The 57,671-nt window shown below is 40.4% G+C and carries 48 protein-coding genes (2 of these 48 only partly in view); 8 read left to right on the top strand and 40 right to left on the bottom strand.

Going from position 1 to position 57,671, the window contains the following annotated elements; translation table 11 throughout:
• The 5 genes from AC2CZC_RS15870 to AC2CZC_RS15850 all read right to left on the bottom strand — a co-directional run.
• Positions 1-71: the start of a hypothetical protein gene (locus AC2CZC_RS15870; RefSeq protein ID WP_063363960.1), read on the bottom strand. Its footprint begins 175 nt before the window's first position; 71 of the gene's 246 nt are visible here — the first part of the coding sequence; it begins with the start codon at positions 69-71; its stop codon lies off the left edge, out of view.
• A gap of 12 nt (positions 72-83) precedes the next feature.
• Complete coding sequence (locus tag AC2CZC_RS15865) at positions 84-545, bottom strand: phage tail protein (RefSeq protein ID WP_039609826.1); 462 nt, start codon at positions 543-545, stop codon at positions 84-86.
• Between the two features lie 48 nt (positions 546-593).
• Entirely contained in the window at positions 594-1,040 is a 447-nt protein-coding gene (locus AC2CZC_RS15860; RefSeq protein WP_039609825.1) for a phage tail protein, read from the bottom strand.
• Between the two features lie 124 nt (positions 1,041-1,164).
• Positions 1,165-2,910 (bottom strand): phage tail sheath family protein, encoded by a 1,746-nt coding sequence (locus AC2CZC_RS15855; RefSeq protein WP_484582539.1) that lies wholly within the window; start codon positions 2,908-2,910, stop codon positions 1,165-1,167.
• Between the two features lie 591 nt (positions 2,911-3,501).
• On the bottom strand, positions 3,502-3,912 hold the full coding sequence (locus AC2CZC_RS15850; RefSeq protein ID WP_063363962.1) for a hypothetical protein: 411 nt from the start codon (positions 3,910-3,912) through the stop codon (positions 3,502-3,504).
• A 259-nt stretch (positions 3,913-4,171) separates the two neighbouring features.
• On the opposite strand from AC2CZC_RS15850, the gene AC2CZC_RS15845 reads away from it, so the two are divergent.
• Positions 4,172-5,005 (top strand): SGNH/GDSL hydrolase family protein, encoded by an 834-nt coding sequence (locus tag AC2CZC_RS15845; RefSeq protein ID WP_484582538.1) that lies wholly within the window; start codon positions 4,172-4,174, stop codon positions 5,003-5,005.
• Between the two features lie 80 nt (positions 5,006-5,085).
• Here the strand turns inward: AC2CZC_RS15845 and AC2CZC_RS15840 are convergent, their stop codons facing one another.
• Entirely contained in the window at positions 5,086-5,814 is a 729-nt protein-coding gene (locus AC2CZC_RS15840) for an enoyl-CoA hydratase-related protein (protein ID WP_484582537.1), read from the bottom strand.
• 224 nt (positions 5,815-6,038) lie between these two features.
• Between AC2CZC_RS15840 and AC2CZC_RS15835 the strand changes: the two genes are divergently transcribed.
• Positions 6,039-6,641 (top strand): FecR family protein, encoded by a 603-nt coding sequence (locus tag AC2CZC_RS15835; RefSeq protein ID WP_484582536.1) that lies wholly within the window; start codon positions 6,039-6,041, stop codon positions 6,639-6,641.
• A 390-nt stretch (positions 6,642-7,031) separates the two neighbouring features.
• On the top strand, positions 7,032-7,820 hold the full coding sequence (locus tag AC2CZC_RS15830; protein ID WP_484582535.1) for a hypothetical protein: 789 nt from the start codon (positions 7,032-7,034) through the stop codon (positions 7,818-7,820).
• Positions 7,821-8,235: 415 nt separating this feature from the next.
• On the opposite strand, the gene AC2CZC_RS15825 is transcribed toward AC2CZC_RS15830, so the two are convergent.
• From AC2CZC_RS15825 to AC2CZC_RS15730, 20 genes are all read right to left on the bottom strand, one after another.
• Positions 8,236-8,760: a hypothetical protein gene (locus AC2CZC_RS15825; protein WP_484582534.1), complete on the bottom strand. Its 525-nt coding sequence runs from the start codon at positions 8,758-8,760 to the stop codon at positions 8,236-8,238.
• Between the two features lie 722 nt (positions 8,761-9,482).
• A complete protein-coding gene (locus tag AC2CZC_RS15820; RefSeq protein WP_484582533.1) occupies positions 9,483-9,680 on the bottom strand; it encodes a hypothetical protein in 198 nt (65 codons plus the stop codon).
• 277 nt (positions 9,681-9,957) lie between these two features.
• Positions 9,958-10,194: a hypothetical protein gene (locus AC2CZC_RS15815; protein ID WP_484582532.1), complete on the bottom strand. Its 237-nt coding sequence runs from the start codon at positions 10,192-10,194 to the stop codon at positions 9,958-9,960.
• A 108-nt stretch (positions 10,195-10,302) separates the two neighbouring features.
• Complete coding sequence (locus AC2CZC_RS15810; protein ID WP_484582531.1) at positions 10,303-12,285, bottom strand: hypothetical protein; 1,983 nt, start codon at positions 12,283-12,285, stop codon at positions 10,303-10,305.
• Between the two features lie 515 nt (positions 12,286-12,800).
• A complete protein-coding gene (locus AC2CZC_RS15805) occupies positions 12,801-15,635 on the bottom strand; it encodes a hypothetical protein (RefSeq protein ID WP_484582530.1) in 2,835 nt (944 codons plus the stop codon).
• A 112-nt stretch (positions 15,636-15,747) separates the two neighbouring features.
• A complete protein-coding gene (locus tag AC2CZC_RS15800; protein WP_484582529.1) occupies positions 15,748-17,241 on the bottom strand; it encodes a hypothetical protein in 1,494 nt (497 codons plus the stop codon).
• Positions 17,242-17,468: 227 nt separating this feature from the next.
• The gene (locus AC2CZC_RS15795; protein ID WP_484582528.1) at positions 17,469-17,852 is read right to left on the bottom strand and encodes a hypothetical protein; all 384 of its coding nucleotides are present in this window, start codon (positions 17,850-17,852) and stop codon (positions 17,469-17,471) included.
• A gap of 210 nt (positions 17,853-18,062) precedes the next feature.
• Positions 18,063-18,764: a hypothetical protein gene (locus AC2CZC_RS15790; RefSeq protein WP_484582527.1), complete on the bottom strand. Its 702-nt coding sequence runs from the start codon at positions 18,762-18,764 to the stop codon at positions 18,063-18,065.
• Positions 18,765-18,906: 142 nt separating this feature from the next.
• Positions 18,907-19,203 carry a hypothetical protein gene (locus tag AC2CZC_RS15785; protein WP_484582526.1) on the bottom strand — a complete coding sequence of 99 codons (297 nt, stop codon included), beginning with the start codon at positions 19,201-19,203 and terminating at the stop codon, positions 18,907-18,909.
• Between the two features lie 128 nt (positions 19,204-19,331).
• Positions 19,332-21,611, bottom strand: a complete 2,280-nt coding sequence (locus AC2CZC_RS15780) for a GNAT family N-acetyltransferase (RefSeq protein ID WP_484582525.1) — start codon at positions 21,609-21,611, stop codon at positions 19,332-19,334.
• 11 nt (positions 21,612-21,622) lie between these two features.
• The gene (locus tag AC2CZC_RS15775; RefSeq protein ID WP_484582524.1) at positions 21,623-22,024 is read right to left on the bottom strand and encodes a hypothetical protein; all 402 of its coding nucleotides are present in this window, start codon (positions 22,022-22,024) and stop codon (positions 21,623-21,625) included.
• Between the two features lie 19 nt (positions 22,025-22,043).
• On the bottom strand, positions 22,044-22,439 hold the full coding sequence (locus AC2CZC_RS15770; RefSeq protein WP_484582523.1) for a hypothetical protein: 396 nt from the start codon (positions 22,437-22,439) through the stop codon (positions 22,044-22,046).
• 70 nt (positions 22,440-22,509) lie between these two features.
• Positions 22,510-22,935, bottom strand: coding sequence for a hypothetical protein (locus tag AC2CZC_RS15765; protein ID WP_484582522.1), 426 nt, complete (start codon positions 22,933-22,935; stop codon positions 22,510-22,512).
• 118 nt (positions 22,936-23,053) lie between these two features.
• The gene (locus AC2CZC_RS15760) at positions 23,054-25,102 is read right to left on the bottom strand and encodes an Ig-like domain-containing protein (RefSeq protein WP_484582521.1); all 2,049 of its coding nucleotides are present in this window, start codon (positions 25,100-25,102) and stop codon (positions 23,054-23,056) included.
• A gap of 15 nt (positions 25,103-25,117) precedes the next feature.
• Positions 25,118-27,178 carry a tail fiber domain-containing protein gene (locus AC2CZC_RS15755; protein WP_484582520.1) on the bottom strand — a complete coding sequence of 687 codons (2,061 nt, stop codon included), beginning with the start codon at positions 27,176-27,178 and terminating at the stop codon, positions 25,118-25,120.
• Between the two features lie 96 nt (positions 27,179-27,274).
• Complete coding sequence (locus tag AC2CZC_RS15750; protein WP_484582519.1) at positions 27,275-27,910, bottom strand: Pvc16 family protein; 636 nt, start codon at positions 27,908-27,910, stop codon at positions 27,275-27,277.
• Between the two features lies 1 nt (position 27,911).
• A complete protein-coding gene (locus AC2CZC_RS15745) occupies positions 27,912-29,852 on the bottom strand; it encodes an ATP-binding protein (RefSeq protein ID WP_484582518.1) in 1,941 nt (646 codons plus the stop codon).
• Positions 29,853-30,093: 241 nt separating this feature from the next.
• Positions 30,094-30,609, bottom strand: coding sequence for a UpxY family transcription antiterminator (locus AC2CZC_RS15740; RefSeq protein ID WP_484582517.1), 516 nt, complete (start codon positions 30,607-30,609; stop codon positions 30,094-30,096).
• 343 nt (positions 30,610-30,952) lie between these two features.
• Positions 30,953-31,534, bottom strand: coding sequence for an RNA polymerase sigma factor (locus AC2CZC_RS15735; protein ID WP_484582516.1), 582 nt, complete (start codon positions 31,532-31,534; stop codon positions 30,953-30,955).
• Positions 31,535-31,808: 274 nt separating this feature from the next.
• The gene (locus AC2CZC_RS15730) at positions 31,809-33,050 is read right to left on the bottom strand and encodes a hypothetical protein (RefSeq protein WP_484582515.1); all 1,242 of its coding nucleotides are present in this window, start codon (positions 33,048-33,050) and stop codon (positions 31,809-31,811) included.
• 217 nt (positions 33,051-33,267) lie between these two features.
• On the opposite strand from AC2CZC_RS15730, the gene AC2CZC_RS15725 reads away from it, so the two are divergent.
• Positions 33,268-34,338, top strand: a complete 1,071-nt coding sequence (locus AC2CZC_RS15725) for a DUF3083 family protein (protein WP_484582514.1) — start codon at positions 33,268-33,270, stop codon at positions 34,336-34,338.
• A gap of 21 nt (positions 34,339-34,359) precedes the next feature.
• On the opposite strand, the gene AC2CZC_RS15720 is transcribed toward AC2CZC_RS15725, so the two are convergent.
• From AC2CZC_RS15720 to sdhC, 11 genes are all read right to left on the bottom strand, one after another.
• Positions 34,360-36,153 carry a tetratricopeptide repeat-containing diguanylate cyclase gene (locus AC2CZC_RS15720; protein ID WP_484582513.1) on the bottom strand — a complete coding sequence of 598 codons (1,794 nt, stop codon included), beginning with the start codon at positions 36,151-36,153 and terminating at the stop codon, positions 34,360-34,362.
• Between the two features lie 108 nt (positions 36,154-36,261).
• Positions 36,262-37,296: a hypothetical protein gene (locus tag AC2CZC_RS15715; protein ID WP_484582512.1), complete on the bottom strand. Its 1,035-nt coding sequence runs from the start codon at positions 37,294-37,296 to the stop codon at positions 36,262-36,264.
• A gap of 187 nt (positions 37,297-37,483) precedes the next feature.
• On the bottom strand, positions 37,484-39,448 hold the full coding sequence (locus AC2CZC_RS15710; RefSeq protein WP_484582511.1) for a hypothetical protein: 1,965 nt from the start codon (positions 39,446-39,448) through the stop codon (positions 37,484-37,486).
• Between the two features lie 620 nt (positions 39,449-40,068).
• Positions 40,069-40,941 carry a succinate--CoA ligase subunit alpha gene (gene sucD / locus AC2CZC_RS15705; RefSeq protein WP_063363991.1) on the bottom strand — a complete coding sequence of 291 codons (873 nt, stop codon included), beginning with the start codon at positions 40,939-40,941 and terminating at the stop codon, positions 40,069-40,071.
• Positions 40,941-42,107: an ADP-forming succinate--CoA ligase subunit beta gene (gene sucC / locus AC2CZC_RS15700; RefSeq protein ID WP_023399327.1), complete on the bottom strand. Its 1,167-nt coding sequence runs from the start codon at positions 42,105-42,107 to the stop codon at positions 40,941-40,943. Before sucC ends, sucD begins: the two co-directional genes overlap by 1 nt.
• 185 nt (positions 42,108-42,292) lie before the next feature.
• Positions 42,293-43,798: a 2-oxoglutarate dehydrogenase complex dihydrolipoyllysine-residue succinyltransferase gene (gene odhB, locus AC2CZC_RS15695; protein WP_484582510.1), complete on the bottom strand. Its 1,506-nt coding sequence runs from the start codon at positions 43,796-43,798 to the stop codon at positions 42,293-42,295.
• 10 nt (positions 43,799-43,808) lie between these two features.
• A complete protein-coding gene (sucA, locus tag AC2CZC_RS15690; protein ID WP_484582509.1) occupies positions 43,809-46,622 on the bottom strand; it encodes a 2-oxoglutarate dehydrogenase E1 component in 2,814 nt (937 codons plus the stop codon).
• Between the two features lie 90 nt (positions 46,623-46,712).
• Positions 46,713-47,438 (bottom strand): succinate dehydrogenase iron-sulfur subunit, encoded by a 726-nt coding sequence (locus tag AC2CZC_RS15685; protein WP_039609797.1) that lies wholly within the window; start codon positions 47,436-47,438, stop codon positions 46,713-46,715.
• A gap of 10 nt (positions 47,439-47,448) precedes the next feature.
• A complete protein-coding gene (gene sdhA, locus AC2CZC_RS15680; protein ID WP_484582508.1) occupies positions 47,449-49,221 on the bottom strand; it encodes a succinate dehydrogenase flavoprotein subunit in 1,773 nt (590 codons plus the stop codon).
• Positions 49,222-49,569, bottom strand: coding sequence for a succinate dehydrogenase, hydrophobic membrane anchor protein (sdhD, locus tag AC2CZC_RS15675; RefSeq protein ID WP_063363994.1), 348 nt, complete (start codon positions 49,567-49,569; stop codon positions 49,222-49,224).
• The gene (gene sdhC / locus AC2CZC_RS15670) at positions 49,560-49,937 is read right to left on the bottom strand and encodes a succinate dehydrogenase, cytochrome b556 subunit (protein ID WP_145925080.1); all 378 of its coding nucleotides are present in this window, start codon (positions 49,935-49,937) and stop codon (positions 49,560-49,562) included. Before sdhC ends, sdhD begins: the two co-directional genes overlap by 10 nt.
• 415 nt (positions 49,938-50,352) lie before the next feature.
• Here sdhC and AC2CZC_RS15665 point away from each other — a divergent pair, with 415 nt between their 5' ends.
• Positions 50,353-51,639 (top strand): citrate synthase, encoded by a 1,287-nt coding sequence (locus AC2CZC_RS15665; RefSeq protein ID WP_063363995.1) that lies wholly within the window; start codon positions 50,353-50,355, stop codon positions 51,637-51,639.
• A gap of 141 nt (positions 51,640-51,780) precedes the next feature.
• Here AC2CZC_RS15665 and yccX read toward each other — a convergent pair whose 3' ends face one another.
• The 3 genes from yccX to AC2CZC_RS15650 all read right to left on the bottom strand — a co-directional run bounded on the left by yccX (position 51,781) and on the right by AC2CZC_RS15650 (position 55,506).
• Positions 51,781-52,047, bottom strand: a complete 267-nt coding sequence (yccX, locus tag AC2CZC_RS15660) for an acylphosphatase (RefSeq protein ID WP_484582507.1) — start codon at positions 52,045-52,047, stop codon at positions 51,781-51,783.
• Positions 52,048-52,179: 132 nt separating this feature from the next.
• Positions 52,180-54,846, bottom strand: coding sequence for a TonB-dependent receptor plug domain-containing protein (locus tag AC2CZC_RS15655; protein ID WP_484582506.1), 2,667 nt, complete (start codon positions 54,844-54,846; stop codon positions 52,180-52,182).
• 216 nt (positions 54,847-55,062) lie between these two features.
• Positions 55,063-55,506, bottom strand: a complete 444-nt coding sequence (locus AC2CZC_RS15650; RefSeq protein WP_484582505.1) for an exonuclease III — start codon at positions 55,504-55,506, stop codon at positions 55,063-55,065.
• A gap of 238 nt (positions 55,507-55,744) precedes the next feature.
• Between AC2CZC_RS15650 and xthA the strand changes: the two genes are divergently transcribed.
• The 3 genes in view from xthA to rlmA are tightly spaced (at most 41 nt apart) and all read left to right on the top strand, a layout consistent with a single transcriptional unit that may run on beyond the window.
• A complete protein-coding gene (gene xthA / locus AC2CZC_RS15645) occupies positions 55,745-56,554 on the top strand; it encodes an exodeoxyribonuclease III (RefSeq protein ID WP_484582504.1) in 810 nt (269 codons plus the stop codon).
• 41 nt (positions 56,555-56,595) lie between these two features.
• Positions 56,596-57,219 (top strand): hypothetical protein, encoded by a 624-nt coding sequence (locus AC2CZC_RS15640; RefSeq protein ID WP_484582503.1) that lies wholly within the window; start codon positions 56,596-56,598, stop codon positions 57,217-57,219.
• Positions 57,216-57,671 carry the 5' portion of a 23S rRNA (guanine(745)-N(1))-methyltransferase gene (rlmA, locus tag AC2CZC_RS15635; RefSeq protein ID WP_063364001.1) on the top strand. The gene runs 354 nt beyond the window's last position, so 456 of the gene's 810 nt are visible here — the first part of the coding sequence; the start codon lies at positions 57,216-57,218; its stop codon lies beyond the right edge, outside the window. Before AC2CZC_RS15640 ends, rlmA begins: the two co-directional genes overlap by 4 nt.

The raw sequence follows: 57,671 nt of genomic DNA, 5'->3' as shown, positions 1-57,671 counted from the left end.
GCTGAAGTCTTGGAGGGTTGCTCAGCACTGATCCGCGCTTTAACGCGCACATTGTTACACTTAACTTCCATCTATCTAGCTCCTTACACTGGCACACCAGGAATAGGCACTGCCACCAAATCGCGATAACTAAAGCTAAGAGACTCAATAAGTACATCATTTCTGCTCGCATCAATCCCCTCCCACTCCCAGCTTTCTAAAAATGCATCTTGAACAAGCCAAGCTTGCGATGGTAAATAGTTATCATCTAAGGTGGTGATCAAAATTTGATTTTTAACCAAGTAGGTATTCCAAGCATCGCCAAATACGAGATTTTGCAACATCAAAGGGCTACCACCTTGAAAGACGCCACGTTTTAAAGTGAGTGTTTTCGCTTGTTTTTGGTTAGCGATACTGACACGGTTATTGGTATAGTCGATACTGCGGTTCATTTTCAGGCCGCTGACTTCTTTGAACAAAATATCAATGGGATTCGGAATACCTGCGGCCACAATACCAACTAAAAATCGATACCCGACCATCGGGGTTCTAGGGTCTTGAAACATATTAGCCACCTAAGCGGGCACTTGCGTGCCCTAAAAGAGATTTAAAAATTAATGGAACTCAATCTTAATGTCGTCTGCCATCATCTCTAATGATTCAACACTGGCTTCGTTAGAGCCACCGTTGATGCTAGGTGCTGTAAGCTTCTTAGGAAATGCATTGATCACTTTCCACGTCACAAGTGGCTGAGATCTGTCTTCATTCGTCAATGAAATCGTGATGTCTTTTTTATCAACTAAGTTCAAGCTGATAGACGAGATCCAATCGTAGAATTGACTCTTCTGTTTAACCAGACCACGCTTCAATGTAATGTTGACGTCTGTTGGTTGCCCAGGCATGTGTTTTTTGCCATAACCATCTTTATAAGTAATTGTTTCAACGCCGATGTCTAGACCAGATACTTCTGAAAATGGAATGCTCTCTTCGCCGAAGCTGACAACAAATCGATAGACGGGAATTGGATATTCTGCTGCGATATCTGCTTTAGTAGTAGCCATGTAATAACTCCAAAAATTCGGTATTTACAGTCATGCTGTAAGTAATAATTAATATCTATTTGACGCCAAGGCTCAGCGCCAAATAGCAATGTTTGATTAGCTAATTGCCATTTAGGCTTACTAATTAGCCTTCTAGGCTCTTATGAGAGAATGTTAGAACGATGAATTCGGCTGGACGTACTGCCGCTAGGCCAATTTCAATGTTCATTAAGCCATTGTTGATGTCATCTTCAGTCATTGTTTGACCAAGGCCAACGTTGACGAAAAATGCTTGCTCTGGTGTTTCACCAAAGAAAGCACCTGAGCGCCAAAGCCCTTCTAGATAACTTTCAATCATGGTTTTAAGTTTTAGCCACGTGAATGGTGTATTTGGCTCAAATACTGCGAAGTGCGTTGCTTTTTGTACTGACTCTTCAACCATGTTGAATAGACGACGTACAGACACATAGCGCCACTCGTTATCGTTACCTGCAAGCGTACGTGCACCCCAAACAAGCGTCCCTTTACCTACGAATGTACGGATAGCATTGATAGACTTACCTGAAGTTGCATCAACGTTGAGGTTTTCTTGATCTGCATTATCAATTGCCAGTTTAGGCATTAATACTTGTGCAAGTGCAGCATTCGCTGGCGCTTTCCAAACACCACGGTCTTTATCTGTTTTAGCCATCACACCCGCGATTGCTGGTGAAGGTGGTAAATCAAGGTAGTTTTTACCAAGTTCTGCTTTTACTTGGTTGTACACATCAGCTGATGAGAATGGGTAAGCAGGGTCACCGATTGCGGCAAGTTGTAGCTTCGGAAGCATGATGTCAGTTAATTTGAAATCATCTGAGATTGTGATTGCAGAGCCGCCTGGTGTCGCTGTGACTTCACCGCCAGCTAGGTCAACTTGCTCACCATCAGTAAGGCGATAATACTTATCACCGTCTGTTGCAAAGACAGTTTCTGGCACTAAGTAACGATTGCCTGATGGGTCATATTCAGCAGCCGTTGGGTCGTTCGCCCCTTCTGGGTTATATAAGTAATCTTGGCCAATTGCAGCCCAATTGCCGTCGTCACCCACACAAACCAGTTCATGTGAAGCCGCTTTTGGCCACCAAGCTTGTGCTGTTAGCGGTGTTTTAACAACCACTTTCTTCGCGTCATATGCACGTGCCATGGTTGTTGTTAAATATGGGTAGTAAGCTGCACCATATTTAAGGCCCAATGTAGCGCCCGCTCTCAGTGCTTTTGAGTCATCAGCAATTGGGTCAATGCTGTCTGCATCTGCTTGCATTTGAACGTCAACAAGTGCAAAGCGATCCATTCTCTTTTCTGCATGAACAAGCGCCTTATTTTGCACTTCGTAATGCTTAACCGTGCTCAGGCCAATGGCTTCAGGACAAGAGATGAGCGTTACTTCATCGACTTTATTGAGTAATGTGATAGCCGCTGTGAACTTTGCTGCTTGTTCAGCTAGTAGGTTTATTTCACCAGTTACTGGATCTGTTGAAAGAAGTCCTGCGTCTGGCGCACCGATACTAACGACATAACACGCACCGCCGCCATTGGCGAAGAAGTGACTCACTGCTTGGTGTAAAAAGAAAAATGCGTCAGCAAGCATTGAACCGTCTGAAGTAACATTGAAGCCACCAGTCGACTTAGGCGCAACTTTAAAGCTTTCTTGGTAGGCACTACCAAATACTGCTTCAAACTCAACCATGCTGGTGATACGTGCTGGTGAATTTAGATAAGCAACATTTCCGTCATCATCTAATTTTGTTGTATAACCGATGAATGCAGGGATAGCAGTAGCCACTTCTGCAACTGACGGAGGCAGAGTTGACTTCTCTTGGACGTAGACGTCTGGGGTTTTATATTGAGGCATAGTTTTTCCTTACGTTGATAATTACATTCTAAAGAGCCGTTTAGGCTAGAATTTGGTGAAAAGAGGCACAAAGCTGCTCGGTCATTGCAGGTCAGGTGGCAAATCAATGGGAACAAACCCACCCTATTCTTTGTGCCTCGAAAATGAAGAGCCTTTGCACGGCTCCGCCACATCAGTCCCAGCTGATGTGTGTTTATTTGTTAATTTGTACTGCTATGACGCCATGGTCTGAAGGGTGTGAAAATTAAAATGAATTTTTTGTAAGTTATTGTTATAAAGCACTTAAACCTAGTGGAAATTAGGGTTTAGTTACATATAAAGTAGTGTTCTCTAAAATAAAGTGCTCGTGCGGCAAGGAAAAGAAAAGAAAAGAAAAGAAAAGAAAAGAAAAGAAAAGAAAAGACAGGAAATCAAATACAACGTAATTAGGTAGGCTTTTGAGATAACCAAAATAGAAAAAACCTCTTTTGGAGAGGAATATTAAAGACCTACTTAAAGTTGCTGGTCGAGCGGCGTATTTAACTTAACAGGATCAGATATACCTGTCATAGATGGCTTTGAACCACAAGATTAAATACGCTTTAATACCTTTTATTTCGAGACAACAATCGGCTGGGTTGGCTCATATTTCACAGTTAGCTCAGTTGGAGGTCCTGGATCTGGCACCCCTTGCGGGTTAAGTGCTGGGATCACGCTTAATGCGCAAACAATGTCCCCTTTAAGTACAATTGGCGCCCCGCCTTTAAATGTGACTTCGGATAACACAATATCGTTGATAGCACTAAAAGTGACTGTCCCACCCGCCGCATATGCTCCATTGATATAAGGCGACATGTTTACTTTTTTAGCCAAAAATTGCTCAATATCATCTTGAACCGCTATCTCTCCTTGGCAAATTAACCCTTTTGAAGCCACTTCCAAAGGCCCGGTTGTTGGCACAACAAGAACACCTTTATCCAGTAACAAATTAAAAACCGTACTATGATTGAGAATTTTGATCATGATATTACTCAGCAATTTATGATGCACTTTGGCGTATCAAATAGCTTAATACGCACCCACGATGACAGCCGTCGTACCGAATACTCAAATTCTGAACATATGGCTGTGGCTAATAAAAAACGTAGGTATGCAAACTATGTGAAATTTAATTACCGTGTATTTATGTCAAACATGACGATAACCGACCAAAGTGCTAATTACTGAATTAGCAACATGCCTTAAGTTTAAAAGTGAACATTTTTCAAACAAAAGGAATAGTATGTTTACTGTAAATACCTTAAAAACCTTGATATGTGGCCTTGGGTTATCACTCTGTGCAAATGCAAGCGCTGCAACAAAATCAGATGAAGCACCGCTGCTTTTAATTGGAGCCTCATTTGCGAATGCAAAAATGCCTTATTTCGATAACCTTGAAGCGCCACTGAACGGCATAGCCATCAATTCAGGGAAATACTTATCACTTGGTAATGCCTTGATCAGAGAACCTCGTTTATCTGGCCACCTCATCAATGAAGGCCAAGCTGGTGCGACAACGTTTGACAGACTGACTTGTTTTCCTGGGCCTGAATGTGTGGGGCCTGGTTGGGAGGGATATGAAAAACTATTTACCAAAGCCCTAAGCAGGGTTACTTCATTTTCTGGTGAAGTATCAGCAGAGTATATCGTTATTATTCGTGGTAACGATTGTAATCACCCTGACGCGTTTGGTATTCCCATGGCAGAAACTTCAGAATGTACCATTGAGCAAATGAACTCGTACATTGATACATTTGTTAGCGTTGCTAATCGTGCATTAGATGCTGGGATCACCCCCATTTTTTCAAAAGCCCCGAACTATGACGCCATAGATTGGGAAACATTACGAAATCGATTCAACTGGCCATGGATAATCAGTAAAGAAAATTACGAAACATTTTCTGATCTCAGGTTAAACCGCCTACGCACTGAAGTGCCCGACGCCATATTTTTAGATATTTGGAAAGGGTTTGAGCCCATGAGTGACGGACTGCATCCCAATAGAAAAACCATGCAACGCGCTGCAAAGCGGATTGCCAAAGCAATTAAAAAGCATCGCAAACAAAGCATGAAGTAACTTGTCACTTTGTTTAAAATAAAGGCCGCTTTATCCCTTCCTTGCGCACAAAGCGGCCCGCTTCGCCATGATTGTTAAATTTAATATTGCATGCGTGCCAATCGCCGTAAGTATTTTTGCTGATTTGCATCCCCTTTAATCGCACGCTTTACCCAGGTATCAGCAACACCATTTAATTGACTGAGTGAATGCATGCTTTTTTGATATCTATACTTTTGTAATTCCGCATGGCCAAGGTCACAAGCTTGTGCACGACTAACTAGGTCTCTCACAGCTTGCTCACCTTCACCGGCGTCAACCAAAACATCCACAAGACCCAAATCGTATAACTCATTGGCACTAAATCGCCGATTTGAATACATCACTTCCATTAATGCACAGCGCGATGACTTATGTTGAAGTTTACGAACCAAAAAGTGCTCTAGACCATGGTTAAATACCGCTGGCGGATACAAAAACACTGACTCTTTTTCGGCTACAACACAATCAGTACATAATGCCAACTCCATACCTATTCCATAAGCTCGGCCTTGTACCAAAGCAATGCTGGTCATGTTATATTTCGCACCACTTAAAATGCGGTGTAATAAAGTCATATAAGTGAAAGCATAATCTTTAAGCCAGATTTCATCTCTTTGGCTTACCACATTCGCTAAGCTGCTTAAGTCTCCACCTAAACTAAATACACCCGCTTTGGCACTACTGATCACTTTTATCGTATTTTTTGGTGTTTGAAATTCAGGTGAAAAAAAATAACTTAGCTGACGCAACAGCGACTTTGTAAAATAAGGGGCCTTATTTAACTGCATAGTAGCCCAGTGCAATGATCCCGTTCGCATGATCGCCAACGGTTCACTGTCATATAAGGAAGTTGCTCTCACTCGCACGAATTTTTGACCTTTTAAAGTTAAATCAACAATCCGACGTTTCTTGATAAATAATGTGAATATTTCTCTACATTTTGTGGTGTTGTTAAACTCGACACTTTACGCTTACCGCTCTATTTTTAAAGAAATAGTCATGGAATAAAATAATGAAATTAGTACTGCTGAGCTTATTAGTTGTTGCCGGGTCGTGTTTTGCAAACACACAGGTTGCCAAAGTCATAATCGCAAAAGAACAAGTTACAGCAACTTCATCTATTAAAGAGCGCCAGTTAAAGCGCAAATCTAAAATTTACAAGGCCGATACGCTAACAACAGGTAAACATGCAAGGGCCCAATTCAGGTTTACTGAGGGAACAATACTTACTCTTGGTGAAAACACGCAGTTTGCCGTCAACCAATTTGAACATCAAAAAACATCTGAAGCGCACTTTGAATTTATTAAAGGAGCATTTCGAGTGGTCACAGGAGAAATCACAAAAGTCACAAACCCAAATTTTAAAATTAAAACACCCATGGGCTCTATTGGGATTAGAGGCACCGACTTTTGGGGGGGCAATTTATATAATGCGCGCACAATCGATGTCATTCTACTGGACAGTGAGCATCCAATCGTAATCGAAAATGAGTTTGGCCGAGTTGTGATCTCAACACCCGGGACAGGCACAACACTTGAAATGGGCAAGCCCCCCTCACAACCTGAAAAATGGTCAGAGAAAAAACTAGCAGACGCAGTAAAAACAATTCAGTAATAAAGAAGTTACCGAATTTACTTTTCTACTTTCATCTAAAATAAGACTTTACCATTCATAAATTGCAATTCAGCACTCATAAATTTACACAAACTTCAAATAATTAATTATTTTTAAACAATGAATAAGTTTTTAATGGTGATTAATGATTATGGATTACATAGAAAAGTACTTCACAACACTCATTGAAAATACAAAAACACACTTAAACAACTGTTTTTTAAGCGCATAAAATTATTCATTTTTCAAACTTCTCTCATAGTACGACTTATTTGCTCGTCCCTATTTTGTTTGCTACTTTTCATCTCGTTAACACTTTGGGCCCAAGTGGTAACTGACTAAAACTAACAAGTGAAAATAACTGAACTAAGAACGACCAAAGGAAAAAAGATGAAAATGTTTAAAGTAGGTACTCTCGCTGCTGCTATGTTAACTGCTGTAAGTGCAGTTGCTGCACCTATCAATGTTGCTGATACAAATGGTTATGACCGTCATACTGTTTACTCATATGGCCCAGTTAGCCGTGTAGTTATTACTAGTGAATTTGCACATAACTTTTCAGCTGATGTTGAACTTCGTGACGGTGCTCGCTGCGATAACGGTAACCTATATTCAAATGTTGATAACAGCCACGTAGTAAACGTTGGTATTCAGGCAGATGCTGCTAACGCGAATGCTGCAACAATTGGTGTGACTAATGCGATTGCAGAAGACAAGCTTACTCACAATAAAACACTTCACTTAAGCTGCTATGATGCAGACAACACATGGTATAACGTTCTTGTAAACGTACCTGGCGCACCAATTGTAGATTGGGACATCACAGTAGAACCAGCAGGTGACTTTGTTAATCAACCATACTCATTTGGGTACCACTCAGCGTTCCGTGTTAAGAGCACGCTAAACGTAAATAACCAAAACAAGAGCCAATCATACTGTTATACAGTCGCTAACCGTGGTCTATCTCTAGGTTTATTCCACGGCAGTGATACATCAAATACATTCCACTCAGATGTATTCACACAAGATAAAGTATATACAAACGATACTGCACAACCGGTTCTTTACCAAATCGTTCAGTGTGAAAACGCGGCTGGTAAAACGATGGCTGTTAAAGTATTCAACTTAACAGATCCAAACGGCATCTATACATACGAAGACCAACTAATCATTAAATAATGAATGATTAAAACGGTCAAAAAATAGCAGCTCACTAGAGCTGCTATTTTATTTATATCAAATCTAATAATCAGTCGTTGTCGATAAATAGATATATACGTTGTGATTGAGTGCTTGTTTATCATGATGCTGATACACATAACGTCGATATTCTGAAAGTTGCGCTGGCGCTCCATCATAGCCAGACAGCTATAAGTTATAATGATGGTTTACTCTCTTCGGGCAAGAAAACCTACTATTAAAGCTAAAATCTCGTGCAACAGTTTGAATATGTGTATCTTTATTCAGGTATTACCTAGATATTTATCTGTAAGTACATAAATTATGATGGTTTAAATACTTACATGCCTGATATACAGTCAGTATTCTCTAAATAAGCACTTTAAAGCTTTAAACCTCATCGATCGGCTAATACTTACCTTATTCGTGGTACTTCTTCAAAACTTTTATCAAACTCAACGTCGCCGTGTAAGTTTTCAACATCTAATGGTTCAAAAGGTCTATTTATCTTTATCACTTTTTCCTCATCGAACATTGTTTTGATAGGTACTTTTAGCTCTTTCTCTTCAAAAAAGCTGTTAAACAAGTAGCGCTGTACTACAAAGTCTCTCTTTACTCTAGACATATTCTTATATCGTAAGTTACTCAGAGCAAATGATAGAGTTTGGTCTTCAACGTCTACTTTAGTTATTTTAGCGATTCGATAGGGGTATAAGACTTGTCTAGGTTCGGCAGTGATCTTGAAGTTATCAATAAATAAAATATCGTTTTTTTGAGGGTGTAAACGAAACTGTTGTTGCACTCTCTCCAAACTTTGACTATAAGCCTGCACCATAAGAAATATAACTACGGCGATTGGTATGCCTATAAATTTATTAAGAACTCTAATCTTACTTACTTTAGGGAAGTACTCCATCGAGTCAGGCTGTGTTTTTATCACTTTCAAACAATTTAAACAGCTATAACAGTGCCAATGACTAATTGGAAAAATAGGCAATATCATAAATGTGATATAATTCACACTAGATGTATAAGTACAATGTGAGCTTTTACAGGCAGGGCACTGTACACTTCCCCCTCTCACCAAGTCCCTTTTATAATAAAATAAAAGCAATTTACAACACTCCTTTATTTTTGATTTACTACAATTAGTAATAACACCTAACACTCGCTCATTTTTTATACCACACAAAATCTGGAATGTTTATTATTCACTTTCATTAAATCGTGACTTTAATACCATATTTCTCTCTTTCGATATTAAGTATATCAGTTGATCCGACGTCTACTTGCAAGCAAGTATACTCACAAAAGTACAATCAACGGTCTTATTACAAGCATCTAGCTTTACTCAGGCTTTTTCTCCTTAATGTCATAAACTTGTTCTTGAGTTAGTTGGTATTTTTTTTTGCATCTGCGCAATGCATGCACGGGTCTTAAAGGTATATGAGGTAGTCCTTTTCAACAGAAACAAAGCTAGACAACAGGACAGGCACATTTTTATTAAATTGATAATAAGTCATCAAAGGCAAATCTATTAAGTATCCATTGCTTTCACCAATCAAATTAAAAATCAGTTAAAGCTGAATAATAAAACAGCAGAACAACTTGATTTAAGCAATAAATTTGCAGCTGCCTTGTCTGTCCAATTATCTTACCGAATTATTGAAATCGATATTTATCTACTATATTTTCAATTTGTAACTTGCCGATTTTTACTGCATTGAAGTCCTGTTCCTTGATTTCCTTAACGGTTACGCCTGATCCATGTGCACCGCTGTCATAATTGACAAAGTACTTGCCTCTTTCTCGGACAAGCATGCAGCAAACTCCTCTTATTTCTTCATAACCTGGTTTCATAACCTAATACTCCAAACAATTACTTAAGTTTGAGCAATCTTAAGGGAACTTGAGTTACATCTGAGATAGTTTATCGTCCCCTCCAGAGATAGCACCTCCAGGAAAAAATAAAAAAAGAAAAACAAAGAGACAGGCACATTTTCAATATCTTTCTTGCTCTACTCATTCCCATTTAACTCAACTTAAAACTGGATATTTAAACATTGAAAAAAATCTCGATTTAAGCAAAAGATTTGTGCCTGTCTCATAAACTCTTAGTTTTGAAAAATATAAAAACCTAATTTGGAAGTACTATCTGCCTACTTTTATATCTACTTGGGCTAAATGAAATAGCTTTCGCGAGCTCTTCCAAGTAGCTCTCGTCATTTTTAATGGAGTTAACTTCTGTTTCAATTAGCTGAAAGCACATTGAAACCTCTGCTCCCGAGTGATGGACCATCACATCCAACGCCCAAGATGAGTCATCCAATTCATATAAAATATAACTCCAATTCTTTTTAGCTAAGACTTTCACATTAGTTCCTAATATTTTAAGCGCTTCTTTTAGGTAGGTTTCTGTGTAACAAAGATTTGTACCTATCCTTTATATATGCCTCTTTATATATCGATATCAATTTTGTCTTTAAAGTACATTCAAAACTATACCTGCACCTAAAAAAGTGTTTGGTTCGGAAATGCAAACAAATTTTGTAGCATCACCAGCCTTTGAAGGTTTGGCTCTGATTGTATCTCCAGAAATCCACGTTCCAGTTTTTGGTGCGGTAGCCCTAGAGTAACCACTTTCAACAACAAGCCCATCTTTGATTTCAAATCTTTCTAGCCACCCTGTTGTTACTTGCAAAAAGCAATTTTCATTTCCGTGCACAGAAACATTAGGACAATCAATTCTGAATTCTCCAGTTACAGTTTTAACGTCAGGCTGATTATTTCTTGTGAAACTATTGCCAGATATTAGACCCTGTCCGCTGCTCGCTGCTAATAATATATTTGGTCGAGTACTACCAGCTGTTACCCTTTGAAATGTAACCCCAGAAACAACAAAGTAATCCCAATCTATAAACTCGATATTTGCAGTACCGGCTATACCATTATCTCTAATATCACCACCTAATATGTGTATTCTGCCACTGCGAAACCTTGCAGCCCTATCTTGGTTACCTTTGGCTATTAGTGACTGAATTATGACTGTCCCAACATCAGTTGCTACATCTATCCCGATGGAAGTATTTGACTCAACAGTCACCTTTCCTATGTGTAAATTATCAGTAGTTGCTCCAATACTAAGCTGAGGTATATAGTTATTATTTGACATGTAGACTTCACCAATAAAGCCATCTTGAGACTGCATAAAAACACCACCTCTGGTCCCTGAGAAAGGAGGCTGGCCTGCGTCACCTAATATTGTTACTTTCCCTACTCTTGGCCTTATTGCGGGAGTTTGCGTAGCATTGTTTGTATTGACGATTACACCGCAGCTATCAGGGTTTTCCACAGTAACATTATCTATTAATGAGTCTGTTCCTCCTTTTGATTGTACACTGAATGGATCTGCTGCATCTTTAATATAAGCGCTATGCAACCTATCTCTATTACAGTCAATCGCTATGTACCCTAAAAAGCCAGTTGAATTGGTTTTTAAATCATAAATATCAATATCATTACATAGATCTAACCTGACCCCATTTCCCCCAATATTCGTCAATACAGGTGAATATATTTCCACATCAGAGCAGCGAGTTAAATCAATAGCATGCTCTGCTATGCTTGGGACTCCGGCATAAACGCCTTTAATTTTGGGATTATGTAATGTTATGTTTTTAGCTCCAATGGCTTGAAATGCTTTATTGCCAGGTGCTGTATTTACCAGGCCTCCTTTCGCAAACCTTATTGTTGTATCGCTAATTAAATTTACTGTTGTTATAGTTATTTCTCGATCAATAACAATATCCTTCCCAAAATTTATAGCGCTTTGTAATGCAAGTGTCGTTGAAGCTAGGTCAGGCAATGTACCATATTGCAAAACTGTCTCATTAATTGTTATGATTTTCTTCAACTTTCTACCGCTTGCCAGTCCGGTTATATAAAACCCTCCAATATCAGTACCATCAACAACCACATATAACGCATAATCAAGATCTGATATTATATATAAAGTACCTATTTGCGCATCGTCATTAATAGCTGTTGATTTTTTAACATTACGCGGCAGAGTTAAATTTAAATCACTAACATTAGAAAGTCCGGTTAAGGCTTCTAATGAGCTGAAGGTAACTTTTTTAAAGTTAGGTGATGAAGGAAGAGTCTCTTTAGGTATAGTGACTGGCAAATCTACTGTATTTGTGTACACCCAGCAATCACCCTTTGAGTCAATACCAATATCATTTGGAAGCTCATAGTTAAACCCAGAAGAAAAATCTCCAACAACCCTAAAACCTCTCGATTTATTTACTTCATCAAGAAGTGAGTTAAACTCACTCTCTAGTCTGCCGGTAAAATATAACCAACTTTCTTTTATACCATCATATCTTGTAGTTACCAATTGGTTTTCATTGACCAGTAACGCTAAATCAGCTATATCTCGTTCTACATTTGAAAAGCTAGACATAAAAACCCTTGTTTATATAAAATAATTTAAATAATATAAAACCTTCGACCTTCATCACTACACATCACCCCGAAAAAAATCAAGAAAAAAAACAATTTATAGTGAAAATAATTTTTAAATAAAAATTTATAAGTATTCAAGAGAAATTGAAAATAGAGTTTAAATTTTTCACTCTTAAAGCGAAGTGGGTTTTTATAACAAAAAAGCAGCCACAGGGCTGCTTTTTATTGAATTGAAGGCCCACAAGCACACATATATATTTTTGCGTTCACTTGCTTAAAGACCTAAGTTGGGGCCATCTCTGACCGAGTGTGTGTGTCGCCAATTAAGCTTTGGCATGAATAAATGTTCCTTTTACATGTTGTATCGATACGAGTAAATCAACGCTGCATCTACTCAAATCTACCTAGCAACATAATGAACTCACTTGCCAATATCTATTACGCCTTATTACATACATTGTTAAAAACTTAACAATCATCAAGGTGGTTACAGATAACAACTCAGTCTGTTTATCACATCAAAATCAGTCTCTCTTTATCAATACTGTCTAAAAACTCTTTTGCTGCCTCTTTGTTATCTTCATTCTTTGAACGATTTTGACGATAATCTGACGCTATTTCTTCCAGTTCGGCCAGTATTACCCTGCGGTCCAAAATAGAATTGGTTTTGTGATACTTATCCAGCTTATCCGCTACTTTGGCTTTACTCTTACTCATTTCAAATATCCAGAAGCTCTTGCGCTGTACCGCTTCACTCCAGACTTTAGAGGTCCAAATATATGTGCCACTGGTAGGCAACTTATCCCGCCCAGCTTTGGTTTCACGATAAATTTTAACGAACTTATTTTGCTGAGAAATTTGTTTGAGTAGATTTTTATAACGATCACTCACATCATCTTTTTGTACCGGACTCAGATGACTATATACCGTTTTACGTGCTACCTCTGGTAACTTTCTTTTCGCTTCATCCTCAGTGTATTCAATGTGGGTGTGGTCTTTTTCCAGCTGATCTACCCATTTATCAACGGTTAAGGTCTCTTTTGTCACTTGTGCTGGTTCTGGCTTACCCTTGGTAAATTCACCTTTAGAGCGCTCAACAATATAGCCTTTGCCGTTTGGATCTTTTTTGATTGTACCGTTTAACGTGTATTCGCCAAGTGTCCAGTCACCGATGGAAACTGACGCGATTTCTTTCTCAAAAGTCAGCACTTTGGCTTTTATCGACGCGCCTACTTCCGCTTCTAACGAGCCTTTGAGGCTAAAATCGCCTTTCATTGGTATATCACTGTCAATGGCAAATTGACCAAAGCTGTCGCCGCCTTTGCCGCGTGTATATTTTAAGCGACCTGTGGTATTGACCTTACCGGCGACACCACCTCGGATCTCACCAAACACGCCCGCTTGCACTTTGGCAAGATACGGCACTCCCACAAAAGCACCAGCTTCAATTCTTGCTTTGGCTTTTGCACTGGCAGAGGCTTCACCTGAGACCGAAAATAACATCTGTGTATCGGTATTATCTTTCTCATCGTTTTTAAGTGTTGCGCCAATACCTGCACCAAAGTCGAAGCCACCGGTAATATCAACACCGACGCCTGCAACCCCTGCGCCCACAGGAAAGTCTAGAGAGAATGCAGGGAAACTAATGCCTTTATGCCACTCACCTGAAATACCCCCTTCTCGTTTTTCTCTATCGTAATAAGCCTCAAGCCCCAAAATGCGTGCTCTAAGTAACTGTAAGCCATTATTTTCATCTTTTTCATAGGTAAATTTACCGCCTGCAAATTTGAGCGAGTTTAAACCTTGGTGAACTTTTAACTGTTTAAGTTCAAACACTTTACTAAAATCAAAGTTACCTGAGAAAAAGTCAGACTCGACAATGGCCGCTTCATTGAGCACTTTCGAATTATCATGCTCTAGATCCATAAAGGCGTTTTCAGCTTCAATAGCATCCTTTGTAAACTTGGCTTTGGTCATCGCAAGGGTCATTGTGGTGTGTTTACTGATGGGGATCTCGACATCAGCTTGCTCTATTTCGCCCCCGAGCTGCTCATCGTGGTACATCACTTTGGCTTGTGTCACGGATGCTTTCACGCCACCGGGTAAACCATAAAGCGACACATCAGTCCCTACTTCAAACTCTGGTGATGCATCTTCTTTTACTTCCACTTCACCACTTGGGTTACTGATTGATAAAAACTTGGGGATCACTTCAAACGTGTCTTTTGAGGAGACCTTAGTCCTTCCTGACTTAAACTTACCAGCAGTATCCATTTTAAGGTCAAACTCACCATCCAGCTTCTTTTTATTCCAAAGAGGCACATGGGCATCGCCGGCAAAATGAACTTCTTTTTGCTGTTTGTTGTAATCCAGCGACATCAAGTCCGAATAAACACGTTTGTTGGCGATATTTAAACCGACAATGCTTGCTTTAAACCGAGCAAGGCCCGCTTCATTTATAACCAACTCATCACCTAATACTTGGTGAGCTTCAATATAACCACTAAAGCCAACACCTTGCTGACTTGCGAAAACCGGCGATACTGCTACTTCCCAGCCGCTTCCAAAAGGAAGCTTAATATCAATATCACCGCCAAATTGCTGGCCAAGTAGGTTGACCTTGGCAACCCCGGTACCATGTAGACCTGCCCTTTTGGGTTTACTTGCACCGTCTTCCCAGTCCATCAGTTCTGGTTGGTTAATCCCTAATGAGATGAATTTGTTATCTACTAGATTAGGTGATGACTCTTGTGCCCCTTGCTGAGCCTGCTGCTGATCACTTTGCTCTTCTTCACTGTTAGACTCAGCCACACCTATTAGGCGTGCAACCCGACTATTCAGTTTGTCCTGAATATACTTAACCCAGTCTTGTAAATTGTCGACTAGCGCCCGCAGTGCGCCATGGGCATCGCTGCCTTTTTTTAGCCATTGATAAATATATGGCTCATCAATGTCTCCCCAAGCCGCAGCTATCCAGCCGCCGTTGTAAAACTTATTTGCGACCCAAAGCCAAATTTTTCCGACCGCCCACAAAACGGCAGAGACCACACCAGGCGGAACTTTTGCCAACAGCAATAGTGCTTGCGCTATGGCAGTGACCCACGGGTTCAAAGACTTTAATGAGGTCACCGCATAATTAAATACACTCGAGATAATCAGCTTAGCTGTCGCATCACCATTAAAGTGGTCCCAAACCACTTGTGAGGCATATCGTTTTGCAACGTCAACGCCTGATGACAACAGATCAACACTCACAGAATCAGACTGCAATGCATTACTCACAGATAAAGCTGTGCGCGTGGGGTAATTTTGGAAGGAAGGAGCGTGCTCCTGTTCTTGTTGTTGCATATCAATAATTTCCTATTGTTGCGTGTGTAAATAATAGAAACTTGAAAGAGGTACTGATTGGAAGCACAAGTGCATGTGTGAAGCAGTTATCTAGAATATAAATGGGGAAGGTTTAGCCTTTTAGCGCAGTTTTAAGTGCATCAATGCGAGTCTGATCCCATGTCCAGAACTTGCTATTTTTTTGTTTGTCAGTCCAATCTTTATAATCTTTATCTCGAATATGCTTATCATCTTTGTGAGATAGGCCCAGCGGTTTGGTCAGCCCTTTTTTACTTGTCCATGGCCGCATATAGGCTTTACTATCAACCGTAGTGTCTTTACTTTTAATGGCTTTATTTGCAAACGCTTTTAAAGTCGACACATCCCCCGATGAAGCATGCTTGGTTTTGTATTCAGACGTAATGGTCACTGAGAATGACCCTTCAGGGTGGTAGCTACTGACTGTATCTGTGCTGGTATCACTCAATACTTTTACTGAGCAGAGCAAATTTGCTTTGGGCGCTGCACCACTCTTATATCCAGGAGCCGTTTCTTTTTGATGAGGTACAGGAACTGTTGGCACAACCTCCACTTTATATTCGACGATATAACCTGCTTCTACAAGGTTTTTAACATGCGACTCCACCCGAGAATGATGTTCTTTATTGGCAGAACCCGTGATCGGATATAAATTAAATTTTAGTGCTGATCCCCCTAAATTATCGTTAAGGAGGTGGCCACGGATCCACCCTTTTTCATTGGCGTTATTTCCGTTATTGTTGTAAACGAGCACATTTTTCATCAAATCACTTTGATCTGCATTGACCTCGGCCGACTCACCCCGTGGTGCTAGACGGGATAACCGCGCTTCAACCTTATCCCCCACAATCGTATTGATCGTGACATCTTTGCCAGCTGCATCTTTATACTTAAAATCTTTTGCGGCAAAAAACCTGATTTTTGTATCATTGATTGAATCAGTTCCAGTGGTTTCTCGCACTCTTTCTTCACTGCCACCAGCTGGTATTGCAATATTCCATGCAGGGTTAATTGAAAATGTCGCACCTATCATGGATGGATTATATTGATAGGCAAAATTTTGGATTAGATGCACACCTGGCATCTCAGCTAGAGCAACCTCATTAATCGCACTAAATGCAAAATCCACATTGTTACTTTCAGGAAGGAGTAATTTGTATATGTGGCTTAGCCTAGCGCCTACAATTTGGTAATAATATTGCGCCACCTCTTGTACTTGCTCAGGATCCAATAAGACATCAAAGTAACTACTACCTATCACTTCTATGGCTTCTTCCACTTTCTCTGTAGAGGTTAAATCCGCTGAATACTGATCCAAAATTGGAATGAAGCTGTCATATTCATCCTGGGAAATAGACTCAACGTAATCTAGATCATCAAGTACAATTGTCTCAATATCTTCTTCATCTTGAACACTCATACCCAACTTTGTACGTGCAATTTCATAGGCTGGACGACGAATGGGACTACGATCTCTAAAGCGTGGCGACTCTTCATCTGACCGATATCTTTGCTGTCGAAACGCTTTATCTCTTCGCTTCTGTTCTTGCCTATCAACCGAGTATGTATAGTCCATATTTGACATCATAATGCGTCGCCTTCTTGTGGGGTAAATTCGTGTCTGGATTGTGTTATGCGAGGTAAGGTTGAAAGGCCTTTTTCAGATTGAAAACATCAAGGCCTATCGTAAAATCTGAATGATATTGGAGTTTTTATTATTGAATACAAACACTTTGCTACAGAAAATATGATGGCTCTGCAGCAAAGTGAGTATGAGACTCTGAGTAATTAAAGCTGTCACAATTTAATCAAGTATTAAGCTTTAGGGTACCAAAGTGTCATTGTCGCTGGATTGTTTTTTGCATCGGATGCAGCAACACGGGCACTGTAAGCCTGTGCACTTGGTAACGCATTTAAAAAGTTAACAATTTCTTGTGCTAACGTTTCTGAGTCGTGGCTGTTATTTACCGTATGTTGTTCAAGCACATTGAACGAAGTTAAGCAATCATCTTTGTTTACAACTGTCGGGTACATCACAAAAACACAGGCATCCCCAGTATGGTAATCAGAGTAAGCAATTTTACATACCGCTCTTTGTGCGCCATTCAGCTCCGTATTTAAAAAAGCCTGTACAGTACCGATATTGTCTACCTGATGTCCGCTAGTAAATGTTTTAAGTACCCAATTTTCATTAGACATAATATTTGCTCCTTTTGTCTGTCCGTTTTGCCCAAATTTAGGGCCCACTCATTATTGAGTGAGCCTTAAATTTAGCGATAGCCAGACAAAAAAGTATTACTCTCTATTACACTCAACCACAATCATATGGCTTTAAATAACCTAGTGATTCGGCATGGTTCATAAGAATAAATTTGCCAACTAAGGCATCATTTTATTTACAGGTATATTTTACTTAATACTTTGCCTTTGAATTTTCGGAGACTGAGTTACTTCCCACTTACCACTTTTTTTATCTTTAGCAAGATTGCTGTATTCCAGTCTAAAGGTTTTATAAAAACCCATACCTCCTTCATACATCGAGAACCAAGGCGTTGTATTGTTTTGAAATGCAGCATTGACCTCAGATGTAATAATTGTGTTGCCATCATTTGCAACCACAGTGGCGACATGAAAGTTTGTAGCATGTTTTTTAATCTTTGCATTTAAGTCACTAACAGGATCTTCAACAGCCAAACCTGAAGTCAAAGTACTGAATGTAGGCTGTGCCTTAGTCCGTGGTGAAATATAATATGTATCACCAACTTGAGGCTTAGTTTTAGCCTGCTTGCTATCTTTTATTACTTTATCTTTCTCTTTTTTAGTGGTTTTTGACCTCAGCAGCCTTGCATATTTACCACAATCTGTTTTGTAAATACCTAGTTGCTTGTTGCCTCCATTGCTTTTCCAATGCTCGCTATAATCAGCATACGTATTAGTAAAGTGGCTAAACATTTTTGCAGGTACTAATGCCGGGCTCGTTGGTTTTGAATAAAGCAGTAACCGATTTTGACTTGTTAATGCATATTTCCCCGTCTTGCTTTTTTTATAAGTGCTCGGCAAGTTTTTAACAGGTTTGCTTTTTTTTGCACCTGTACTTTTCTTAGAAAACATATTTTTCTCCAGTTTAATTTAATTACAACAGAACATGCGATTAACTTTAAAAAGTCGCTCACAAATAAAATCAAAATTATAAAACCGGAAAAGATGGGAGGGAGTCTTATGGCAATGACAGTATAAATTAAAGTTAATTTTTCTAATTCAGATATTTATTCTCTGAAGCTGATTTATGTTGCTGTTTAACGTCACTGAAAACGCTGCCACCTTTATTAGTTCCGATTTCATGTAGATGGCGTTCAGTCGCTTTAGATGATTGATAATATGCAGCACAACCAGACGGGCTTGACACCACAAATAACCTCAACTTACTTTTACTATCAACATACTGCCCTGATGTACGATAAGTAGAATAAAGTGAACTATGCATACTTTCATCTTCAACTAACGACTTTATAAACTGGCCATCGTCATAATTTTTGTAACTACCTTTCATATAAGATCTCCTTGCATTGATCTTTATCTAAATCATCTTTAAAAAAGATGGGGTTATAATAACAACTTTAAAATTTATAATTATTGTACTTTATTTTAACGATTTAAAAATTAATCTCATGACACATTCTAGTTAATGTGAAATTCATAAAAAACCTCCTTCTCAACACCAGCACCTTGAGTATCTGGCAACTCAATAAAACCTACTTTTTTTAATATTTTTCGAGATGGTATGTTATGGCACCAGGCTGAAGTTTTAATATGAGTAATATGAAGCTTATGGGCTATTAAACGAATTTGCTCTATTGCTAAATTAACACCGAGCATTCCAAAACCTTTATGTTGATAATCTTCACCTACCCAAAATGACAAGTGCGCATATTGATTTGTTGTTTTTTCTGAGCTATCGACTTGTGACGCGTCATCACTATCATAAAAGTCCAAAACCACTCCTCCAACGAGTCCAAATTCACCATGCACCATGGCGAAGTAGGCTTTTTGATCACTATCTCCTTGAGCCTGCCAAGTCGGCCATAACTGTCTTAATTGCTCTAAGCTCTCTAACTTTATGCCTCTTAGTCGCTCAGAGATATCTTGGTTGCGATATTGAGTAAAAAACTCATCTAATTGATGCTCACCCAAGGGAAGTAGTTTAAGTGTGCTGCTTTCAAGAACTGTACTTTGATATTCGTTGTTATACCAAAGCAACGTCTTACAGCGCTGTTGATAAGACAATATCTCACTTTTTAGCTGTTCAATTTGTATTTTTTCTTCACTCATCGTTAAGGCTAAATCAATACTTTGCAGCGCGATGTCAAGTTCACCAGTCACCCACGCCACCAGTGCCAAGTTATGCAAACACACCGAATTAGGTCCATTAACTTCCATACACATCAGCATACAACTTTTAGCTAAAGGCCAATGACTTAATTCAATGGCTAACAAACCAAGTTCAAAGGCAAAAAACTCATTTTCAAGATTAGCAATGTAGTTGTCCCATACCTCGGAGAGAAGTTGACACCAAGCTAATCGATACTCAAGAGGCACTCCTTCTTTACGAAGGCGAGATAGAAATAATTTAAGCACTTTTACATCGTGATCCGTTTGCACAATAAAAGCACGGATTTGAGCATTTGATAAAGCGGTAGTTGCACTCTCTAAACTTTGCAATACTTGTGCTCTTGCCTTTGGTTGCTCGTTTGCACAACTGGTATCGAAAGCATGCCTTGCATAATTAAACTGGCTGGAGCCTTTTTCAGACAAAACCATCACACAGCCGGTTTCATCGCTTGATAATCTGCCACTTTGCATACCTAAGTCTTCACAAAGCAATTGATTTAAAATCATAAAATCAATGGGTAAAGCCATACCCACCGCATAAATACTGTTGGATAACTTTAATCCCTTTTGAGCATTAGTGTGATCGCTAACCAATCCCAGCATCCCCTTTTTAAACGAAGATTCAATGGCATTAATCACGCGTGCGGCTTGTACCGGCACCGCAATCACTTCACTGCACCCCTTTGCACTTTGATATTCTAGTAATTGCTCGATGCGTTTAGATAATTGTGCATCGTAATAACTGCTTTCATCATCTAAACTCACCTTGACCCATTGGTAAGCAATCTCTATACGATCATTATCTTGTGTATCCTCGTCTGTAACTTTGCTTTTCATTTGCTGTAAAAATGGCAACTCATAACACGTATCTGCCTGATTCATTCTGGTATCTATATTTACCTGATTTTCATATACGCGTGCTACATCTGCTCTGTAAACCTCGTGATAATGAACATGGTATAGCGATTGTGTGAGCTGAGATAACGTACCATTAGCAATCAAAACAGCTGGATTGCTTGCAAAATCGATATGCGCCCCACAAATAGCTTTTTTAGGCAATGGCGAAATAGTTGAGGTGATCCCCCAGTCAACAATCACTGCGCTATCTTGTTCATTAAAGAATTTAAAGTCAGGATGTTGACTTAATAGCGCTTGCTCTTGCTCGTTTTTAGTGTGTAGTAATAGACATAAATGTATGTGCTGTAGACCTTGCTCACCACAGCACTGATGTAATTTATGCATCAAAGACAACCCAAACTTGTAGCCGCAGGCGCCTATTTGCAGTAAATAAACAGGCTTTGAAGTATCTAATAGCTCATTGTCTTGTAAGTCATGTAACCAGGCTAAAATAGACTCTAGATAAACGTTTAACCAAGCTTGGTTATGCCACTCATCGACAAATTTTTCTGATAAAGACGTTGGCCATATATCTGCATCAAAGGCCCTGCGAAATTCACCATACTTTTTGTTTTTTTCAATTTGGCATGATTGTGGCGCATCCTTTAGCGTCGCATACTCGAGCTGCTCTAACCCCAACAGTTGCGAATGATCAAAATCGTGATCGGACATAAATTTCTTCCTTAATCATTTCCATCTTTAATTAGCTTTATTATGTAATTGACATGTTTATTCGGGGGAGACAAAAAAGGCCGACCAAGCTGCCCATCGCACAGCTCATAGCCTTGCGGTAGGGCCTCACCATACCAAAGAAAAATTGCACCAACAGGGACTGAATTACTGGTTGGTTCCGCCTCTAGTAAACTTGCTTCTGATGTGTCTGCTGACAGCCAAAATGTACCATCAAGTTTGAGGTCACCTTTGATGATCACATCATTGCTAAACTCTAATCCCCTCTCGCTCTTTTTGATCCCGTCTTCATTTTGTAGCAAACACGCGTCTAGCCAATTGGCAAACTGAGACTCTGTTGGTTTTGCGCCACGCCTAAAAAAGGATTTAAGGGTTTTTCTTAATGAGTTCTCCATCGTAAACTCCATCGCGCGATCACGCAGATGACTTATCGATAGTGTCAATGTTGTCTATGATAAACGGTCGCCAAATTTGCTTATCTGACCTTTGCTCAGTTAACTTAAAATATTGGTTGGTTCCATCATGCGCCCCCTTCAAAGCAACAATGTTGCCAAGTTCAAGCTCTGTTGGCAGCCGAGACCAAAGTCCCTCTGAGCTGATTTGGTACAAGCCATTTTCAATTTGTAGTTTTTGGCCTGTTAGCAATATGAGAGATTGCCAATAACTTGGGGGCATTGGTTGTGACAAAGATATCGGTTCATAAAATACAATATCTACCGTCCCAATGAAGCCAATATACCGTTCAATATATTGCTGATGTTGGCCTATTTTTTTGAGTAAAGCGTTGACATTTAGATATTTAAAAGCCATTTGCATACCTCATTTTGAACCCTTCATTTAAAATAAAAGGCCAAGTGGTTACAACACTTGGCCAAAGAGATTAAACTGCGACTGACACAACCCCATCGCTCAAGGCGACTTCACTCCACTGGTCGCCTTCCATCAGTTTGTAAAAAACGGTAGAGGATGTAGGTGGTGTGCCCAACAATTCAACTAGGTTGCCCAACTCAACATTTGGGTAACTGATTTTATTAAGCGTGTCGGCAATTCTTTGATAAACCCCATTCTGAGAAGGTGTAGATTGCTTGGTGAGTAGGATTTTTTCACCATCAGCAAGCGCTAATGTATTGGTGAGAAAATCATCCGTATTTGCCGCAGGCAGATTTACATTGGTATCTTTTTTCACTTTATGAACACGGTCAATAATACCCGTATATCTGTATAGCGACTTGGTCGCAGTCATGTTGACAGCGATCTGCTCAGCATCAATGGCAGCGAGAATGCCAGAGAGAGTTTTTAAAGCCATTATGGCCTCCTTGATAAATGTAGCTTTCAGGTTTGATACACTACAGGTTGTAGAATTGGAGTTTTATTTCAAGCAGCGACTGTCAAGGTAGGATTAAACACAACGCTGCAAAGCATCCTTAAAGGTGCTGAGATGACACTTCGGGGATCAGCTCAAACAATCGGTAACTGGCGACTTGATAATGTACAAAAGCACTCGTCCCATTATCATTGCCTATGCTCGTGATCCGGCCAACAATTCCGCCCTCAAATACCACGGTACCGCCAACGAAATTGGTAATTGCCAAGTCTATTTCATTATCAGCAAACCAATTTTTACTCGACAAATTATTAAAGCCTGGATTACTGTTGTGATGAGTATGAGCAGACGTAGAAGACACTGCAGGTTTACCGGTTAGGTAATTTTTCTCTTCTTTACCTTTCGTATACAAAGCAAGCATCCGCCTGCCGGCTGGCGCACCATTTTGTGATAGAACTTGCTCCGCCAAAATATTTTGGCTTTCATCCAGTAATTTGGTGCTATCCCAAGCACTATTTTCCACCAGATTGCCTAAGTAGCTGACTGTTGATTGAGAGATTAAAAAACGCTCTTGGCTTTGCGGGTTAAAGACCTTTCTGATGTACCCTAAGTGACTTTGTATATTGCCCGATACCTTCTGCCAGTTTCCACTTACATATTCCCAAACAAAATTATTTTGTGCATCGTAAATCTTCGATACATCTAATCCACCGCGTAAATCAGTGTCTAAGTAGGTTGAATTTGGTTGGGAGAAAGTGATGTAGCCATAAGATTGTTTGCCTTTAAAACGGTGCAAATCCGTGTCACTATTTAAATCAACAATAATCTCGCTAGCCGATTGGAAGTTACCTGTTTGATTCCATGGCGTCACGTAAAATTTAAAAATATCATCTTGGCGCTGAACTTTTACCCGCACACGTTTGTTGCTCCAACCACCACCGGTTCCAATATTATATTGACCCAGTAACTTATCTGAACCAGACCCCACACCAGCATAGCCAAAATACACGCCACACCCTGTTGAACTAGGCGCTGTACCACCCGTATTGAGCACTATCGTTAGAACATAGTTTGTGTTTCCTTCCCTAACAAAAGCCGCAACCACACCAATAGTATCATTGTCACCATTATCTGAACTTAAGGTCGCCTCTAAGGTGTAGTTATCTACTTTCTCCGAAGATACAAACCCATTTGCAGGAGATACATTGAGCGGCATAACAACACTATCTGTTGAAGCTCTATAGAACCAAGCTTTTGCATTGGTACTATCACGAGCTTCGGCATCTTGCTTATTTAAGTAGTATTCATTCCCATTAAATCTTGCCCAGTTGTTGAATATATCCTGCATCGTCGGCGGGCTATAACTTTGCCGTGCATCATCTGATTGCTGCTGGGTGCGGAATATGTAGGACTCCAGTTCTGGTAAAGGAGTAATGTTAATATAGACCGTACCTGTTTGCTCAACACCATGACCATTTCTGACACGATAGTTAAACTGCGCAGGTTGCTCTGCAAGCCCTGTAGAGAGAAAGGTAATGGTGTCTCCACTGAGAGATACCGTACCACCTTGCGCATTAGATACACCAATTAAGGATAGGCCAGTGCCCGAACCATCTTCATCATTGGCAATCAGTTGCTGTTTGCTGATAAATACAGATTCACCTTGCTGTAGACTCAAAGTATCTGGATTACATACTATTGGTGGTACAGCAACAACTGACATGGTGACAAAATGTGTTTTACGAATCCCAATACTGTTTTCAACAATAAAGTCAAAACGAGCCGCACTACCAATACCACTATTTGAGGTAAATTCAATATTGGCTCCGCTTATAAGGACAGTGCCAAACAGAGAATTTGGTACCGCAATCAGCCGAATAGGATCTTGCCCGTTACTATATTCATCAAAACTACCTTCAAGAATATTAGCGATTGGGATAATGGCAGTACGTTGCGTATAAACCTGAAAGGTTTTATCAAGTAGGCGTATCGTTTGAGCTGACTTGCCGTAAAATTCGCTGATTGCAAGTGTATCTCCTGGTACTTTATCGACATGCTCGCTGAAATAACCTAACTCATGGGGCTGTGAGTCGCGATATTCATCGCCAATATTTTTGAGTGATATGGGTCCATTCGTTTGTAAAGTCATGCGCCTTCATTCCCCTTACTCAGACTCAAGTTTGGCAACTTGATTTTCTAAACTCATTACCTTGTTATTTAGTTCTTTAATACCCTCAACTAATAGGCCGACTAAATTGCCATAAGCAACAGATTTATAGTTATCTTGCTCGTATACAGCTTCGGGACAGACTTGTTCTACGTTTTGCGCTATCAACCCGGTATAACGCCTATCAGACTGGCCATCAGCGCGCTCAAATGTAACCCCTTCTAATTTATTTACGGCAGTGAGCGCCTCCGTGATGGGTTTAATATTTGATTTTAACCGTGCATCAGAAAAAGCGGTCACATCACCTGTCGCGGTGATTGCCCCCGATACAGCCATATTGCCGTTAAAATTAGCCTGCGTAATATCCACTGTGCCTACGAGCTGAGTATTGACAGATTTTAGAAAGCGTTGATCGGCCTCTGCCTTGGTATATCTTGATGCTGAATCTGCTGTACGATCTGACACCTCTTGCTGTAAAGCTGTTTCAAGTGATGCTACCTCTTGTGACCTCGTGCTCGATTCATTAGCCAGATCAGTTTCTATTTGGGCACTTCGCTGATCATTGCTCAGCACATAGCTTGCAAAGGCTTGATCCGATTCAGTGTCGACTGAGTTGATCAAATCAACAATTTCTTTAAATGAGTCTGCATCTGCATCACTCGCTTCCAAAATGCTATCAATGCGCTCTTTTTGAACGGTAATTTTAGCGTTATAGTCTGCTTTTAAAGCATCTGATCCAGAAGATTGTTGCGCTTTGAATTGCGCAGCATCGAGCAACTTATCTGTGACACCCGCTTCAATATCCGCTGGTGTAGCAACATCTACCGAGTGTTGATTATTAATGACCTTGAGACCCGCTCCCGCTAATGTAACTTGAGATGAAGCATGCCATTGGTTTTCAACATCCCCCTGTAAATTTTCAAACTGAGAGGCTAATACAAAGACTTTATGCTGATGTACAGTACCTGCATTAATCTTTACTGCTGCACCTGGACTTAAAGCAATCTCTGGCGATGGTAATGACAGAGTCTTATCTGATTGAATTTGCCATATGCGATTTTCACTTGGCTCTAGCTGGGCTGTTAACAACACAAGATCGCCCGCTTGCAATGACACACCATCGAGCATAAGCAATGGTGAAGCTGTATCGATATGCGTGTTTACTTCAGCACAAGTGATAAAGTCTTGTATTAAAGTATAGATCCCCAACGACTCTACTTTTTGATTAAGCCAATATCCATGATCTGCATTAAGGACTTTTACGCTGCTGCCTGACTCTATATCACTCATTTGCGCAAAATCGATACGCTCTGGCGGCACCTGTCCAAATTGCAGCTGATCTGCATCTAACCCTGTTAATTGGTGACCATCTCCAATGATGTCTTTGGCTTTAAGGCTAGAATTATTATCTATTTGCGTGAGATCTATTTGCGCAGGCAGGTTGGCATTATTTAAATCCGTGATCGCAGCACCATTACCAACTAAATAATTGGCCGTCAATTTGCTGTTTTCAACGCTGTCTTGCTGTGTTAAATCAATTTCGGCTGGAAAACGAGCGTTTTGGATGTGCTCTGAGTAATATTCAGGCACATCAAAGTTTTCAACCTTATGCCAATCTAGATTTTGATCGATATTACTTTCCATAACATAGTGATAATAACTTGCACTGTCATCTAGCGAGCGATTCGCTTTAATTAGCATGCCTTCAAATTCATTAATCACCTGCTTGGTCAGCTTGGCGGTTGTCTCTCCTTCAACTGTCTCTAGATCAAAGATGTAAACACCATTCTCTGTAATATCTTGCTGCGCATGCAAAATGACTTGCTCACCTGGAACCAGCGAATAATCTGCTAATTCTGATGTTAAATCTGACTCTAAATCCAGATCAGGCTCACTTACAGCACAATCAACTGTAACACCAAACAGGTGTGCTAATAAGCTAAATGTGGTTGTATTATCCGTTGCTGCATCGATCAGTTTGCGAAATTCGATTTGAGTTGGTATATCGCCATTTTCAAAATATCCGCGCAGTTCAGTATTTAATTCTGAATGTTTCATAGTTAACCTTTGATGATTAGTCTTAAATTAAGAAATCTTGCTACATCGGGGGAGAGCTGATGCAGCAAGCGAAATTTGGAAGAGGAAAAAGTGTTTTTAAGCTGATTTGTTATCCATATTAGTTTCGATTTCTTGGATAACTGGCAATACATCAGGGGTAAACACAGGCACAGGCACAGACAACGAAAGTAATAACGTAGGCTTGGGCGTCGAACCTAAAGCTTGCCAGACTTGACCACTTACTTTTTCACTGTGTTCATTACCGAACAACTGTGTTCGGATCCCATAAGGCTTATCCTCTACCCCATACTTAGCCAGAATGTCTTCAGGTAAAAAGTCATAAGCGCCTAGCCCACATAGCAAATAACTAAGTACCATATGCTCAAGCTCAGCACTGCCTGCTTCTGCCTTACTCCATACAGTCAGCATATAAGTCAACGAAACAAACCTTGGCTCTTTATGATGAATACGATGGGTTTGAGAAATGTTCAAATAACTTCTTGGCGGCTCACTTTGACGACGAGTTATATCTTCAGCGACCCCTATCAAGTAACAGTTAACAGTTGGCTCGTCACTGACATGTTTGTCATAGAAAGTTTTATCAGGCGCAATGAAACTAAGCGCAATTTCACTATCTAGTTCTGCGCCTGTCCCATTACTCATCGACAAAATTCGCTCTGTGAGAAATGTTTTTAACGCTTGCTGAGTGTTGTAAATAATGTTTGGATCCATATTAGTTTCCTTGCAACCAAGCTTTTATTTCATGCTGTGCCATAAATCCTTCGTGCTGTTTTGAAAGCTCTCTTTTAAGTGCATTTGCAAGCGATTCAGGATCTATATCTCTATGCTCTATCATCAAACGTTGTAATAACGCTGACTCCGTAATATTAAAAATTTGTGCAGCACTTAATTCAAATCTGTGTGCCAAACTTGTTATCGAGTTCATTAGGGCGTCATTGCCATTATTTGACAAAGCGCGACGCCATAACTGCTCCCTGTGCGCAGGCGTTGGCAATGTGAACTCAATCACATTGTGGAACCTTCGTAAAAAAGCATCATCCAGATTGGATTTAAGATTTGTACTTAACAAAAGAAGACCGCTGTAGTGTTCTATTTTTTGTAGTAAATAACTCACGCCCGTATTTGCATTCTTGTCCTGACTAGACTCTACCGCACTTCTTTTCGCAAATATCGCATCGGCTTCATCAAACATCAGTACGGCATTATGCTCTTGGGCTTGATCAAACAGCTTTTCTAGGTGCTTTTCCGTCTCGCCTATCCATTTACTCGAGATATTAGCTAAGTTCACGATATACAAAGGCAGTTGAAGTTCCCCAGCAATGGCTTCCGCAGCCATTGATTTACCCGTTCCCGGCTTACCCCAAAAAAGCGCTTTACAACCTGGCGTAAAACGAGATAACTGAGAGTGCAAGGCTGCTTGCTTATCTATTCGACCAACCAGCTCAACAAGCTGCAATGACACTTGCGGCGACAAAACCATGTCTGAAATTTTAAACCGAGGCTCAGCCAGCTTTGCCAGCTCTTCAGGACCTTTATTTAGCTCACGTAAACACAGTGATTGAAGTATGTCCCAAAAATCAGCGTCACTTTGCATATTTTGTTTGGCTATACCTGCCAACGCTGACATTCGATGTATAGAAACAGGGTAACGCGCAGTAATTGAGGCGGCTCGTGCTGCATTTGGTACTGGTGACAATATTTGCCAAGTATCTGCAAGAGTTATAGCTGAAGGCTTATCAAATTTAATCCTTTTACAAATCGCTTGCGCTTCCTTTGACTGATTAGTCAAAGAACTCACAAACGATACCTTCGCGGCACTAAGATCTAACTGATCCAAGTTTTCAAAAACCAAAGGTGAAACACAATTTAAGTCAGCGGCAAACAAGAATATGCGTTTACCAGCAGTGCTAAGAATGACATCGACTAACGAACAGATAAAAGAAGTGTAATTCATTTGCTGAAGCCGCTCATCATGATAAAAGCCAAACAGCGCATTTTCATGAAAGGCAAGTTGTTGGGTATACCAACGAGCAATATCTGTGTTAGGTGTATCTATCTGGAAAAATTGATTGTCTGATAAATCATCACCCACCTCATCCATACAAGCTCTAAAAACAGTATCTTGTGAAGCACAACTAACTAATGCAACGGGATGTTCTTCTGGAAGATGCAAAGAACCTGTCAACAAATAATGTAATAACCCAGAATGTATAGCAACACGTTCTGTCAGCGATTGTGAAGGTCCGCATTGTAGTAATTGCCATTCAAACACCTTCATGCGAAGGCCTCCATTAAATAGCAGTGCTCTTTTACTACCCAATTGGCTTAAATACAATAATTTATCTAGGCTGAGTGTTGGGCCATTTTCATACCAGCTTAACCCAATAAAAGGAGTTAAAATATCAGGTTCAAGCTCTTGAATATACACAAGAGCAACAAGCCTCATTTCATATTCCTTAAGACTAAACGCTTCTGCAACAAACTTAAATTTAGGCACACAAATTAACTGCTCTAACGCTTTATCAAAATGAGACATCAAAAATTGTATATTTTCTTCATCTTGTGACAGTGCGACTCCAATTTGAAAAAAACAGCGAGCAAGTTGCTTTTCCAGTGTGAATTGTTGTGATGTCGATTCATCGGGTCTTAACATGCATTTAGCCCCCGTTCTTCTAGCGTTGAAGGAATCATTGAATAACCACAGCCCTCATAGAACCAATTAAGATTAAATACAGTATTAACTGATAAATAGGCACAAGCATTGGTTGATAATGCCTTCCTTTCTATCTTTTTTAGTAAAGGTATTTTGACCACAATACTAATTAGTAACGCTTCAAAGCACGTAAATAAGATTAACCTGGTACAAAATACGTAATAAAAACAGCACTGCTTCATCAATTGGCCTCAACAATTTGTAACAGGTCAGCAGGCACTGATAACATCAGACTTTGATCTAAACCCGCGATTTCAATTACAAATACGCTATCGTTGGTGCGCTCAACCAAACAACCTTGATAACCCTTTAAGGCACCCACTGTGATTTCTACTTGACTACCAATTGCCAACCTATTCGGTACCGTTTCACATTCAAAGCCCGAAGAAATAACCGCTTTAATCTTCTCAATTTCAGCGCTATTAACAATGCTTGCTTTACCATTAAACTTTATAAAATCTACAAACCCATTTAAGCGCTTGATGTGGTGATATTCAAAGTCGTCCAGGTAAACAAATACATATGATTTAAATAATGGCGTATATATTGTTTTTACACGATCACTCCACTGCTTCCTCTCAACCTTTAATGGTAAAAATACATCACATCCAGAGTTAATATTCGATACTTGTTCTGCAAACTTCTTTTCGGTATTCGGCTTAGTGTAAACAACGTACCAATTTCTTATTGTTGTCATCTCAAATCCTAGATATGCTCCGCCACATCGCCCACATAATGAAGCGATCTTTTCAGAGGTTTATGTTTTAAAGTTAAGTAATAAACAACTTTAAAATGCTTACTACTGTTTTAATACCGTACTGACGTGACTCGAGATAATTTGTGAAAATTTAAGTTAATTGAAACCAAAAAAAATGGCCTCAATTTTTGAGACCACTTTCAAGGTTGGGCTGATGTTTAAAACCTTGCGGGCTATAAACGTAATACATAAAGATATGTGAATTATTTTATTGATTTAAATCATTACTCTTATAAAGCTACCGGAATATATATTCGTACAATATGCTGCAATTGAATAGGTGTTAACAATACCTCTTATATTCTTCTTTTAAGTTTGTCAGTTGCCTTCTTGCTAGTTGCACCCGCTTCCTCACATTCTCTAGTGATAATTGCAGTCTACTTGCAATTTCTGGGTACTCCATTTCATAGAGAAATTTATATTGCATTACAAGACGTAAATCCTTAGGAAGTATAGAGATTTCATTTACTAACTTCGCATATAAACTGGTATTCCAATGGTCGCTTTCTAAAGAGGTGGATTGGTTATCTGCAAAATAGAAGTGATCCGGCAACTCAGATACGTGATTGACTATATCTTGATGCTTAGCTCTTGCACGGTGTTCATCCATACATAAATTGTGAGCTATACGACATAGCCAAGCAAATTCATTTTCTATTGTATAATTTGATTGATTATATGCTCGAAATGCCTTTTCACAAGTTTGTGCTAGTACATCTTCAACTTTATCGCTGTCGTTTCTTAACCACCGATGACAACAACTTAATAGCTTCTCTTTGTTTTCAAGCCAAATTGTCCAAAACTCACTATGTCCTTGTAGTTGCTTTTGCTGTGCTGCAACTAACTCCCCTGTATGTAACATCATTTCTCCAATAAAAAAATTTATATCGGAGGAAAGACGCGCGCATAGCATTTATGTGAAAACAAAATTAATACAATATATAAACCATTGTTTATTTAATGTATAATCCTATTCTGCTGCCATAAATTATTTGCTTTTAGAGTCAAAGCACATTTTTAGCCTAAAATTTGATTAACAGTTAAGGATTAAGTTAATAGGTGTAAAAAAGAAAATCCCTTGCAATACTAAAAACCATACCTCCCAAGAGTAAGAAGGTATGAAGAATTTAATTTGAAGTTTATTCATTTAGTACTGACAGCTCATGCTTAATAGCTCTTATTATCGGAGCTATATTTTTACTTCTATGAGCAAAAGAAACTCGCAATTTTTCTTTATAAGTACTTACAACCAATGCTAGACCTGCAGGCGGCAAGGGGACGCTAAAATTGTAGATATCTACAATCTTATGCTCACCAAGATAACTTAAGTCAAACTCTAACCTTCCTAAATTAGATAAGATCACGTTTCCTCTTAGAAACAGATGTTTGTAACAGTTAACGAGTAGTTTTAACGCAAACTGAGGCATTAAATGTATTGAGTAAGATTGTATCCGCTGCTCTGCTTGGTGCACCTTATATCCCTCACGTTTCAAATTCTGTAGACGCGCTTGGTACGCCTCAACCCAACAGCTATCGCCTCCGACTTCTGAACCGAACGGCATAATTAAATTGTTATAAGAAGATGCGAGATCTTGCTTTGCTATCCCTCTAATCGAAATAGTCTCAATAATAGTGTACTTTTCGCCCTTATTTAATGCTTTATTAAGTACATAGTTAAGCGCAACATTAACAGACACGTGATGCTGTCTAGCCCATCTCACTAAAGACTCTGTAGCCGCAGTGCCAAAATCGTAATAATCTACAGACCAATTGCTAGAATCTTCAATTGTAATTTTGGCGCTGGGTTTGAATAGCTCAGACACTAAGTTTTTACCAGCCTTTAGTATTGCATTTAATTTAACTCTATCAAAAATCAGTTGCTCCTCACAAAAGCTATTATCTTCCTCCGGGATAGCTTGCTTATTTAAGATGGAATTTAATTGCTCAAACAGGATATAGCCACTTCGTGCGTCTGAGGCTGCATGAGATGAAAGAAACAGAATTGCACTAAATTGTTTAAAACGGATATAAACAAATTTCAACGGTGAGCCAGCAAAGGGATCGATAGGGTTATCAATGGCATACTGCCTCAGCGCTTTATGCCATTGCTCAACATCATTATAACTGTCACTCCAATCTAAATATAACTTGGATGGATAAAGTAACGCGTCATATTGCCAATAATACTTAAGCCCTTTTCTCACGATTCGACTTTGCAAAACTGGATGAGTGCGTGCAATTTGATCAACACTAGATGCCAACACTTCCATATCATATTGACCATCTAAAATGAGTAAGTCACATGAATTTGCATTATTATTATTTGCCTCACCAAGGGCGAGAAAGTTGAGTGATCGATCACTCAAAGGCATTAGTTTCATTGTATAGTTCCCATTAATAATCCACAAAACTTTAAACGAGAATCATTTACATGTCTAATGACTTATCCTAAATAGCGATACAAATAAGTAAATGAGTGCAGTAGATGTTATCAGTTGCAATTCAACTATTGTGACAACTTTTGTTCCAGCGCAATAAAATCGTCATTTAAATTCAATAATATGAGCTAAAAATCAGGTGTATCGTTAAGGATTAAAAATGGCTTCATTGAATTTACATCGTGTCTATATTCCAACCAATGCTCGCAATAACCACTATATTTTGGCAGAGTTTAAACCCGAGAGCTCTTTCTATGAACGTTTTGATGATGTTGAAAGTGCTTATCAGCGCCTTTCAAGAAAGCTATTTGCACTATGTGATGAATATGAATTATACAACGTACAGCTTATTGTAAATGACAAGCTGCCCGTTGTGAGATATCACGAAGAGGCTTATAGTTTACAAACAGACAAACAAATCCTGTTTTTTTACAACCCTAAATATCATGAAGCACACAAGGTTTATAGTGATGCAGGTCATAAAGCAAGAAAGATCCGTTTCTTATTTTTAGCTACAGGTGATGAATTAAGAGCAAATGCTGCGTCATTTCATAGTAAAGTAAAACGCGCTTTAGACGCACTTCAGTCTCAGTATGAAGAAGAAAATATGCGGATAAAAGTGAGAGACCACCAACATCTCACATATGATATTTTTTCAAAAATTAAAGGCCACAGAGAAACATATGGTTATAAGCTGAGAAGTTTATACCCTCGCTATCAAGCCAGAAACTGTTCATTACCAGAGGCTCATAGTGAAATTACCTATGTTACATTCTCTGTTCCGATCACAAGAGCCATTAAGACCGAATACCAACATATGCTCAGACCTGGTGACTATGCGAACTTTTACAGGCATATTGAAGATAAGCTACTGACAACGTGTAATCAACTACAACTGTCACATATCGGATTTGTAGCTGATGGTAGACTGCCTATTGTCAGAAATAGTCAAATTGATAAATCAGCACATAACCGAGAGCTGCAAAAGCTGAGCTTTGACACTTCGCTTATTGACGGACAAACCCACACAATTTGGGACGCCGAATATCTGTGTGATGTAATGCATTTTGTTATTGTAGCTAACGACAGTGATAATAAAGATGCGGGGTATGGCAAATTTATGAACAATGTTGAAACCATGGTAAGACGATTTATAACTCAGCTTCCTATAAACCCAGAGAAACAAGACATAACAATGCGATTTTTCCAGCATATTAGTTATAACTATTAAAAAGCCTTTCAAAGCAGGTGGTTAAAAAGAAATCACCTGCCCTTTAGCGGTCCGCTTGACATGGCTCAAGCGACTTTCTAATTCGGCAAATATATTACCAAAATCGCCCTCATCTGAGCATATGAGTGCGCCAGATATTGACAACGGGGCCTTGTTGCTCTGTGCTATCAAGACCTTATTGAGCGCTGCTAATCGCTTTTGTAAAACTGTTTTTTTCATCCCTAAACACATGATTACAAACTCTTGATCACTCACCCTACAGACCAAATCACCATCATCTCGAAATTGCATCAACAGTTGGTCGGCAATAAATCTAAGATCAGAGTCCTCAAACACGTTACTGCTATACCCTTCACTATGTTCTGAATTGACCTCGATAAGCGCCATGGCATAATCCACATGACAACTTGTAAAATCATCATGTTTTTCAATGAAATAGCGTCTATTATATAAGCCTGTGGCAATATCTCTATAGTATAAATCTTGAGTCAGTTTACTTGTTGATTGTCTATGATAAATAATCAGGCCGATCAAACAAACGAGTAACAACGCAATAAAAATATATGCCTTTGTCAACGTTTCATCTTCTTTTGACCTGTGATTTTGCTGGTGATCTTTAGACGAACTCTTCCCCCTAAGATCTAGCCTTATTGCATTTTGATTATCACTCTGCCGCTTACCTTGTGTCTTTAATTCGCTCTCCTCGAGCAGGCGAATATAAGTGCGTAATGTGGATACTGTCTGCGGAAAGTCTTGCTTAGCTTGATGCACATCCGCTTCGATTTTGAGTGTTTGTCTCATATACCTATTATTCAATGGGCTGTGATATTTACTCAAAACCTGTTTTGAGAACGTAATTTGCTCAAGTGCTTTATCAAACATCTTAGTTTGTGCATATGCATAGCCCAAATTATTGTGTAACACAATGATGTGCGCGGGGTTAATTATGGCATTTTTCTGAGTACTTTGGGCCAAGCTTAGATGCTTAATGGCTAACTCAAATGTTTTTTCTGATAACGCTATTTTACCAAGCCCTGATAAAGCCCAGAATTTATACCTCGGCAAATCGTGTTCTTCAGAAGCTTCAAACATTTGCGTATAACATACTTTTGCTTTCTCGAGCAGATCAGCACGCAATAACGTTAAGCACAGGTTATATTTTACAGGCAAACCATCCAGAACATTGCTTTGTCTGCCAGCTAGTTCCTGCGCCTGATGTGCATAACCTAGGGCTTTTACGTAAAACTTCAACGTTGAGTAATAAGCTGTTAGCGCATCATAGACCAATAATTTAGTGACATCATCTTGATCGTTAGAGGATTTAGACATCAGCCCTTGTGCTGTCTGAAGGTACTTTAACGCATTACTATACTCTTCTCGCCACACCGAAATGATAGCTTCCATCGCGTGAGCACGTATCAAAAAATCACTTTCTCTATTTTGAGTAAAACAAAGGCTGGCTTGCTTTATATACTGCTTCGCTTTATTTAAATCACCCTGCTCTACTGAAAAAAAGGCTCGATACAAAAACCAGTAACCAGAAGTAAGTTGTAAAGGTAAGGACTGTGCTCGGGATTTCCCCAAGTCAAAAAGCTTCCCAGCAGTGTCGATATCGCCTCTAAAAAACGCAGCGCGGGCTCTAAGCGTCAACCATAACAGCTCATCGACGTCAGGTGCGGGCGTTTCCATTTTAAGTAATTGAGCAGGAGAAGAAACAACCGATGCTTCAAACTCCAATAGCTGTTGTTTTGAAAATGCTGATGCAGTCAATGAGTAAAATAAAGTCACCACTATCAAAAAAAATATGTGTTGCAAATACGCTTCTCGTAAAGTTAACCTCGCTTTAAATGTAATCCTTTATTACGAAATATACAATAAATTACGGACGTTTTATAACTGGCTATCTCACTCAAAAGCGCAGTATTACTCTGACAATACAGGCTGCTCTTTCTCTGATTTTGCCTTCTTATTTTGGACATCTTGCCCACCAGTTCTGACTCGGTTGATGTCTTGTGATGAGGACTGAAAATCATTTTTGTTAAATACAGTTGATGTGAATTCTGTAGAAAGTGCACTAAGAAGCTGCTGGTTCAATTTTTGGCTCTGTAAAATAGAGTCTTTAATATCCTTGTTTTGTTGCTGCAACTGCTCAGCTAAATCAGCCCTAGTAAGGGTAACTTTTACCTTATCTTTAGCCTTTTGATCTGTACTGCCCATGAGCTGATTGAGCACTTCAACCAGTCGATTCAACACACTATAAATAACATCAGCAGAAAAGCCGCCGAGAAGCGCTGCCAATGGTTTATGAAAATCGCCAATGGATGAACTAGAGCTCTGGGTAATGTCTTGTGTAGGGATCAACTCTGCAATCATCAAACCCGCCATAAAGCCCATAATCACCATTGACCAATAAGTTGAGTCAAATTTAGGGTCATAGTTACACGATCGAATAAAGTTACGTGATTTATATAAACAAGCAAAAGTCGCCCCAAGGCCTGCACAGCAAAGTAAAAAGAGCTGGTTTAATAAAAGCACCCTGCCTTCAGAGTTAAACAAGCCTTCATTGATGGTTTTCTGGTTCACTTCAGGAGAGATTGACAGCGCAATGATTGAGATTAAAAAGAACAGCGCTAATAAAGACATATGGCGAACCAGCTTTACAGGCCCCAAAAACCTCAACCAGCTTACTGAAGTTGACTCTTTATCCATGATAGCCAAAGTAAGGGGTTTAGCTGGGTAGACTAGGATTGAAAGATCTTTGTGGCACTTAGTTAAAGCAGTTAGCTCGTTTTCCAAGAGCAAAGTATATCCGTCAATTTCGTTCATATCATGCTTATTTTGTAACTGATATATTGTATTGGGAATATGACTGGGAACGGTCTTACCTTCACCGGAAGCATAGCGGATCATGACATCACATTCTGTTAGTAAATGACTTACAAAGTCCTTTTTGGACATGACGTTACCTATTATATTATGCAGAAAGGGTACTTATATCAGGGATTTATGGCAAACTTCAAGAACATTTAATTGCTGGCTTATTTAAAGAGTAAATAAGGCGTTAGTTTAAAATAAAAACTAATAATAAGAGATGAAATATAGATGTACATAGTAAAGGCAAGCAGATTGCTTGCCTTTGACAAGATTAGTTACTGCTGGAGTTACATGTCCCTTCACAAGTACGCATAAATTCCAAGCTTTCAGTATTAGAAGTGAAAATAAGACCTTGCGGGCTTACTTCTCTGTCAGTGCGAAGTTGCTTAAACCAATAACCCTCATCAAGTTTTTGCATCAACTTATAATTAACAACTGTCAGATCACCGTCATTATTCAAGCACTCGGAAAAGCTATCCTCATAACATGGAGTTATCAAGGTCATACTATTATCATCTTCGAATTTCCATCGCCCATTTGGACTTTGTGCATCATCACTGAAAACGATGGCTTTACCATTTTCTAAAGGGTGAACAATTTCAGCTAGCCCTTTATTATTCAGAAAAGTGCCATCGCGGTAGAATAATTTCATATAATCATTTTGAGTTACCTTATCAGGCTCAATAAACTGACTTATGTAAGCATTTGAAAAAACCTTCTCCACTGGATCTGTTCGGGTGTAGATAAATGCTTTTCTATTATCATAAAGCTCAGCATAGCTAATTGTTTTGCTAGAAGTGCCAATTTTGTAGGTTAAACCACCATATGACTTCTCAAAGGTTACTTCTACAGGCTCTTCATCCCCTGTAATTAGGTTTTTAGAAATTAAACTGGCATTGTTACCTGAATTAATACTCAACCGAGCATTACTGCCTTTGAACCTTTCACCTGACGCCAAATCTATAAACCACGTGGTAGAAAAGCCACCATGCTTGGCGTTTGCGGACAGATTAGAAAATGGCAAGAAGGTAATGCCTCTGTATATTTTATAGCTAGAACGTGGTTTCAACACCTCAGCTAAGCCCACATAATCCTCAATTTCATCCTTGGCAACAAATGAATACGCATCAAGTTTGAATTGATATGTAAACTCAAATGCAGCGTAATCATCAACCGCGGCGATCAACTTAGTTGCTGTAATATGTGTCCTGAACGATAAGCTTTTTGTGTTTTGAGTAACCTGATTCTCAAAGTCTAATGTTAATACGCTAGGCGTGGAAACACTAACTTGCGTATCTAATAATTCAAAGCCAGTCGTTGCGCTGTAATCAGCTTCGTCATTAAAACTAACCCACTGGTTGTAGTCACCGTAATTAACATGTAGGTAACCAATAAATCTAGACTTCTCTGTTTCAGAAGTAGTTAGCTCACTGACATTTACATAATCCGCAAGTCTTTGCTCACTATATTCACTGTATTCAAGTTCTTTTACATCCCCCTTTGTAAGGGTGATCCAGTCATATTCTGACTCATTCTTAAAGAGCTTAGCGCGTAATTGATCATCGTTTAGGGAAAATGCTTCAATGGATAGCAAACCTTCACTAATGCAATTAACAAAACATTCAACTTCTTTGGTTTTCAGCTCTATGGTACCTTTATTATCCCAAGAGAACGCAAAGTTAGTTTGCTTTATTTTTCCTAGGCCTGACTTATCGTCAGAAAAGTAAAACAAAAAACCTTCATCCGCATTCGACCAAGTACCGACTAGAGTGTCGTTATCAAGCGCAATAGGATCCTCTGCCTGCTGCGTTGAGTCGTCTTCAACAGTTATTTCAATGTTGTGATTTGCAGAGCTTTCACCGTCTGACAAAGTCACTGCAATTGAATGGGCACCTACCTCTGACAAACTTGGTTTAGCAACCAGTGTTAGATTACTCCCTTCTAAAGAAAAAGATAACCAAGTTGGTAAATTGTCTACTTGAGCTGAAATCTCATCTCCATCGGCATCAGAAAGCGTAAACACCTTGCTTGTTTCGGTATTTGCGATAACCGACCAATTTCGATCTGAGTTGAATATTGGAGCCCTATTGGACGATGAGCTATTTGTTGAAGAGCTATTGGTAGATGAGCTATTCGCAGCTGTAACAGAAGGCGCTGTATTTTGATTATCGTTTGAAGAACCTCCGCCACAACCTGCAAGTAACCCCAAAACGATTGAACTGAAAATTAACCGCACATTATTCTCCTTTTTCTAATTCGGGGGCAATATAACAGCTCGAGAACCATTAGTTAACAACTAAAACACATATATGAATATAAAAATAAAAAACGCAATAAACGAATACAATTCACACAAGATAAACACGAATTTGATTTAGCTAAGGTATATACTCATAAAACTATAAGCTTTTTAAATACTCACCTCTTAGTTAGTTTTGTGTAGATGAGTTACACCTTCGAAAGTTCCAGCCATGACTGTGATATTAGGTAGCCTGTTTTCAACTGTTAGGTTTCTCTGGTGCGTCCTCAATTTCTAACTTATGCGTACTTTGTCACTTTAATGTAACTTGAAGGCAATTTAGGCACCCATACTTTCGAACCTAACGAAAACGATTGAGCGACTATGATTACCATAATGCACTTGTTTATGGGTTATATCGCGTTGTTGAACATGAACAGCTCAAGATAATCGAAGGATGAAGACTAATTACTTTGGATATGATTGCGTTAAGTAGGCTGACTATCGATTGTTTCACACTCTCAAACAAAGTTTGAAAAGTGTCAACCTTAATTAGGACGGTACAGTTAGAACAAAAAAGGCTCCCTAAGGAGCCTGTTTACCTGAATGGTAAATGATTACCAACCAGCTTTTTCTTTAAGTGCAGAACCGATCTCAGCTAGAGAGCGAACAGTCTTAACGCCTGCTTCTTCTAGAGCTGCGAACTTCTCATCAGCAGTACCTTTACCGCCTGAGATGATTGCACCAGCGTGACCCATACGCTTGCCCGGAGGAGCAGTAACACCAGCGATGTAAGAAACAACTGGCTTAGTCACGTTGTGCTTGATGTACTCTGCAGCTTCTTCTTCTGCTGTACCACCGATCTCACCAATCATTACGATTGCTTCAGTCTTAGGATCGTTCTGGAACATTTCTAGTACGTCGATGAAGTTAGTACCTGGGATTGGGTCACCACCGATACCAACACAAGTTGATTGACCGAAGCCAGCGTCAGTAGTTTGCTTAACAGCTTCGTAAGTAAGAGTACCTGAACGAGATACGATACCTACTTTACCAGGCTGGTGGATGTGACCAGGCATGATACCAATCTTACACTCACCCGGAGTGATAACACCTGGGCAGTTAGGACCGATCATGCGAACGCCAGTTTCTTCTAGCTTAACTTTAACATCAACCATATCTAATGTAGGGATGCCTTCAGTGATACAAACGATTAGCTCGATGCCACCGTCGATAGCTTCTAAAATAGCGTCTTTACAGAATGCAGCTGGTACGTAGATTACTGTCGCAGTTGCGCCAGTTGCTTCTACAGCTTCACGTACAGTGTTGAACACTGGAAGACCAAGGTGAGTTTGACCACCTTTACCAGGTGAAACACCGCCAACCATTTGCGTACCGTACTGGATAGCTTGCTCTGAGTGGAAAGTACCCTGACCACCAGTGAAACCCTGACAGATTACTTTAGTATCTTTATTAATTAGTACAGACATTATTTGCCCTCCGCAGCAGCAACTACTTTCTCTGCAGCATCAGTTAGTGATTCAGCAGCGATGATGTCAAGACCAGAGTTAGCTAGTACTTCACGGCCAGCTTCAGCGTTAGTACCTTCAAGACGTACAACTACAGGTACGCTTACACCAACTTCTTTAACTGCACCAATAATACCTTCAGCGATCATGTCACAACGAACGATACCACCGAAGATGTTAACTAGTACTGCTTTCACGTTGTCATCTGAAAGGATGATCTTGAATGCTTCAGATACACGCTCTTTAGTCGCGCCGCCACCAACGTCTAGGAAGTTAGCTGGCTTACCACCGTGTAGGTTTACGATGTCCATTGTACCCATTGCTAGGCCTGCACCGTTAACCATACAACCAACGTTACCGTCTAGAGCAACGTAGTTTAACTCGAAGCTTGCAGCGTGAGCTTCACGAGCATCTTCTTGTGAAGGATCGTGGAATTCACGGATCTTAGGCTGACGGAATAGCGCGTTGCCATCAACACCAATCTTGCCGTCTAGGCAATGTAGGTTGTTTTCGTCAGTGATTACTAGAGGGTTGATCTCTAAAAGTGCGAAATCGTGATCGATGAACATGTTCGCAAGACCTAGGAAGATCTTAGTGAACTGTTTGATCTGTGCAGGGTTAAGACCAAGCTTGAAGCCTAGCTCACGACCTTGGTATGCCTGAGGGCCTACTAGTGGATCGATTTCAGCTTTGTGAATTAGTTCTGGAGTTTCTTCAGCAACTTGCTCGATTTCAACACCACCTTCAGTTGAAGCCATGAACACGATTTTACGTGAAGCACGGTCAACAACAGCACCAAGGTATAGCTCATTTGCAATATCAGTGCAGCTTTCAACTAGGATCTTAGCAACAGGCTGACCTTTTTCGTCAGTCTGGTAAGTTACTAGGTTTTTACCTAACCAGTTTTCAGCAAATGCGCGGATCTCGTCTTTGCTATCAGCTAGCTTAACACCGCCAGCTTTACCACGGCCACCCGCGTGTACTTGACATTTAACGACCCACTTGTCGCCACCAATTTTACCAGCAGCTTCAACTGCTTCCTGAGGAGTGTCACAAGCGTAACCCTCAGACACAGGTAAACCATATTCGGCAAAAAGTTGTTTTGCCTGATACTCATGCAAATTCATGATGCTTTATCCAATTTTTTATACTAAAAATGCTGAATATTTATGCAAATAATCAGCTATCCCAAATTGCGCACATAGTATAGATCCCACGGCGTTTTAATAAAACCCCAGTTAGACCAAAGGCGCAAAAAAAAAGCTGTATGTCGCTTAATTGCACACATACAGCTTAAGATTTAATCTTTTGCTTAAACGTCTAGAAGTAGACGTGTTGGATCTTCTAGTAATTCTTTGATTGTTACTAGGAAACCAACTGATTCTTTACCATCAATTTGACGGTGGTCATAAGAAAGCGCTAGGTACATCATAGGTAGAATTTCTACCTTGCCATTTACAGCCATTGGACGTTCTTGGATTTTGTGCATACCAAGAATTGAAGACTGAGGTAGGTTGATGATAGGCGTAGAAAGTAGTGAACCGAATACACCACCGTTTGTGATTGTGAAGTTACCACCAGTCATATCGTCAACTGTTAGCTTACCATCACGACCTTTAAGCGCTAGCTCACGGATACCTTTTTCGATTTCAGCAACAGATAGCTTGTCACAGTCACGAAGTACTGGTGTTACTAGACCACGAGGTGTAGAAACAGCGATGCTGATATCGAAGTAGTTGTGATAAACGATGTCATCACCGTCGATTGATGCATTTACTTCAGGGAAACGCTTAAGCGCTTCTGTTACTGCTTTCACGTAGAAAGACATGAAACCAAGGCGAATACCGTGACGCTCTTCAAATACATCTTTGTACTGCTTACGAAGGTCCATGATTGGCTTCATGTTTACTTCGTTGAACGTAGTAAGCATTGCTGTTGAATTCTTAGCTTCAAGAAGACGGTTAGCAATTGTCTTACGAAGACGTGTCATTGGAACACGCTTCTGAGTACGGTCACCTACAGGTGCTGCTGGAGCTGGTGCAGATGCTGCTTTTGCAGGTGCTGCAGCTGGCTTAGCCGCAGGTGCTTTCAAGAACGCGTCAACATCTTCTTTTGTGATGCGACCGCCTTTACCAGAACCCTTAATTTGAGAAGCATCTAGGCCTTTTTCTGCAATTAAACGACGAACTGAAGGCGTTAGCACATCAGCGTTTTCATCAGAAGATGCAGCATCTGCTTGTGCTGCCGCAGCTGGCGCTGCCGCAGCTGGTGCACCACCTGCAGAAAGCTTACCAATAACCTGCTCGCCAAGTACTGTGTCGCCTTCAGCGTGCAAGTGCTCACCCATTACACCGTCTTCAGGTGCAACAACTTCTAAAACAACTTTATCTGTTTCGATGTCAACTAGGTTTTGGTCACGGCTTACAGCCTCACCTGGTTGAACGTGCCAAGTTGCGATTGTAGCGTCTGCTACTGATTCTGGAAGTACTGGTACTTTAATGTCCACTTCTTTACCTTCTGCTGCTGGCGCCGCTGCCGCTGGCGCTGCTGGTTGTTCATTTGATTGAGCTGGTGCCGCACCTGCAGCACCGATTTGTGCAATTACTTGCTCACCTAATACTGTCGCGCCTTCTTCTTCAGAAATAGCAACAATTACACCATCTTCAGGTGCTACAACTTCTAAAACGACTTTATCCGTTTCGATGTCAACTAGGTTTTGGTCACGGCTTACCGTATCACCAACGCTTACATGCCATGTCGCAACGGTCGCGTCTGCAACTGACTCAGGAAGAACAGGCACCTTAATTTCGGTTGTCATCTCTTATTCCTTATTTTTTAATTGTTAATGCGTCAGCAATCAACGCGTTTTGTTCTTTAGTGTGGGTAGACATATATCCACATGCCGGTGCAGCTGATGCCTTACGGCCAGCATATGTTAGGTTTGCACCTGCAGGGATTGCTTCCCAGAAATGGTGTTGAGAACAGTACCAAGCACCTTGGTTCTGTGGCTCTTCCTGACACCATACGAAATCTTTCACATGCTGATAACGAGCCATGATCTCATCCATCTCTTTGTGAGGGAATGGATATAACTGTTCAACACGTACAATAGCAACATTGTTTAGTTCAAGCTTACGACGCTCTTGAAGTAGTTCGTAGTAAACCTTACCACTACAGAATACAACGCGCTCTACGTTTTCCGGCTTAATCTCATCGATTTCATCGATCATATTGTGGAAAACACCATCAGATAGTTCTTCAAGGCTAGAAACTGCTAATGGGTGACGTAGCAATGATTTTGGTGTCATTACAATCAATGGACGACGTAAAGGACGTACTGATTGACGACGTAACATTGCATAAACTTGCGCTGGCGTAGTTGGTACACATACTTGCATGTTGTGGTCAGCACAAAGCTGAAGGTAACGCTCCATACGTGCAGAACTGTGTTCTGGACCTTGACCCTCGTAACCGTGCGGAAGCAATAGAGTCAAGCCACACAAACGGCCCCACTTTTGCTCACCCGAACTTAAGAATTGGTCAAATACAACCTGTGCACCATTCGCAAAGTCACCAAATTGTGCTTCCCAAAGAACCAGTGAAGTCGGCTCAGCTGTCGCGTAACCGTATTCAAATGCTAAAACAGCTTCTTCAGAAAGTACTGAGTCATAAACCTCAAAAGTACCCTGCTCTGGGCTGATGTTTTGCAATGGTAAATAAGTAGACGCATCGTTTTGATTATGAACAACAGCGTGGCGGTGGAAGAAAGTACCACGACCAGAGTCCTGACCAGTTAGACGAATGTCAGTGCCTTGGTCAACCATAGTCGCGTATGCAAGTGTTTCAGCCATACCCCAATCGAGTGGCTTATCACCCTTTGCCATCGCTTTACGGTCATCGTATATTTTCTTAACACGAGACTGTGCTTTGTGATCTTCTGGGTAGCTAGCAACCTTTTCACCAAGCTCTTTAAGCTTATCAACAGAAACTTCTGTCTCGTAAGGCGTATCCCAGTCATGGCCAACGTACTTAGACCACTCAGATGAATGCTTCGTTTCTGGTTGGATTTCAGAAACCACACACACACCATTGTCTAAGCCATTTCGGTAGTCATCAGCAAGCTGTTTTGCTTCTTGTGCTGACAATACCCCTTCAGCTACAAGCTTGTCAGAGTATAACTGACGCGGTACAGGGTGCTTTTTGATCTTTTGATACATTAGAGGCTGAGTTGCATTTGGCTCATCAGCTTCGTTGTGACCGTGGCGACGGTAGCACACTAAATCAATAACAACATCACGCTTAAACTTGTTACGGAAATCAAGCGCAACCTGCGTTACAAATGCTACCGCTTCCGGATCGTCAGAGTTAACGTGGAAGATTGGCGCCTGAACCATCTTAGCGATATCAGTACAGTATTCTGTAGAACGCGTGTCTTCTGGTTTAGACGTTGTGAAACCAACTTGGTTGTTTACAACGATACGAACAGTACCGCCAACACCGTATGCACGCGTCTTTGATAAGTTAAATGTCTCTTGTACAACACCTTGACCTGCAATAGCTGAATCACCGTGGATAGTGATTGGTAGTGCCTTAGAGCCACTTGCGCAATCTAAACGGTCAAGACGTGCTCTTACTGAGCCCATAACCACTGGGTTAACGATTTCTAAGTGAGACGGGTTAAACGCCAATGCCATGTGAACATCGCCGCCCTGCGTCGCGAAATCAGAAGAGAAACCCATGTGATACTTAACATCACCAGAACCAGCAGACTCGCCGTATTTACCAGCGAATTCATCGAATAATTCTTGAGGGTTCTTACCAAGGACGTTAACTAATACGTTAAGACGACCACGGTGCGCCATACCGATAACAACTTCTTCTTGGCCACTTTCACCAGCTCTGTGTACCAGCTCTTTAAGCATTGGTACAAGTGCATCGCCACCTTCTAGTGAGAAACGTTTTGCACCTGGGAACTTAGCACCAAGATATTTTTCAAGACCATCTGCAGCGATTAAACCTTGCAATAAGCGTAATTTGTTTTCTTTGCTAAATTGAGGCTTAGAGAAACCGGCTTCTAAGCGTTGTTGTAACCAGCGCTTTTCTTCGGTTGATGTGATGTGCATGTACTCTGCACCAACTGAACCACAGTAGGTAGACTTTAACGCAGCGTACAAGTCTTTTAATTTCATTGTCTCTTTGCCACAGGCAAAAGAGCCAACATTGAATTCTTTATCGTGATCCACATCATCTAAATCGTGGTAAGCCAACTCGAGTTCTCTCACTCGGTCACGTTGCCATAAACCCAACGGGTCTAGGTTGGCATTTTGGTGGCCCCTAAATCTAAATGCATTAATAAGCTGCAACACACGCACTTGTTTTGCATCTGCCGCACCTTCTGCAGAAACTACTACTTCTCTGTGTTTGTTCTTAGCAAGCTCAGCAAATTGTGTTCTTACATCGGAATGTTTAATATCAACATCAACACCTTCTACTTTAGGCAGTTGATCAAACACTTCTCGCCATTCTTCTGGCACTGAAGCCGCATCGTCAAGATACGCCTCATATAGATCTTCTACATATGCAACGTTGCCGCCGTATAAGTGAGAAGATTCCAGCCATGCTTTCATCACACCTTCGTGCATTTATTAGCCCTTTTCTCTAGCGCAGAAACTTAAACTTAAACGAAAACAAGATGGCATGCTCAGCATGCCATCTTAAGATAATAATATGCTCTAAACCGAACGGTTTAATAGCATAGATTTAATGTGTCCAATCGCTTTGGTTGGATTCAAACCTTTTGGACAAACGCTAACACAGTTCATGATACTGTGACAACGGAATACGCTGAACGCGTCATCAAGACCAGCTAAACGCTCTTCAGTTGCTGTATCTCGGCTATCCGCCAAGAAACGGTACGCATGAAGAAGACCAGCAGGACCGATAAATTTATCTGGGTTCCACCAGAATGATGGGCATGAAGTTGAACAACATGCACATAAAATACACTCGTAAAGACCATCTAGCTTTTCACGATCTTCAACAGATTGAAGACGCTCTTCACCGCCAGTAGGCTTATCATTGATCAAGTAAGGTTTTACTTTCTCGTATTGAGTGTAGAACTGACTCATGTCAATTACCAAGTCACGAATTACTGGCAAGCCAGGAAGTGGACGTACGATAATTTTACCTTTGCCATTTTTTTGTAGAGCAGACAATGGAGTAATACATGCAAGGCCATTTTTACCATTCATGTTTAGACCATCAGAACCACAAACACCTTCACGACATGAACGACGGAAAGAAAGTGTCGAGTCCTGCTCTTTTAACATAAGTAGTGCGTCAAGCACCATCATGTCACGACCTTCTTCAACCTCAAGTTTGTATTCCTGCATACGAGGTGCAGTATCAACATCTGGGTTGTAACGATAAACAGATAATTCTAAAGTTGCTGTTGCCATCGTCTAACTCCTAGTACGTACGAGCTTTAGGTGGGAATGCTTCACGCGTAGTCGGCGCAAAGTTAACATCACGCTTTGTCATTGACTCACTTTGTGGATGATACATTGAGTGGCATAACCAGTTCTCATCATCTCGCTCAGGGAAGTCAAATCTTGAGTGCGCACCACGGCTTTCCGTACGGAAGTTAGCAGCAACTGCTGTTGAGTATGCTGTTTCCATCAAGTTATCTAGTTCAAGACACTCAATACGTTGCGTGTTGAATTCAGTTGACTTGTCATCAAGACGTGCATACTGAAGACGTTCACGAATTTCTTTAAGCTGCTTAAGGCCATCAGCCATTGCATCACCTTCACGGAATACCGAGAAGTTAAGCTGCATACACTCTTGTAGGTCTTTCTTGATTTGAACTGGGTCTTCACCTTTGCCAACTTCAGACGTTTCCCAACGATTGTAACGAGCAAATGCTGCATCAACATCGTCTTTAGACGCTTCGCCAGTTGACTCAAAGTCTTTCAGATAAGAGCCTAGGAAGTTACCAGCCGCACGACCGAATACAACTAAGTCTAGTAGTGAGTTTCCGCCTAGACGGTTTGCACCGTGTACAGATACACATGCAATCTCACCTACAGCGAATAGACCTTCAACGATACGTTCGTTACCATTGCCATCTACATCTAGTACTTGACCGTTAACATTTGTAGGCACACCACCCATCATGTAGTGACATGTAGGAATTACTGGAATTGGCTCTTCAGCAGGATCAACGTGAGCAAATGTTTTCGATAAGTCACAAACACCAGGTAGACGAAGATTAAGCATTTCTTCACCTAAGTGGTCAAGTTTCAGCTTAATGTGAATACCCCAAGGACCTTCGCAACCACGACCTTCACGGATCTCTGTCATCATTGCACGTGCAACAACGTCACGACCGGCAAGGTCTTTCGCGTTAGGCGCATAACGTTCCATGAAACGCTCGCCGTCTTTATTCAGAAGGTAACCACCTTCACCACGACAACCTTCAGTTACGAGTGTACCAGCACCTGCAATACCTGTCGGGTGGAACTGCCACATCTCCATGTCTTGCATGCCGATACCAGCGCGCACTGCCATACCAACACCGTCACCAGTGTTGATGTGTGCATTCGTAGTTGATGCATAAATACGACCAGCACCACCAGTTGCAAGTACTACCGCTTTAGACTTGAAATAAACAACTTCACCAGTCTCAATTTCAATTGCAGTAACACCAACCACGTCGCCTTTATCATTTTTAACTAAGTCAAGCGCATACCACTCAGAGAAAACGTTAGTTTTGTTTTTAACGTTTTGTTGGTATAGACAATGAAGAAGTGCGTGACCAGTACGGTCAGCTGCTGCTGCAGTACGAGCAGCCTGCTCGCCGCCAAAGTGCTTAGACTGACCACCGAAAGGACGCTGATAAACGCGACCATTTTCGAAACGAGAAAATGGTAGGCCCATATTTTCTAGTTCAGTGATCGCCTCAGGACCCGTTTTAGTCATATATTCGATAGCGTCTTGGTCACCGATATAATCAGAACCCTTAACGGTATCGTACATGTGCCATTCCCAGTTATCTTCATGAGAGTTGCCAAGTGCTACCGTAATACCACCTTGCGCAGATACTGTGTGAGAACGAGTTGGGAATACTTTAGAGATAAGAGCACATGTCTTGCCTGACTCAGAAATAGCAAGTGCAGCACGCATACCCGCACCGCCGGCTCCGACAACTACAGCATCAAATTCACGGACATTATATTTCACTTAAACACCCCACAGAACAAACAAACCAACAGCAACATATGCAAGTGCCATTAGATTTAATACAAAGCCTAAAACTGAACGCATTGTTGAACACTTGACGTAGTCAGTAAGAACTTGCCAAAGGCCAATACGAGTATGAACCATTATACAAACAAGTGTAATAATAGTTGCAGCTTTCATAGCTAGGTTATCAAATAACCCAGACCACGCTTCATACGTTAATTCAGGAGTTAACGCTAAGTAGCCCACGATAAATACAGCGTAAGCTGCAATGATTAATGCTGTTGCGCGAAGTGATACATAATCTTGTACACCATCACGTTTCAGAGTTGCTTGATTTAAGACCATATCCACACTCCACCAAGAATCGCAACGATTACCCAAATGGCGATTGCAATTTTAGCACTTGCATTGCCCGACTCTAACTCTTCCCAGTGGCCCATGTCTTGGATCATATGACGGATACCGCCAATGATGTGGTAAGACAATACAGCCAAGGTGCCCCACGCAATGAATTTTGCTACGAAGCCAGTCATAAGCTCCTTAACAAATTCAAATCCTTCAGGAGAAGAGAGAGATTCAGACCACGCCCAAATGACAAATGTCAGCGCGAAGAACAACGCGACACCAGTGACACGATGTAAGATCGACGCCTTTGCCGTTGCTGGCATAGATATAGTCGTAAGATCTAGATTTACAGGTCTTTGCTTTTTCACAGTTACTTGCCCATCTTTGCTCGATAAGAGCTTCATCTACTTGTTTTTATCAACCCACTTGCACGACATGCACAAATGGCACACTCTAGATAAACCTGTTTAAACACTTAAAAGATCACTTGCCTGTAAAACTTCGATGTAAAAATAGGTTTACCCACAGACGACACGGTATAAAACCGTTGACAGTATATAAGGCTGTGCGTGTTTTTACAATTCTTGTTTAGTTTCGTACGCTTGCGAATTAGCCAATGGTATAATATTTAATCTGACCAGAATACTTATTATACATTTTTGCATAATTCTTAGAAAAATTGACTTTTCACCCCATTTATAAGTTACAATGATCTGAATTTGCTTAACATTAGTATCACAACATAACAATCAGAATGTTGTTATTCCATAGGAGATAAGTTAGATGGCAGATAAGAAAGCCACAGTCCATATCGATGGGCACGATCCAATCGAACTACCGATCCACTCTGGCACAGCAGGCCAAGACGTTATCGACGTTCGTACTTTAGGTGCTCACGGCTTCTTCACATATGACCCTGGTTTCATGTCGACTGGCTCTTGTGAATCATCTATTACTTACATTGATGGTGCAAAAGGTGTACTTCTTCACCGCGGCTACCCGATTGAACAGCTTGCAGAGCATTCAAACTACATTGAGCTATGCTACTTACTATTAAATGGTGAGCTACCAAACGCTGATCAGCTAGCAGTTTTCTCTGACGAGATCACTCGTAACACTATGATGCACGAGAAGATTGCAGCTTTCTTCCAAGGTTTCCGTGTTGACTCACACCCGATGGCTATGCTGTGTGGTGTAGTAGGCGCACTATCATCTTTCTACCACGATGATTTAGATATTTCAGACTCAGAACAACGTATGCGTTGTGCGACTAAGCTAGTTGCTAAGCTGCCAACTATTGCAGCGATGGCATACAAGTACAACGTTGGTCAACCTTTCGTTTACCCTCGTAACGATTTAAGCTACGCAGAAAACTTCCTACATATGATGTTCTCTGTTCCAGCTGAAGAATACAAAGTAAGCCCGGTTCTTGCGAAAGCTATGGACCGTATCTTCATGCTTCACGCTGACCACGAGCAAAATGCGTCAACGTCAACAGTACGTTTAGCGGGTTCTTCAGGTGCAAACCCATACGCTTGTATCGCTGCTGGTATCGCGTCACTATGGGGTCCTGCACACGGTGGTGCAAACGAAGCGTGTCTAACTATGCTTGAAGAAATCGGTTCTGTAGACCGTATCGACGAGTATGTAGCAAAAGCAAAAGATAAGAACGACCCGTTCCGTCTTATGGGCTTCGGACACCGTGTTTACAAGAACTTTGACCCGCGCGCGACAGTAATGCGTCAAACGTGTCACGAAGTACTTAAAGAATTGAATATTCAAGACCCACTACTTGATGTTGCAATGAAACTAGAGCAAATTGCACTAGAAGACCCATACTTCATCGAGAAGAAGCTTTACCCGAATGTAGATTTCTACTCAGGCATTATCCTTAAAGCAATCGGTATTCCAACAAGCATGTTCACTGTGATTTTCGCTATGTCACGTACAGTTGGCTGGATCTCACACTGGAACGAAATGCTTTCTCAAGCTGGTCATAAGATCGGTCGTCCTCGTCAGCTATATACTGGCTATACAGCACGCGATTATAAAGACCAAGGTGAGCGTTAATCACTCGCTTTATTTGAAAAAAGAGGCTAATTAGCCTCTTTTTTTATGCATTAATAGACTACATTTCGGCCAAACCCAACAAGCGTACACCTAAGTTTACAAATAAATCACCAAAATATTTTTTTGAAAAAAGTGTACCTTTTAATAAATTTCGAAGTCATCGCCCACTAAATAATCTACTTTTTCTCGAGTAACAGAACTTACTTTCGCCATTACAGGGCCTTTTTGCAACCACAGCTCTAATTCCGCTATTTTGTCAGGGTTTCCAGCAGCAACAACTTCAACACTTCTATCTGGTAAATTTTTAGCAAAGCCTACCAATCCTAAAGTATGGGCTGTTATTTTGGTGTGATACCTAAACCCAACACCTTGAACAGTGCCAGTAACGATAAATTTAACGCTATACATCGCGAAAATCCTTCGGCTAATAAGTTAAAGAGTAGAAGTAATGAGGCACTATTCAAAGATAAGCGCTGTAAAATTCAGCGAAAAAAAGCCCAACAATTTACAGTTGGGCATGACATTTTAAAAATTTAAGTTTTAAAACTTGTAAGCAAACTTCAGATAAGCCTGTCTGCCAAGAATACTATGGGTTTTGTTATCTACACCCATTGTTTCAGACGGTGCAAATGGCGCTTCTTCATTGGTTAAGTTAGATGCCCCCACAGTCATAGTTAATTTTTCATAGCCAATATATGTGACACTGGTGTCTATCGTTGTCCAAGAATCAATTTTAAATTTATTACCATCACTATCAGCTAAATCATTATATGAATCAATATAATTCACACTAAAATTAGCTACCCAATCATCTAGCGCCCAGTCTACACGTGCATTCCAACGCATATCTGGATGCTGGTACTCGCCATTTTCGTCTTCTATAACAGTAATCGGATTGCCATTCGCATCGTTTTGGATCAGCTCTTCATCATAACTCATTACATAAGTAACGTTATAACCAAACTTAAACTCACCCATATCTTGAGTTGGTAATCTATATTCTAAGTCAATATCGATACCATCTGTTTTTCTGCCACCAATATTGACGAATGTATCTTTAATACGACGAATACGACCAGGCGTGCCTCCTGTACTTGGATCTCTAATAACTAGACTTGAGTCGTCGCCGCAGCAATCTACAATGTCTTGAGCACCAATTTTTTTAATCAAGTTATCTTGGTCATAGTTCCAGTAGTCCAGACCGATACTAAATTCATCAGATGCCTGCCAAATAACACCTAAATTATAGTTTGTTGACTCTTCTGGCTGTAAGGCCTTATTACCCGCAACATCGGCTGTATATTCAAAAGGCTCACAGTCTAATGGATCTTTGGTAATTTTACAGCGGTCGCGGTCTATAACACTCGGAGATTCTTCTGTTTTACCCAGATGTAACTGTACCAAAGATGGTGCTCTAAACGCTGTGCCCCATGAGCCACGCACGACAATTTCTTCAAGTGGTGTCCAGCGAAATGCCACTTTTGGATCTGTCGTGTTACCAAAGTCACTATAATCCTCGTGCCTTAAGGCTAATTGTAACTCTAGGTTTTCAGTCGCTGGCACATTAAATTCTGCGAATATCGCTGTATTGTCTCTGTCACCATTTGCTTGTGTCGCTTCAGTACCAAATATTTCACCGTTTAAATATTGGCTGTCCGGATTATCTTCAATTTTTTCATAGCGATGTTCTAAACCAAACGCAGCTGCGACATAACCGTCACCAAATTCAAATAGCTCACCTGAAATCGTCGCATCAAAAGATTGCATCGTTGACGCGCCATAACGAGTCGTTGTTGTTTCGATTTTATCTAACGCAGCTTGTGAGTTCTGGCTAGGTTCAAACGGGTTCCATTCGCCACTGTCAATAGCTGCTTGTGCTCTTAACTTATTGGGAAAACCATCAAAGCCTTTTTCAACCGCACTTGAGCGAATTGAAGAATATGCAAATTCCCAGTCCCACTCTTTAAACTCGCCACGCATCCCCATCACAGCACGATAATATTCTGAGTCTACGTCTTTTTTACGGTTGCCAATATCAACCGTACGTCGTCGCATTGAGATATTTACACCGTGAAGAAAGTGATCGGGTTGGTCCGCAAGTGGGTGATTCGGGTTGTCACCATCCATGAATAATTCTGTAAAACTGGGGCTCGCTGCACCTTGAATGAAAGTAGATGTATGCTGTGCGGAGAACTCAGCGAAGCCTTCAATACCGTCTGTTATCTCTTGTACACCATTATAATTGAAGCTAATACGCTCTGTAGATGGGATTAATGTCATATGCGGAGCATAGTCGTAACGACAAATATCTCCAATAATCAAATCCGTTGGGCACGTATCATTTCCATATACATCAGCATACAGAGTTTTTCTTACAATAGTGCCATCATCTTCAACACGTGCAACATCTAGCCCTTCCCATTGAGCGTCAGTTACTCTATCTCTAACCACTTCAATACTGCCTGGAATACCTGATGAGCTCAGAGCGTTATTCCCCCCTCTGAATCTTTGATCTGCCGTAGACGCATAATCTCTATCAGCATAAAACACATCACCACGTTTGAAGTAATCCAATGAGAAGTTATGATGCCCTTTGTCTGTTGAGCTACCCCACAATAGCGTGAAGTTTTCTTCTTCTGCTCCACCATCAGCAGTGTCAGAAATCTTACCCGCTACTTCAAAACCATCGATATCATCACGTAATACAATGTTAATAACGCCAGCAACCGCATCAGAACCATAAGTCGCTGATGCGCCATCCTTTAACACATCAATTCTTTTCACCGATGACACTGGAATTGTATTTAAATCTACAAAGGATGTTTCAATATCTTTTGCAAAAGGACTAACAGCAACACGGCGACCATTAATCAATACCAGTGTTGATGATGCCCCTAACCCTCTTAACGCAACGCTTGAGCCGCCGTTAGCTGTATCATCACTTGAGTTACCTTGTGTACTGAACGTACCAGCACCAGCAACGGGTAGTTTTTGTAAAGCACCGATGAGGTCGGTTGAACCAGTCGCAGCTAAATCCCCTGCTGAGATTGTTTGAATTGGCGATGGCCCTTCGAGGTCTGAACGCTTTATATGCGATCCTGTTACTTCAATACGCTCCACTTCACTTTCATTCGCGTAACTTGGACTTGCCCCTCCTAGTAACGCAATACTTACTGCAGATGCAATTAGCGTAATCCCCTTTTTCATTTTTTCTTCTCCGTAGTGTTATTAAATAAAACATCTAATTAACCTTTATAACACATAGAAAAAACAATAAAAACACAATTGAGAGGGTATAACTTACAGGTGTTACCAACGGGAAATAAAAGAGAAATGATTTAAATTATGAAAGGTAAAATAATTGAAAATAAAAAAGCCCAACACGATGTGTCAGGCTTAATAGAAAAATTGATTGGATATAGTTTACAGTGCAGCTCTATGAATTTGCTGAACAAACTGCTTAACTGGTAAGTTATTGCATTTTAAGCTTCTCGCTTGACCGCGATAAGTTTTAAGACTATCTAAACCTTCTTTCGCAGCTTTCATACAAAGCTCAGTTGCAACTGACGTATTTTTAGCAACTAGCTTAGACTTGCTAGGTTGATTAGCAACTTGAACATCACTTTGCGTTTTTGCGAATGTACGAATATCTTCACCATTGCACTTTACTGTTTCTGAAAATCGCGAGATGAATATGCCTTGCTGAGCGCCTTCTTTGCGTGCAGCACTTAGGCCTTGATTTGCAGCAACCTCACATACTTTTGAGATTGCAGATGCATTACTTGCTTTAAAGCTTTGTGCTTGAGATGCAAAAGCAGTCGTAGATATAAGAGAAATAAGTGCAGCAACAGTGAAAGATTTAAACATAATTTACCTCGGATGAACGAATTACTGCGCATTATATAACCAAAAATTGCGCTGTAAATGATAAAAATAAACTTTTTTGAACATTTAATGATCAATTAACATATTCATAAACACATCGCTTTAACTATGCAAACTGCTCTAAAAAGTTAACAAACAAGTCATGAGTATCAGTAAACTTTTCAACTATCCCACGAGCAAAAGTGTTACACTCCTTTTTATTTAAAAATGACTTTCTAATATGAAAATTATCTCTTTCAATATCAATGGTCTTAGAGCAAGACTTCACCAACTGCAAGCACTTATCGACAAACATCAGCCAGATATAATTGGGCTTCAAGAAATAAAAGTCCATGATGAAGCATTCCCTATCGACGATGTAGAAGCCATGGGTTACAACGTTTATTTTCATGGACAAAAAGCCCACTATGGCGTCGCTTTGCTATCAAAGAAACCAGCCAAATCTATTATGAAAGGGTTTGCGACAGATACTGAAGAAGCGCAGAAACGTATGATCACGGGTGTATTCGAGAGCGACAATGGAAAAGAAGTCACAGTAATGAATGGCTACTTTCCACAAGGTGATAACATCAGCCATGAGACTAAATTCCCATATAAACGTCAATTTTATAAAGATTTAATGACTCACCTCAATAACAATGAATCTCCAGAGACTAATCTTGTCGTTATGGGTGATATTAATATCTCACCTACAGACAGTGATATCGGTATTGGCGAACCAAATATGAAACGCTGGCTAAAAACCGGTAAATGCTCATTCCAGCCAGAAGAACGTGAGTGGCTAAAAACGCTGATGGATTGGGGATTAAAAGACACCTTTAGAGAGCTTACGCCTGATGCACAAGATAAATATTCTTGGTTTGATTATCGCTCTAAAGGCTTTAACGATAACAGAGGGCTGCGAATTGATGTCGTGCTTGCAACAGAGAGCTTAATGGCAACCTGTACAGAAAGTGATATTGATTATGAGCTTAGAGGTATTGAAAAGCCTTCAGATCATGCGCCGATTTGGGCTACTTTCGATATTTAAGCACAGAGATAGTTTGCCCTAATAATGATAGGTAACATTTTATGGCAACTATACTGTTTTCTTTGTTCGCATTTGTAGTCAGTTTTGATAAAACACAACTATTAACACTACTCAAAACACCGCAAAGACAAACAGGTGTATTATGTTGTGCGCTTGTTATGGCTATTTTATGGAAAATACAGGCGGGGATCCTCCCCCATTTGGATATCCATATATTGGCCATAACAACGGTTACTTTGGTGCTTGGCTGGCGACTGTCTTTAATCAGCACGCTACTGGCTTCCCTACTCCACTTAGCTTTTGCTACAACACCAGTTGATTTTTTCTCGTTTTGGTTACTAACAGGGATTATTCCTGTCTATATCAGTTATGGTCTTTTTGTTATTTGCTACCAATACGTGCCAAAACATTTTTTTATATATATTTTTGTATGTGCATTTATTTGCGCAGGCCTTGTTGCTGCCTGTAAAATACTAATTACCAGTGTTTACTATTGGACCTTAGGTCTATACGACTGGCAAACGCTGCAATACAACTATATGTTTTACTCAGTGATCATGTGGTTCCCTGAAGCCATGTTAAATGGCATGGCCATCACATTAATGATCACTTATCGTCCTAATTGGGTTAGGACTTTTTATGATCAGGAATATTTAGATAGATGACATTAGATTACCGCTGCCCTATTTGCTCAGAGGCATTAACACAGACAAACAATACACTGGGCTGCATTAACCGTCATCAATTCGACTTTGCAAAAGAAGGCTATATCAATCTATTGCCTGTACAGTTTAAACGCTCTAAGCAACCAGGCGATAATCTTGATATGGTGCAGGCCAGACGTGCATTTTTTGCTACGAGCCACTACCGCTTTTTGCAGCAATCCCTGGCAGAGCTCATCACAAGTAAAAACCCTAATATCGTGATAGACCTTGGCTGTGGAGAAGGTTTCTACACTCACGCAATCGCGGCTAAAGTGCCAGATTCGACCCAAGTGTATGGATTAGATATCAGTAAACCTGCTGTAAAATATGCTGCAAAGCGTTATGAAAAACCACACTTTAGTGTCGCTTCAAGTAAAGACGCGCCATTTAAGGGCAAACAGGCGGATGTGGTA

Source organism: Pseudoalteromonas sp. MMG033 (assembly GCF_057197785.1).
The sequence above is the reverse complement of the archived record's forward strand: the minus strand, read 5'-3'. Positions and strand labels throughout refer to the sequence as shown.

What these genes read in the sequence shown, in the direction of transcription:
- AC2CZC_RS15790 (WP_484582527.1), bottom strand. Translation starts at nt 18,764, where the DNA reads ATGTTTTCTAAGAAAAGTACAGGTGCAAAAAAAAGCAAACCTGTTAAA.
- AC2CZC_RS15665 (WP_063363995.1), top strand. Translation starts at nt 50,353, where the DNA reads ATGGCAGATAAGAAAGCCACAGTCCATATCGATGGGCACGATCCAATC.
- AC2CZC_RS15730 (WP_484582515.1), bottom strand. Translation starts at nt 33,050, where the DNA reads ATGAAACTAATGCCTTTGAGTGATCGATCACTCAACTTTCTCGCCCTT.
- AC2CZC_RS15865 (WP_039609826.1), bottom strand. Translation starts at nt 545, where the DNA reads ATGTTTCAAGACCCTAGAACCCCGATGGTCGGGTATCGATTTTTAGTT.
- sucD (WP_063363991.1), bottom strand. Translation starts at nt 40,941, where the DNA reads ATGTCTGTACTAATTAATAAAGATACTAAAGTAATCTGTCAGGGTTTC.
- AC2CZC_RS15725 (WP_484582514.1), top strand. Translation starts at nt 33,268, where the DNA reads ATGGCTTCATTGAATTTACATCGTGTCTATATTCCAACCAATGCTCGC.
- AC2CZC_RS15800 (WP_484582529.1), bottom strand. Translation starts at nt 17,241, where the DNA reads ATGATGTCAAATATGGACTATACATACTCGGTTGATAGGCAAGAACAG.
- AC2CZC_RS15750 (WP_484582519.1), bottom strand. Translation starts at nt 27,910, where the DNA reads ATGGATCCAAACATTATTTACAACACTCAGCAAGCGTTAAAAACATTT.
- AC2CZC_RS15760 (WP_484582521.1), bottom strand. Translation starts at nt 25,102, where the DNA reads ATGACTTTACAAACGAATGGACCCATATCACTCAAAAATATTGGCGAT.
- sucA (WP_484582509.1), bottom strand. Translation starts at nt 46,622, where the DNA reads ATGCACGAAGGTGTGATGAAAGCATGGCTGGAATCTTCTCACTTATAC.
- AC2CZC_RS15655 (WP_484582506.1), bottom strand. Translation starts at nt 54,846, where the DNA reads ATGAAAAAGGGGATTACGCTAATTGCATCTGCAGTAAGTATTGCGTTA.
- AC2CZC_RS15840 (WP_484582537.1), bottom strand. Translation starts at nt 5,814, where the DNA reads ATGCAGTTAAATAAGGCCCCTTATTTTACAAAGTCGCTGTTGCGTCAG.
- AC2CZC_RS15835 (WP_484582536.1), top strand. Translation starts at nt 6,039, where the DNA reads ATGAAATTAGTACTGCTGAGCTTATTAGTTGTTGCCGGGTCGTGTTTT.
- sucC (WP_023399327.1), bottom strand. Translation starts at nt 42,107, where the DNA reads ATGAATTTGCATGAGTATCAGGCAAAACAACTTTTTGCCGAATATGGT.
- AC2CZC_RS15740 (WP_484582517.1), bottom strand. Translation starts at nt 30,609, where the DNA reads ATGACAACAATAAGAAATTGGTACGTTGTTTACACTAAGCCGAATACC.
- AC2CZC_RS15785 (WP_484582526.1), bottom strand. Translation starts at nt 19,203, where the DNA reads ATGAAAGGTAGTTACAAAAATTATGACGATGGCCAGTTTATAAAGTCG.
- AC2CZC_RS15855 (WP_484582539.1), bottom strand. Translation starts at nt 2,910, where the DNA reads ATGCCTCAATATAAAACCCCAGACGTCTACGTCCAAGAGAAGTCAACT.
- AC2CZC_RS15650 (WP_484582505.1), bottom strand. Translation starts at nt 55,506, where the DNA reads ATGTTTAAATCTTTCACTGTTGCTGCACTTATTTCTCTTATATCTACG.
- AC2CZC_RS15860 (WP_039609825.1), bottom strand. Translation starts at nt 1,040, where the DNA reads ATGGCTACTACTAAAGCAGATATCGCAGCAGAATATCCAATTCCCGTC.
- AC2CZC_RS15775 (WP_484582524.1), bottom strand. Translation starts at nt 22,024, where the DNA reads ATGGAGAACTCATTAAGAAAAACCCTTAAATCCTTTTTTAGGCGTGGC.
- AC2CZC_RS15820 (WP_484582533.1), bottom strand. Translation starts at nt 9,680, where the DNA reads ATGAAACCAGGTTATGAAGAAATAAGAGGAGTTTGCTGCATGCTTGTC.
- AC2CZC_RS15830 (WP_484582535.1), top strand. Translation starts at nt 7,032, where the DNA reads ATGAAAATGTTTAAAGTAGGTACTCTCGCTGCTGCTATGTTAACTGCT.
- AC2CZC_RS15805 (WP_484582530.1), bottom strand. Translation starts at nt 15,635, where the DNA reads ATGCAACAACAAGAACAGGAGCACGCTCCTTCCTTCCAAAATTACCCC.
- AC2CZC_RS15755 (WP_484582520.1), bottom strand. Translation starts at nt 27,178, where the DNA reads ATGAAACATTCAGAATTAAATACTGAACTGCGCGGATATTTTGAAAAT.
- AC2CZC_RS15765 (WP_484582522.1), bottom strand. Translation starts at nt 22,935, where the DNA reads ATGGCTTTAAAAACTCTCTCTGGCATTCTCGCTGCCATTGATGCTGAG.
- odhB (WP_484582510.1), bottom strand. Translation starts at nt 43,798, where the DNA reads ATGACAACCGAAATTAAGGTGCCTGTTCTTCCTGAGTCAGTTGCAGAC.
- AC2CZC_RS15640 (WP_484582503.1), top strand. Translation starts at nt 56,596, where the DNA reads ATGGCAACTATACTGTTTTCTTTGTTCGCATTTGTAGTCAGTTTTGAT.
- AC2CZC_RS15685 (WP_039609797.1), bottom strand. Translation starts at nt 47,438, where the DNA reads ATGGCAACAGCAACTTTAGAATTATCTGTTTATCGTTACAACCCAGAT.
- AC2CZC_RS15795 (WP_484582528.1), bottom strand. Translation starts at nt 17,852, where the DNA reads ATGTCTAATGAAAATTGGGTACTTAAAACATTTACTAGCGGACATCAG.
- AC2CZC_RS15810 (WP_484582531.1), bottom strand. Translation starts at nt 12,285, where the DNA reads ATGTCTAGCTTTTCAAATGTAGAACGAGATATAGCTGATTTAGCGTTA.
- yccX (WP_484582507.1), bottom strand. Translation starts at nt 52,047, where the DNA reads ATGTATAGCGTTAAATTTATCGTTACTGGCACTGTTCAAGGTGTTGGG.
- AC2CZC_RS15745 (WP_484582518.1), bottom strand. Translation starts at nt 29,852, where the DNA reads ATGTTAAGACCCGATGAATCGACATCACAACAATTCACACTGGAAAAG.
- AC2CZC_RS15770 (WP_484582523.1), bottom strand. Translation starts at nt 22,439, where the DNA reads ATGGCTTTTAAATATCTAAATGTCAACGCTTTACTCAAAAAAATAGGC.
- AC2CZC_RS15845 (WP_484582538.1), top strand. Translation starts at nt 4,172, where the DNA reads ATGTTTACTGTAAATACCTTAAAAACCTTGATATGTGGCCTTGGGTTA.
- AC2CZC_RS15715 (WP_484582512.1), bottom strand. Translation starts at nt 37,296, where the DNA reads ATGTCCAAAAAGGACTTTGTAAGTCATTTACTAACAGAATGTGATGTC.
- AC2CZC_RS15735 (WP_484582516.1), bottom strand. Translation starts at nt 31,534, where the DNA reads ATGATGTTACATACAGGGGAGTTAGTTGCAGCACAGCAAAAGCAACTA.
- xthA (WP_484582504.1), top strand. Translation starts at nt 55,745, where the DNA reads ATGAAAATTATCTCTTTCAATATCAATGGTCTTAGAGCAAGACTTCAC.
- AC2CZC_RS15780 (WP_484582525.1), bottom strand. Translation starts at nt 21,611, where the DNA reads ATGTCCGATCACGATTTTGATCATTCGCAACTGTTGGGGTTAGAGCAG.
- AC2CZC_RS15850 (WP_063363962.1), bottom strand. Translation starts at nt 3,912, where the DNA reads ATGATCAAAATTCTCAATCATAGTACGGTTTTTAATTTGTTACTGGAT.
- sdhD (WP_063363994.1), bottom strand. Translation starts at nt 49,569, where the DNA reads ATGGTCTTAAATCAAGCAACTCTGAAACGTGATGGTGTACAAGATTAT.